42 protein-coding genes and 2 pseudogenes (2 of these 44 running past the window's edge) are annotated in these 57,671 nt (G+C 37.1%); 7 read left to right on the top strand and 37 right to left on the bottom strand.

Annotation, left to right across the window (positions count from 1 at the left end):
- On the bottom strand, positions 1 to 378 hold the beginning of the coding sequence (locus tag AC3ANL_RS01965; RefSeq protein WP_488327612.1) for a glycosyltransferase. Its footprint begins 783 nt before the window's first position; only the first 378 of its 1,161 coding nucleotides appear in the window; the start codon lies at positions 376 to 378; its stop codon lies beyond the left edge, outside the window.
- A gap of 215 nt (positions 379 to 593) precedes the next feature.
- Between AC3ANL_RS01965 and AC3ANL_RS01960 the strand changes: the two are divergent.
- Positions 594 to 1,553 (top strand): annotated as a pseudogene (locus AC3ANL_RS01960) (IS4 family transposase); the annotation flags it as partial.
- A 328-nt stretch (positions 1,554 to 1,881) separates the two neighbouring features.
- Here the strand turns inward: AC3ANL_RS01960 and AC3ANL_RS01955 are convergent.
- From AC3ANL_RS01955 to AC3ANL_RS01870, 18 genes are all read right to left on the bottom strand, one after another.
- Positions 1,882 to 2,880 (bottom strand): glycosyltransferase family 2 protein, encoded by a 999-nt coding sequence (locus AC3ANL_RS01955; RefSeq protein ID WP_488327611.1) that lies wholly within the window; start codon positions 2,878 to 2,880, stop codon positions 1,882 to 1,884.
- Positions 2,877 to 4,052: a glycosyltransferase gene (locus AC3ANL_RS01950; protein WP_488327610.1), complete on the bottom strand. Its 1,176-nt coding sequence runs from the start codon at positions 4,050 to 4,052 to the stop codon at positions 2,877 to 2,879. Before AC3ANL_RS01950 ends, AC3ANL_RS01955 begins: the two co-directional genes overlap by 4 nt.
- 191 nt (positions 4,053 to 4,243) lie before the next feature.
- Entirely contained in the window at positions 4,244 to 5,308 is a 1,065-nt protein-coding gene (locus AC3ANL_RS01945; protein ID WP_488327609.1) for an EpsG family protein, read from the bottom strand.
- Between the two features lie 589 nt (positions 5,309 to 5,897).
- Positions 5,898 to 7,097, bottom strand: coding sequence for a glycosyltransferase family 4 protein (locus AC3ANL_RS01940; RefSeq protein ID WP_488327608.1), 1,200 nt, complete (start codon positions 7,095 to 7,097; stop codon positions 5,898 to 5,900).
- Positions 7,094 to 8,224 (bottom strand): non-hydrolyzing UDP-N-acetylglucosamine 2-epimerase, encoded by a 1,131-nt coding sequence (gene wecB / locus AC3ANL_RS01935; RefSeq protein ID WP_488327607.1) that lies wholly within the window; start codon positions 8,222 to 8,224, stop codon positions 7,094 to 7,096. Before wecB (AC3ANL_RS01935) ends, AC3ANL_RS01940 begins: the two co-directional genes overlap by 4 nt.
- A 3-nt stretch (positions 8,225 to 8,227) precedes the next feature.
- Complete coding sequence (locus AC3ANL_RS01930; protein ID WP_488327606.1) at positions 8,228 to 9,337, bottom strand: capsular polysaccharide biosynthesis protein CapF; 1,110 nt, start codon at positions 9,335 to 9,337, stop codon at positions 8,228 to 8,230.
- Between the two features lie 14 nt (positions 9,338 to 9,351).
- Positions 9,352 to 10,389, bottom strand: coding sequence for a polysaccharide biosynthesis protein (locus tag AC3ANL_RS01925; protein WP_488327605.1), 1,038 nt, complete (start codon positions 10,387 to 10,389; stop codon positions 9,352 to 9,354).
- A 53-nt stretch (positions 10,390 to 10,442) separates the two neighbouring features.
- Positions 10,443 to 11,417, bottom strand: a complete 975-nt coding sequence (locus AC3ANL_RS01920; protein WP_488327604.1) for a glycosyltransferase — start codon at positions 11,415 to 11,417, stop codon at positions 10,443 to 10,445.
- Positions 11,418 to 11,524: 107 nt separating this feature from the next.
- Complete coding sequence (locus AC3ANL_RS01915) at positions 11,525 to 12,655, bottom strand: glycosyltransferase family 4 protein (RefSeq protein ID WP_488327603.1); 1,131 nt, start codon at positions 12,653 to 12,655, stop codon at positions 11,525 to 11,527.
- A gap of 98 nt (positions 12,656 to 12,753) precedes the next feature.
- Complete coding sequence (locus AC3ANL_RS01910; protein ID WP_488329642.1) at positions 12,754 to 13,371, bottom strand: sugar transferase; 618 nt, start codon at positions 13,369 to 13,371, stop codon at positions 12,754 to 12,756.
- Positions 13,372 to 13,406: 35 nt separating this feature from the next.
- The gene (gene galU, locus AC3ANL_RS01905) at positions 13,407 to 14,288 is read right to left on the bottom strand and encodes a UTP--glucose-1-phosphate uridylyltransferase GalU (protein WP_488327602.1); all 882 of its coding nucleotides are present in this window, start codon (positions 14,286 to 14,288) and stop codon (positions 13,407 to 13,409) included.
- A 61-nt stretch (positions 14,289 to 14,349) separates the two neighbouring features.
- Positions 14,350 to 16,176, bottom strand: coding sequence for a polysaccharide biosynthesis protein (locus tag AC3ANL_RS01900; protein WP_488327601.1), 1,827 nt, complete (start codon positions 16,174 to 16,176; stop codon positions 14,350 to 14,352).
- A gap of 343 nt (positions 16,177 to 16,519) precedes the next feature.
- A complete protein-coding gene (locus AC3ANL_RS01895) occupies positions 16,520 to 17,284 on the bottom strand; it encodes a tyrosine-protein phosphatase (protein ID WP_488327600.1) in 765 nt (254 codons plus the stop codon).
- A 138-nt stretch (positions 17,285 to 17,422) separates the two neighbouring features.
- Positions 17,423 to 18,127, bottom strand: a complete 705-nt coding sequence (locus AC3ANL_RS01890; RefSeq protein WP_488327599.1) for a CpsD/CapB family tyrosine-protein kinase — start codon at positions 18,125 to 18,127, stop codon at positions 17,423 to 17,425.
- On the bottom strand, positions 18,117 to 18,866 hold the full coding sequence (locus AC3ANL_RS01885; RefSeq protein ID WP_488327598.1) for a YveK family protein: 750 nt from the start codon (positions 18,864 to 18,866) through the stop codon (positions 18,117 to 18,119). The genes AC3ANL_RS01890 and AC3ANL_RS01885 overlap by 11 nt, the downstream gene beginning before the upstream one ends.
- Before the next feature lie 378 nt (positions 18,867 to 19,244).
- On the bottom strand, positions 19,245 to 19,397 hold the full coding sequence (locus AC3ANL_RS01880; RefSeq protein WP_488327597.1) for a YwzD family small protein: 153 nt from the start codon (positions 19,395 to 19,397) through the stop codon (positions 19,245 to 19,247).
- 177 nt (positions 19,398 to 19,574) lie between these two features.
- Positions 19,575 to 21,203 (bottom strand): diguanylate cyclase domain-containing protein, encoded by a 1,629-nt coding sequence (locus AC3ANL_RS01875; RefSeq protein WP_488327596.1) that lies wholly within the window; start codon positions 21,201 to 21,203, stop codon positions 19,575 to 19,577.
- 44 nt (positions 21,204 to 21,247) lie between these two features.
- On the bottom strand, positions 21,248 to 23,419 hold the full coding sequence (locus tag AC3ANL_RS01870; protein WP_488327595.1) for a bifunctional diguanylate cyclase/phosphodiesterase: 2,172 nt from the start codon (positions 23,417 to 23,419) through the stop codon (positions 21,248 to 21,250).
- A gap of 199 nt (positions 23,420 to 23,618) precedes the next feature.
- Between AC3ANL_RS01870 and tagU the strand changes: the two genes are divergently transcribed.
- Positions 23,619 to 24,545 (top strand): polyisoprenyl-teichoic acid--peptidoglycan teichoic acid transferase TagU, encoded by a 927-nt coding sequence (tagU, locus tag AC3ANL_RS01865; protein WP_488327594.1) that lies wholly within the window; start codon positions 23,619 to 23,621, stop codon positions 24,543 to 24,545.
- A gap of 488 nt (positions 24,546 to 25,033) precedes the next feature.
- On the opposite strand, the gene wecB (AC3ANL_RS01860) is transcribed toward tagU, so the two are convergent.
- Positions 25,034 to 26,185, bottom strand: a complete 1,152-nt coding sequence (wecB, locus tag AC3ANL_RS01860) for a non-hydrolyzing UDP-N-acetylglucosamine 2-epimerase (RefSeq protein WP_488327593.1) — start codon at positions 26,183 to 26,185, stop codon at positions 25,034 to 25,036.
- Positions 26,186 to 26,231: 46 nt separating this feature from the next.
- On the bottom strand, positions 26,232 to 26,585 hold the full coding sequence (locus AC3ANL_RS01855; protein WP_488327592.1) for a triple tyrosine motif-containing protein: 354 nt from the start codon (positions 26,583 to 26,585) through the stop codon (positions 26,232 to 26,234).
- Positions 26,586 to 26,847: 262 nt separating this feature from the next.
- On the opposite strand from AC3ANL_RS01855, the gene AC3ANL_RS01850 reads away from it, so the two are divergent.
- The gene (locus tag AC3ANL_RS01850; protein WP_488327591.1) at positions 26,848 to 28,497 is read left to right on the top strand and encodes a glycosyl hydrolase family 28-related protein; all 1,650 of its coding nucleotides are present in this window, start codon (positions 26,848 to 26,850) and stop codon (positions 28,495 to 28,497) included.
- A 53-nt stretch (positions 28,498 to 28,550) separates the two neighbouring features.
- On the opposite strand, the gene AC3ANL_RS01845 is transcribed toward AC3ANL_RS01850, so the two are convergent.
- From AC3ANL_RS01845 to AC3ANL_RS01780, 14 genes are all read right to left on the bottom strand, one after another.
- The gene (locus AC3ANL_RS01845; RefSeq protein WP_488327590.1) at positions 28,551 to 30,476 is read right to left on the bottom strand and encodes an SPOR domain-containing protein; all 1,926 of its coding nucleotides are present in this window, start codon (positions 30,474 to 30,476) and stop codon (positions 28,551 to 28,553) included.
- A 54-nt stretch (positions 30,477 to 30,530) separates the two neighbouring features.
- Positions 30,531 to 31,562, bottom strand: coding sequence for a hypothetical protein (locus AC3ANL_RS01840; protein ID WP_488327589.1), 1,032 nt, complete (start codon positions 31,560 to 31,562; stop codon positions 30,531 to 30,533).
- A gap of 30 nt (positions 31,563 to 31,592) precedes the next feature.
- Complete coding sequence (locus AC3ANL_RS01835; protein WP_488327588.1) at positions 31,593 to 32,315, bottom strand: DUF6270 domain-containing protein; 723 nt, start codon at positions 32,313 to 32,315, stop codon at positions 31,593 to 31,595.
- A gap of 37 nt (positions 32,316 to 32,352) precedes the next feature.
- Entirely contained in the window at positions 32,353 to 33,360 is a 1,008-nt protein-coding gene (locus tag AC3ANL_RS01830; protein WP_488327587.1) for a serine O-acetyltransferase, read from the bottom strand.
- Between the two features lie 97 nt (positions 33,361 to 33,457).
- A complete protein-coding gene (gene tagH, locus AC3ANL_RS01825; protein ID WP_488327586.1) occupies positions 33,458 to 35,095 on the bottom strand; it encodes a teichoic acids export ABC transporter ATP-binding subunit TagH in 1,638 nt (545 codons plus the stop codon).
- A 14-nt stretch (positions 35,096 to 35,109) separates the two neighbouring features.
- A complete protein-coding gene (locus AC3ANL_RS01820) occupies positions 35,110 to 35,913 on the bottom strand; it encodes an ABC transporter permease (RefSeq protein WP_488327585.1) in 804 nt (267 codons plus the stop codon).
- Entirely contained in the window at positions 35,910 to 37,187 is a 1,278-nt protein-coding gene (locus AC3ANL_RS01815; RefSeq protein WP_488327584.1) for a nucleotide sugar dehydrogenase, read from the bottom strand. Before AC3ANL_RS01815 ends, AC3ANL_RS01820 begins: the two co-directional genes overlap by 4 nt.
- Positions 37,188 to 37,207: 20 nt before the next feature.
- Positions 37,208 to 39,916 carry a heparinase II/III domain-containing protein gene (locus tag AC3ANL_RS01810; protein WP_488327583.1) on the bottom strand — a complete coding sequence of 903 codons (2,709 nt, stop codon included), beginning with the start codon at positions 39,914 to 39,916 and terminating at the stop codon, positions 37,208 to 37,210.
- A gap of 67 nt (positions 39,917 to 39,983) precedes the next feature.
- Positions 39,984 to 40,985 (bottom strand): glycosyltransferase family 4 protein, encoded by a 1,002-nt coding sequence (locus tag AC3ANL_RS01805; protein WP_488327582.1) that lies wholly within the window; start codon positions 40,983 to 40,985, stop codon positions 39,984 to 39,986.
- A gap of 11 nt (positions 40,986 to 40,996) precedes the next feature.
- Complete coding sequence (locus AC3ANL_RS01800) at positions 40,997 to 44,533, bottom strand: CgeB family protein (RefSeq protein WP_488327581.1); 3,537 nt, start codon at positions 44,531 to 44,533, stop codon at positions 40,997 to 40,999.
- A 27-nt stretch (positions 44,534 to 44,560) separates the two neighbouring features.
- Positions 44,561 to 44,815, bottom strand: coding sequence for a hypothetical protein (locus AC3ANL_RS01795; RefSeq protein ID WP_488327580.1), 255 nt, complete (start codon positions 44,813 to 44,815; stop codon positions 44,561 to 44,563).
- Between the two features lie 120 nt (positions 44,816 to 44,935).
- The gene (locus AC3ANL_RS01790) at positions 44,936 to 46,270 is read right to left on the bottom strand and encodes a glycosyltransferase (protein ID WP_488327579.1); all 1,335 of its coding nucleotides are present in this window, start codon (positions 46,268 to 46,270) and stop codon (positions 44,936 to 44,938) included.
- Positions 46,224 to 47,498, bottom strand: a complete 1,275-nt coding sequence (locus AC3ANL_RS01785; RefSeq protein ID WP_488327578.1) for a glycosyltransferase family 4 protein — start codon at positions 47,496 to 47,498, stop codon at positions 46,224 to 46,226. Before AC3ANL_RS01785 ends, AC3ANL_RS01790 begins: the two co-directional genes overlap by 47 nt.
- A 619-nt stretch (positions 47,499 to 48,117) precedes the next feature.
- Entirely contained in the window at positions 48,118 to 53,829 is a 5,712-nt protein-coding gene (locus AC3ANL_RS01780) for an Ig-like domain-containing protein (RefSeq protein ID WP_488327577.1), read from the bottom strand.
- 312 nt (positions 53,830 to 54,141) lie between these two features.
- Between AC3ANL_RS01780 and AC3ANL_RS01775 the strand changes: the two genes are divergently transcribed.
- Positions 54,142 to 55,350 (top strand): HupE/UreJ family protein, encoded by a 1,209-nt coding sequence (locus tag AC3ANL_RS01775; RefSeq protein WP_488327576.1) that lies wholly within the window; start codon positions 54,142 to 54,144, stop codon positions 55,348 to 55,350.
- Between the two features lie 163 nt (positions 55,351 to 55,513).
- On the opposite strand, the pseudogene AC3ANL_RS01770 reads toward AC3ANL_RS01775, so the two are convergent.
- Both AC3ANL_RS01770 and AC3ANL_RS01765 read right to left on the bottom strand, forming a co-directional pair.
- Positions 55,514 to 55,567, bottom strand: a pseudogene (locus tag AC3ANL_RS01770) (hypothetical protein); the annotation flags it as partial.
- A 69-nt stretch (positions 55,568 to 55,636) separates the two neighbouring features.
- The gene (locus AC3ANL_RS01765) at positions 55,637 to 55,825 is read right to left on the bottom strand and encodes a hypothetical protein (protein WP_488327575.1); all 189 of its coding nucleotides are present in this window, start codon (positions 55,823 to 55,825) and stop codon (positions 55,637 to 55,639) included.
- Positions 55,826 to 55,984: 159 nt separating this feature from the next.
- Here AC3ANL_RS01765 and AC3ANL_RS01760 point away from each other — a divergent pair, with 159 nt between their 5' ends.
- The 3 genes from AC3ANL_RS01760 to AC3ANL_RS01750 form a co-directional block, all read left to right on the top strand.
- Positions 55,985 to 57,241 carry a C40 family peptidase gene (locus AC3ANL_RS01760; protein WP_488327574.1) on the top strand — a complete coding sequence of 419 codons (1,257 nt, stop codon included), beginning with the start codon at positions 55,985 to 55,987 and terminating at the stop codon, positions 57,239 to 57,241.
- 135 nt (positions 57,242 to 57,376) lie between these two features.
- Entirely contained in the window at positions 57,377 to 57,517 is a 141-nt protein-coding gene (locus AC3ANL_RS01755; protein ID WP_488327573.1) for a hypothetical protein, read from the top strand.
- A gap of 45 nt (positions 57,518 to 57,562) precedes the next feature.
- Positions 57,563 to 57,671, top strand: partial view of a hypothetical protein gene (locus tag AC3ANL_RS01750; RefSeq protein ID WP_488327572.1) — the 5' portion only. 89 nt of this gene lie beyond the right edge of the window; 109 of the gene's 198 nt are visible here — the first part of the coding sequence; it begins with the start codon at positions 57,563 to 57,565; its stop codon lies beyond the right edge, outside the window.

Here is a 57,671-nt window from a genome sequence, read left to right as displayed (position 1 = left end):
GTAATATGGATAACCTTGGCGGAAAGCTATACTTGTATCGTACCCATTATATTTTTTTGAAAAAGAAAATATAATTACTTCCCAAATACCAAATTGATTTAGTATTTTTTTTAACCCTCCAAAAACAAGCTTAATAATTTTCAAAAAAAGAGATTTCTCGTTTTTTATATTTGTAAATGATAAGTTCCACCAAGAAGAAATTCCACCTAGCCTTAATATCTTAATATTTTTATCAAACTCAACCGGATGAGTTTTTGAATTTGATAGATCTAGTATAGATACTTCAATATCGTTTTTCACTAATTCATTAGCTAAATTTATTAAGGAAGTTGTAATACCACCTGTACTAAAATCACTAACAACAATTAATATTTTCATAAGTGTCCCATTTTCTATCTTAATTTTTTTATTTTCAAAAGTTTTTCCAAAAAGAAATTTATACATTAGCGTTGCATTAATTTAATTCCACTATTAGGAATACTCGAAATGTTCAATTTTATCATTTTACGCAAAGAAAAAGTCCTTTATAGTGGATAAAGTCAGGTGGTAATCCGTACAAATCCACTTTAAAAGGACTAACTCATGGACAAGATTACACGAAAAAATTAACAACGGAGTCGTCCCTAAAATTACTTCTTTTTGCGCAGCTACCAGAAGTAGAAAGCCTTCATGCGCTAGGTGATTATCTCTTCGATGACCAGCTACAACAGGGGCTTGACCTTGTTTCTATTAGTATTTCTCAGCTATCACGCCGTTTAAATGGTTTGAATCCAGATCTATTCCAAGACTTTTTCTTGATTTGGTGTCCCAAATTCATTACAGAACGCATTACACAAAACTTGTGATGCTATTAAAAGTAATAGATTCAAGCACATAGTCACTTAATTTGACGAATCATAAATGGGCAAAATTCCGTAAAACAAAGGCCGGAGTGAAATTGCATCTGTGGCTAGTATTTATGGAAAAAGGAACTTCCTACCCTGAAAAAGCCTTTATGACAACTGCCAAAGAACATGATCCTGGCTACCTAGATTACGAACGATTTCAGCCAATAACTAATGATAGGTACCTTTTTCTATCAAGACTAAGAATAAACGCTGTTATACGGGAAGTTTATAACTTTAAACTGCCCGAGAATACGTCTGTTTTATCGGATCAAATGGTGTTGATTTGCACGACACAAAACCGTGCTGAAAATTATTTTCGCCTAATAAAAGTCCTAGATTCAAAAGGAAATGAACTCCATTTAATCACAAATCGTTTTGATTTGAGTGCTGACGAAATTTAAGAAATGTACAAATCACGCTGGGCAATTGAGTTTTTTTAAAATGGATGAAACAGCACCTAACATAAAAAGGTTTTACGGTCAAATCGAATGGGCGATCTAGAATCAAGTGTTCATTGCCCTCATTGTTTTTTGCATAGGTGTACTCGTGCAAATTGAAACAATAAGCAAGCGAAAAATCATACAAATTAGCTAATATTTAAGGGCTGCGTTGTGGAAACCAGCGCATATTTGGCTTCGAAAGATTGAAGGAAAAACTATTCCTTGATACGCAAATTTTTGTTGTCACACAGGTCTAATTGTAAATAAATTTTTAAATGGACAGAGCCACCTTTAATTAGGCATTTAACTTTTTGATTCTAAAAATGGGAAATGAATAAATTGGAAATTTCGTCACTATTTATGCAACACTAGTGAAATTTATAATAAGTTTTAATAATTTATAAAAGTAAATAATTTTTTACCTCTATTTTAATTTAAATAGTTGTAACTCAATATTCATGCACTATTTGTATTACTAAAATACCTCTTTTAATAAATTGTAAATTATTTACATATTAAATAACAGTTAATCTTAAAAGCTTTAGTTATTAGCCTTAATTTTTCTTATACCAATCTTTATAATTAATACCACTTAATACGCTTTTAAATAGTTTCGGAGTAGTACAATTAGCTATTAGTATTATTTTATCTTTAATCCTGAGATATTTATTTAATATGATTTCTATAACTAATCTCCTGATCTCTTTTATTGATTTAACATATAACTCATTACTCCCATTCATCTCGTCTAATGGTATTAATAACAGATAAACCATTGTTTGATATAAGTAAAATCTTGTTGCCACACTCCTTAATCTAGTATAATTTGTTAAAGAGTATTTATAAGCTTCATATGCGTTTTCTACCATATCAATAATAGTTTCACTATAACCACTATTTGTAATACTCCCTGGCCGCTTGAAATAATTGTATTTATTAGTGTGTAAGTATAGTATTCCATCAACATCTGTTAACATATTAAATAATAAAATGAAATCCTCATTTCGCTTCCCTGAAGGAAATTTATACTTTTTTATAAAATCACTTTTAAATATCTTAGTACAGAATGATGTATCTCCTTTATGCAAAAATAAGTTTTTAATATAAGTTTCACTTTTAATAAAAGTTTGCATAAAATAATCTTCTTTTATTTGGTTATTAATATTATTAATACTTTGGATCCCATCTATCTGATTATATCCCACAGAAGTAATTTGCGAATTTTGTGATATAGCGGCCTTAATCAGAACTTCATACATATCCGAATCAATAAAATCATCACTATCTACAAATCCAATGTAATCCCCAGTCGCTTCTTTAAGACCGGCATTTCTAGCAGAACTAGCTCCGCCATTATTTTTATGGATGACTTTAACCCGTTTATCAAGTTTCGCATAATCATCACAAATCTCACCACATTTATCTGGAGAACCGTCATCCACAAGAATTATCTCTAGATTTCTATAACTCTGGTTTATAACGGATTCCACACAACGATGCAAATAGGCTTCGACATTATAGATGGGAACGATAACACTTATCAGATTATTCACAATTCGGAACCCCTATACCAATTATTATTAATTATTTTAGCTCTACTACATGGACCGCTTTCAAATTCAATTGTCTTTCTTGCGAGTAATTTTTCTGATAATTCGAGCAACCTCCGTGATGCAGTATTAGCATTCCATGTTTTAATAATCGACTCATAAGCCTCTTTGCCTATTTTTTCACAGAGATTTCTATCTTCTAGTAATTTTTTTACACATTCTATCAAATGGTTTATATCTCCGTTTTTATATATTAAGCCATTTTGATTATTGTTTATTAAAAATGGTACGGAACCAATAGCATGGCTTGCAATTACTGCACATCCACTATTCATTGCTTCATTTAAAACTGCTCCCCATCCTTCATAGAAATCACTAGTAAATAGAAAAATATCCGCAGATTCCATGTTTTCTCTTACCTCTTGAGGGTTCATACTACCTAAAAGTCTAACACGATCGGATAGATCATATTTGTCTATCATTTTTTTTAATTCAGCTTCCATATCCCCAGTTCCAATTATATCCAAGGTAAAGAGATACCCCTCTTTTTTCAAGATATTGGCGATTCTCAAAACATCATCTGGATGCTTCCAATCTAAAAATCTCCCTACCCAAAGAAGTTTAGGTATAGTATGTTTTTTTTTAGATATTAATTGGTTTATATCGTACTTCTTGACTTCGGGGAAGTATCCCCATCTGTATGCTTTATTTAGGTATGCACCTACTAGATTAAAATCCCCTGCAGCATATGCACTTGCACAAAGCATGTATAAGTTTTTCTTTTTATAAACAATGTGGTTACTGTAAAGGTTTTTTAAAGTTCTTGGATTAAAAACTTGCCATTTTCCTCTTTTAAATAGCCTTTCGCTGTAGTAAAAAGTTAGCTTATTTTCTTTTAACCGGTCTTTTATAAAGCATTTAGGAGCTGATCCAAAAATAACAACATCACTTTCAAATCCTAGTTTAAGCCCTTTTTCATAATTATCTTTGCTATTATAGGTATTTATGGAAAAAGGGAACATGCTGTTCATATCAGCATAGCCTAATCTTAGTCTTTCCTCTTCAATGGGTTGTGTAGCTACAAATTTAAAATCATCACCTAAAATATTGACCATTTCCTTACAAAATGGTAACTGATGGTGATTCAAAAAATTGGAAAAAAACGTTACCTTCAAATATCTCACTCCAATATTTTATGGATGTTTATTGAAAAATGAGAGACTAATAAACCTCCGAATTAATTATCATCATTGTCACTGTTTTCTTATGGACTTACTTTTTTGTAAACACTTAATACCCAAAAGCACTGATTTACAATAGTTCATAATCACTGTTGATACTTCGGATTACATTTGTTATTATCTCCCTATTGCCAGAAAAACAAATATTGTGGATTATTTTTTGCAAATAATAAAATTAACATTGAAGCTACTATATAAAAGACTATTGTTCTTTCCCAATTATGAAAGGATTTTATAATCTCAGGTACTAATAAGATTAAAAAAAGTGAAAAATACTGGACAACTCTCATTGTCGACGGATCAATAAAAGTTAACGGTACAAATACCAAAGATATTAATAGTGCATTAACATAGTGCGTTACTTGTGGATTATTATTTATTATCAGCTTAATTCTCCATATTGTAACACCAGTTAATAATAATAAAACAGTGGTAAATGTCCATGTACCAGCCCCTTTATATTGATCTATATAATCTTCATATCCCATAAAGGTTCCTAACACGAACATTACTTGATTCTTAAAAACAAACGCAAATGAGATAATAGCAAACATAAATAGAAGGTAGCTTTTTGTAATTTTCTTGTTTGCTAGAAAGTAAAACAGAATGAAACAGACAGCAGACTTATGAATAGTAAAAGCAATTAATACAAGAATTAAAAACGGCCAAAATCTTCTTTGCTTTATAAATTTATAGCCTATCAACACTACCAAAGCTGTTGCTATTGTTTGTCTGTGTCCTGTTATAGCAAAGAAAGAATAAAATAAACATGAATAAATCAGAAAACTTAAAAATGGTTCTGAGGAATTCTTATAAATCCATATACCAAGAGATACGGTAAATATTAAAGCAATAATAATTAAGAATAACTGGTAATTAGTGGAAAATTCTTGGATTAGCTTCTCTAATATTTGATAGCCAGGATCTTTTCCAGGTTGCCCCTTAAAAATTATGTTAATAAAATTTTTAATTATACTGTTCCATGATTCATTCATCGTTGGTTCAAATAAATATGCCTTATAAGTATAAGTATCAGCACCAATACTAATATGCCTAAGTCCTGATAATAGCACCCATTGTGAAGTTGCAAGAATACAAAAGATTTTTTTGTTTAGTATTGATGACTTATACCATAATAAAACAAATCCAAATATCATTGTTAAAAGAATATTGACTAGATATGCGGTCATGTGATACTCCTAGATATTAATTTATGCTCCACTCAATTGTAATTATTAAATCAGATAACTTATCACCATAAATAATATTTTCTTTTTAAAAAGGAATGTAGTTTTCTGTTATTCTCCTAGTCCCTTTTTAACCACTTATGTTATCCATTAGATACATCAATTTTTTTAAATATATATAAATCCCTCGCAAATGGTTAGGATTAACATTTCAGATATAAAAGAATAATAGAAGTCCAGCATCTAGTGATTATAGTTAATATCAATGTTTCACATAAAAAATTGGCTCATTTCCACTAATATTTCTCTCATGTATAGGAGCCCTTTCATTGTGTATTGTAAACCGCAAGATATTTGGAAATCATTGTAAATATCAGTATATTCTCTCTACTTTCCACCAAAAAAAATAGGAAATTAATTGCTAATTAAATCTATTATTCCAGGGAATACCATTATGGATTTTCCAAGTAGAATTCATATTAGGTATAGTGATAATCTTTTGAAATATAAACGATTGAGGTGTTAATAATTTGAATTCCCTATTACACTACTTGTCTTATTTGGTAATGCTATGTTTCCTTTTAATCCTTATTCAATTTAATTTCTTATACAAATCAATATATTCCTCATATTTTTTATCTTTTTCATAGTTTTCCTTAGCTCTTTTAACACAGTTATCAGAATAAAAGAATTTGGTATTTGTTCTAACATCATTAATTGCCTCGTGTAATTTAGAGAAATTACCTTTCTCAATTACTAAACCGGTTTTTTCATCAATTATTTCCGGGCTTCCACCTGTATCAAAAGTAATAACAGGTGTTCCACATGCCAAAGCCTCAATGTTAACTGTTGGAAAAGTATCTTCCAATGTAGGATTAACAAATACGTCAGCCGAGGAATATATTTCTACTAGTTCTTCAATATTGTTAGTTCTTGGTATTCCAATAATATTATATGGTAACTCTTTAATTTGTTCTTCAGTTAGTCCAACCAAAACTATAATTTCATCTTCTTTAATATACTTAGATAACTCTATAAAACTTTTACTACCTTTTTTCTTTCCCCATCCACTTGCAACACCTAATATAATAAACTGATTTTTTAAGTTTCTTTTTTCTCTGAATATAGTATCTTTAGGCTTAAATAATTCTAAATTAATCCCGTTATTAATAACCTTTAAAGGAGATATTCTTAAAAAAGATTGTTTAACTAAACCAGCAAGCCAATTTGAGGGAGTAACTATTGTCATATTTTCAATACTTGTAAAAAGTCTTTTTTTATCCGAAAAAGATTCTTTTGAACGATCAAATATTAAACTATTGGGATATGAATTTAGTTGAGGACATTCTTTACATTCGGTCTTCCATTTTTCACACCCTAAATAATCAAAATGTGCACAATGTCCGGTAAAACTCCAACAATCATGCAATGTCCATATTACTTTTTTATTTGAGTTGGATAAATAATTGAATAATATCTCTACATTTAAATAATGGCCATGTAAATTGTGTAAATGGATTATATCCGGGTCTATTTTTTGTAATTTTCCAATCAATTGGTGGGTAGCAACCCTTGAATAAAAACCATGTTTCCCCAAAAGTCTTGTCCCTAATTGATGACCTCTAACATTTAATTGGCTACCAAATTTAATAGCATTTGGGTAATTTGAGTTTCCCACTCCATAAAAAATATAATTTTCAATGTTATACTCGTTGAGTTTTTTGCTAATATCAACTACAATTCTTCCTGTACTTCCATATTCACATACAGAGTTTATTTGGACTATTTTCATTTATACTTTCCCCAAACAACTCTATTTACATAATCTGTATATGAAATAATGATCCTAAGAACTTTATCCGATACATTAGGTTTACTATAGTCTGATACGTTTTTCAAAGTATCATTTCCTTGTGTTTCTAATATTTCTAGCCCTTGCAAAATTCTTTCTTTCTTTAACCCCACCATCATCACTGATGCCTCTTCCATAGCTTCTGGTCTTTCATGTGCCTGTCTAATATTAAGTGCTCTAAAACCAAGAATAGAAGATTCTTCGCTGATTGTACCACTATCACTAAGTACCGCTTTTGCATTAATTTGAAGTTTTACATAATCATTAAATCCTAAGGGTTTCATTGTTTTCACCAAGGAGTTAAACTCTATCCCTTTAGAATTAATCATATTTCTTGTTCTAGGGTGTGTACTTACAATCACTGGCAAATTATACTTTGTTGCAACTGCATTCAAACTATCAACTAAATCCAAAAAATTAGTTTCTGAATTAATATTTTCTTCCCTATGTGCTGATACAACAAAATATTTTCCTTCTTCGAGGTCCAATCTTTCTAAAGCATCTGATTCCTCAATATCATCTTTTCTAGAATTGAGCACCTCAAACATTGGGCTTCCCGTTTTAATAATCCTATCAGCAGGTAGGCCCTCTCTTAGTAGATATTCTCTTGCGATATCACTATAAGTTAAATTAATGTCCGCTGTATGATCAACTATTTTTCTATTGGTTTCTTCTGGTACTTTTTGGTCGAAGCATCTGTTACCAGCTTCCATATGAAAAATTGGAATATGTCTCCTCTTCGCAGCGATAGCACATAAACAACTGTTGGTGTCACCGAGCACCAACAATGCATCTGGCTTTACTTCTTCCATAATAGGATCAATTTTAACTAGAATATTTCCTATTGTTTCTACTGCAGTTCCTGTAGCTGCATTGAGAAAATAATCCGGCTTTTTTAATTTGAAATCCTTGAAAAACACTTCATTTAATTCATAATCATAATTTTGTCCTGTATGAACAAGAGTATGTTCTATTGCATTTGATTCTTCTAATTTATTTATAACAGCTGACAGTCTTATTATCTCTGGTCTGGTACCAACGACTGTCATGACCTTTAATTTCTTCATATGTTATACCTCCAAGAAGTAAGTATCCGGCTTTTCTGGATCGAAGCACTCATTTACCCACATTACTGTTACTAAGTCACTCTTTCCTACATTAACAATCGAGTGTGTATATCCAGTAGGAATATCTACAACTTGTAACCGATCTCCACTAACTTTATATTCTATAATTTCTTCTGAATCAGGTTTTCTAAATCTTATTAAGCCTTCGCCACTTACCACTAAAAATTTCTCATTTTTCGTATGATGCCAATGGTTCCCTTTTGTAATTCCTGGTTTTGATACATTTATGGAAACTTGACCTCTATCAGGAGTCCGTATAAATTCTGTAAAAGAACCCCTTGTATCACAATTCATTTTTAGATCATATAAAAATCTATCCTCTGGTAGAAAGCTTAAATAAGTGCTATATAGCTTTTTTATTAAAGCATCTTCCATATTAGGAATACTTAAATTTCCTCTACTTTCTTTGAAGCTTCTTATTACATTTGCTAACTCACCAAGTTTGATAGAGTGAGTAACAGGTACAGCACAGTAGTCGTCTTGAATAGTTGGGTTTCCCTCAAGGGCTCTTAAAAATTCTTCTAATACATCATCAATATAACAAAGAGTAAGCTCTGCATCTGGATTGTTTACCTGTATATCCAAATCTCTAGCTATATTATGGCAATAAGTAGCGACCACAGTATTATAGTTAGGTTTGCTCCATTTTCCAAATAGGTTTGGTAATCTATAAATGAAAACTTTTACATCAGTTTCTTTATAGTAGTCATTTAATAAGTCCTCTCCAGCCTTTTTACTTCTACCATATGGATTATCTTTTTCTGCTTGAATAGATGAAGTAATAAGCACAGGTGCCTTATTGTTGTATTTCTTTAGTAGTTCTAGTAATTCTGATGTAAAGCCATAATTACCTTCCATAAACTCTTTTTCGTCTTTTGGTCTGTTAACACCAGCCAGGTTGAATACAAAATTACAATCTTGTGTATATTTTTCTAGTAAAGAACGATCACTTTCTCTACTAAATTCATAAATTTCGTTAAAACCCTTATTTTTAAGTTCAGCTATAAGATTTTTACCTACAAATCCTTTAGAACCTGTAATTAAAATTTTCATTTTTATGCCATCCCTTAATTCACGATGTAACTATTTTCGTTCCATTTCTTAAGCTCATTTTGCACATAATCTAGACCAAGTAGTTTTTCCTTAATTTGTTCTACATTTAAAAGTTCTGTATTCTGCGAATTATACTCATCTACAGTTGTTAACTTTTGGTTTCCATCTACAAAATATTTATCATAGTTTAAATCTCTTTGATCTGCAGGAACTCTGAAGAAACCGCCCATATCTTCTGCGACTACATGTTCCTCTCTAGTTAGAAGAGTTTCATATAACTTTTCACCATGACGAGTACCAATTACTTTAATTTCGTTTTCAGCATTAAATAGTTCCTTGACCGCTTGTGCTAAATCTCCAATTAAGCTCGCAGGCGCTTTTTGAACCATAATATCTCCAGCTTCAGCATTTTGGAATGCAAATATGACTAACTCAACTGCCTCTTCAAGACTCATTAAGTATCTAGTCATGTTTGGGTCTGTTACTGTTAAAGGATGACCACTTTTTATTTGCTCAATAAATAATGGTATAACTGATCCCCTTGAAGCCATAACATTTCCATATCTAGTACCACAAATAAGGGTTTTCTCAGGAGAAACGGTCTTTGATTTAGCAACAAAAACCTTTTCCATCATCGCTTTTGAAATTCCCATTGCATTTATTGGATAAGCAGCTTTATCTGTTGAAAGACAAATCACCTTTTTAACCTCATATTCAATAGCAGCTGTAAGTACATTATCAGTCCCTAAAACATTTGTCTTTACTGCTTCTAGCGGAAAGAATTCACATGAAGGTACCTGCTTTAATGCTGCTGCATGAAAGATATAATCTACACCATGCATTGCATTTTTTACACTTGCTAAATCTCTAACATCACCTAAATAAAACCTAAGTTTCTCACTTTTATATTGTTTACGAATATCATCTTGTTTCTTCTCGTCTCTCGAAAAAATACGAATTTCACCGATATCTGTATCTAAGAATCTTTTCATTACAGCATTACCAAAGGAACCAGTTCCTCCTGTAATTAATAAAGTTTTATCTTTGAACATTTTGAGCACCCCTTTTTTTGAACTATCTACTGTCAGTACGGAACTTTCGGATCTTACGAATTTACTTTTAATTTATATTTAATATATAGGTTTTTAAGTCCAGACTTAGCTTTACCTTTAATTCCACCATAAGCAATACCCGGAATATAAGTGATATAAAAAAGTCTTGAACTTAATCTCTTGGCATAACCTAAAGCATAAGTAGAGGTCACTAAGTCACCTTTTTCACATGCATTAATACCGAGTTTATAAAAAACGATAAACTTCCTAAACCTTGCGTCAGAGTATAATTTATCGCACACCCATTTTCCTAATTCACTACCTTCTTCTTTCATACGAACTGTTAAATTATGTGTTACCTGCATTCTATGCATACGACCTTGAACTATAATTTTAGGAATACAATGGAATTTGAAATCTAAAAAAAGCAATCTAAACCAATATTCATAGTCTTGAACAGCTCTTAGTTTCTCATTAAACAAACCTACATTTTTAAAACAACTTACTGGAAGCAAAAACGTACATCCATGAAGTCTATTTTTTTTCATGTTTTTTAATATTAGATTAAGTGGATCAGTGTTAAGGTTTTGTCGCTCGTTTAAACGCATCAAATATTTACCATTCTCATCAATAAATTCGCTAAAACCAAACAATACTGTTTTCGATAAATCAAAGTTAGATTTTTCTAAAATCATTTTATTTAGGTAATTTATTTGAACTTCAATTTTATTTGGTAAATAAAGATCATCATGGCTAAGCCATGAAAGCCACTCACCCTTCATAACCTTTATCGCAAAATTTATAGCAGAAGAAACTCCACCATTAGACTTCTTATAATATCTAACTTTCCCCTGAAATTCTTCTTGGATTATTCTTTCAGTCTCGCCATCATCTGTTGACCCATCGTTCACAACAATTATTTCAACATTTGTATAAGTTTGATTTATGGCACTATTTATACTCTCGCGAATGTAATTACTACCATTATATACAGGAATTACAATGCTAACTAAAGGAGAATAATGCAATTAATAATCATCTCTTTTCAGTTATTTTTTTAAATTTACAAAAAAATGATAAAATTAAACTTATTAAAGTTTCTGATATTAACAGTATCTGCAAAAGTACAAAAGGACTAAGTTCTAACAGTAATCATATACTGTTTGTATATTATATCCATCTCATCTAAAACATTTTCTATTGAATAGGGTTTTATCATAGAACTCGCGTTTTTTTCAAAGTTCTCTAAGAGATTAGGTGAATTGAAAAGTTCGATTATTTTGTCAGCCATAATTTTATCATCACTAACTAGAACACCATTTTTTCCATCTTTCACCAACTCCCGGTGACCCCTATTACTTTTTGCAATTACAGCTTTTCCACAAGACATTGCTTCAATTAAATTTATACCTAAGCCTTCACGAATACTCGTTGCAACAGCTAAATCAGACATTGCAATTAACTCATTAATATCATTTCTCCAGCCAAGAAAAAATACAACATCCTCTACGCCGTGTTTTTTAGATAATTGTTGATAGTAACCGTTAAGATGATCTATCCCTGGTAACAACAATTTAACATTTGGTATCCTTTCCTTAATCTTTACTAAAGAGCGAATAAGAAGCTGCTGATTTTTATTTTTTGTTAATTCCGCAGGATATATAATTATAAAATCCTTACTATTCAAATTATTTCTTTTTCTGAGATCTAATTTTTCTTTTATATCAATCTTTTTGAACTTTTTAGTATCCACGCCGACACCATGAACATGTTCTATTCTTTTAGCTTTGAACTTTTTTTTCAAAGCCAACTCATAATCTTCATTATTTATTGTAATTAAACAATCAGTATACTTAGCTAAAATCTTTTCAATAGGATAATAAATGAGCCAATTTAAAAGAGGTGCACCTTTAAAAAAGTGAAACCCATGAGCCGTATAAAGCACTTTTAGTCCGGTTTCCCTTAAATGTCGGGTCGCAAGACGTCCCACAACTCCCCCAATAGGAGTATGGCAATGAATAATTGAATAATCATTACAATTAACTATTTTCTTTAACTTTTTAAAAGCACTTATATTAGTTGTCTTAAATGGATTTCTAGCAAATGGTAGAACAAACTTTTTATCACAATATGGAATTTCTTCATTTCCAGAACAAGCTACATGAACTTCGTAATTATTATCTTTAAAATACTTCAAAAATGGTATATGGAATTTCAGAACATGCTCTTTATCAACAGATGCAACAAATAAAACTTTTTTTTTCATATTTCTACTCCTAAGAATACTTAGTTTTCTCTATTTTTATAATGCAATTATTCTAATTACATTATTTAAAGGTAAGTCAGGAAATATTTAAATATAGATTACATACTTATATTTTTTGTCTTGGATTCTAAAGTTCCCTCTTTTACCCCTTTTGAGGTTATAACTCCAATAACTGTTAGGAAGAATATCTTAATATCAAGATGAAAATTTATATTACTTTTATAATATCCATCTAGTTTTGCTTTATCAGTTATATCGATCTCATCTCTTCCGTTAACTTGTGCCCATCCTGTAAGTCCGGGTGTAATATTATTTGCGCCATATTTATCTCGTTCTTTAATCAAATCATACTGATTCCAAAGACAAGGCCGAGGACCTATAATACTCATCTCACCTTTAAGAATATTAATAATTTGCGGAAGCTCATCCAGGCTTGTTTTACGCATGATCTTGCCCACTCTAGTAATATAGCTGTCAGGATCCTGTAGAAGATGTGTTGGGGTATCTTTTGGAGTATCATTTTTCATCGTTCTAAACTTCAAAATATAAAACTCTGATTTGCCTTTTCCAATCCTCCGTTGCTTAAATAATACCGGTCCCTTGGAGTCAATCTTAATCCAAATGATTAACACTAAAAACAAAGGTGAAAGGACGACAATCCCAATAAATGCAAGCAATATATCTAAAACCTTCTTAATATATCTTCTATAAATCACTCTTATATCCACCTCAATCAGAAAAGGTAAAATACTCATTTAACCTTTTCCGCCTCTAATATCTTATCCATAAAAGTAAGAAGTTCTCCTCGTAAAGACGGTTCTTGTAATGCAAACTCAATCGTAGTCTTCACAAACCCAATCTTGTCTCCAACATCATACCGCTTACCTTCAAAATCATAAGCAAACACCCGCTGGATTTGATTCAACTGCTGTATTGCATCAGTCAACTGTATTTCCCCACCAGCTCCAGTTTGTTGCTGTTCTAAAAACATAAATATCTCTGGAGTAAGAATATATCGTCCCATAATCGCTAGATTCGAAGGAGCAGTGCCCGCCTTAGGCTTCTCAACGAAATGATTAACTTGATATCTTCTACCCTCCTGAACTGAAGGATCAACGATCCCGTACCGATGTGTTTCTTCAAATGGAACAGTTTGTACCCCAATTACAGATGAATGCGTTTCTTCATAAACATTAATCAGTTGTTTCAAGCAAGGAGTGTCACTTTGAACAATGTCATCACCTAAAAGAACCGCAAACGGCTCGTCCCCAATAAAATTTCTTGCACACCATACTGCATGCCCTAAACCTTTTGGCTCTTTCTGCCGTATATAATGTATATCAGCAAGATTCGTCGCATAGCGGACTTTTTCCAAAATATCCAATTTACCTTTTTCGATCAGATTTTGCTCTAACTCATAAGCAAAATCAAAATGATCTTCAATCGCCCGTTTCCCTTTACCTGTAACAATAATGATATCTTCAATGCCAGAAGCCACCGCTTCTTCAACAATATATTGAATCGTTGGTTTATCAACAATTGGTAACATTTCTTTTGGCATTGCTTTTGTTGCAGGGAGGAATCTTGTTCCAAGTCCAGCTGCTGGTATAATTGCTTTACGCACTCGTTTCATGCAAATTCCACCTTTTACATTCAAAATCAAACGAAAGGTTTGAGTCTTTTAATCAGTTAATCTAATTTACCTTAGCTAAAACAGCAGCACCTTCAAACTTATTATTCGCTACCGCAATCAATGTATCGTGCATTTCCGTCTCAGACATCATTAAGAGGCTCTCGATTAACTCACCTAAAGCTGTAGCATGAATTACCTTTGCCTTGCCAATATGAATCTTTGGAAAGACCTGCTCTGGATGCACTTCATTCTCATTAAGAAGCTCTTCGTACATCTTCTCCCCGGGACGAAGTCCGGAATACTGAATCCCGATTTCTTCTATGGAATATCCTGATAGTTTAATAAGGTTTTTAGCCAAATCAACGATCTTAACAGGTTCACCCATATCTAGAACAAATACCTCACCGCCACGCGCCAATGATCCTGCTTGTATCACTAGCCGTGATGCTTCCGGAATTGTCATAAAGTACCGTGTCATCTCAGGATGTGTCACCGTAACCGGCCCGCCTGCCGCAATTTGTTTCTTAAATAACGGAATCACACTGCCACGGCTGCCAAGCACATTCCCAAAACGAACCGCAACAAACTTAGTCTTGCTGCATGCTGCCAAACTCTGAATAACCATCTCAGCAAACCGCTTCGTCGCCCCCATCACATTCGGAGGATTGACCGCTTTATCTGAAGAAATCATTACAAATGTGTTAACCCCAAAAGTATCCGCCGCTTCTGCAACATTCCTTGTTCCAAAGATATTGTTCTTTACTGCTTCTCTTGGGTTATACTCCATCAACGGAACATGCTTATGTGCCGCTGCATGATAAACCACAAACGGTCGATGTTGTTCCATCACTTCAAAAATTCTAGTCCGATCTTGAATATCACCAATGACTGGAACAATCTCAATTTGATTTTGATATTGTCTTCGTAATTCCATATCAATCAAATAAATACTGTTCTCACCATGTCCTACCAGAACAATTTTACTAGGGTTAAACTTACATATTTGTCTGCAAATTTCAGACCCTATTGAACCGCCTGCACCCGTAACCATCACTGTTTTTCCAGATACATATTCAGAAATACCGGCAATATCCAACTCAACCGGTTCTCTTCCCAATAAATCCTCGACCTGGACATCACGGAATTGATTAACGGATATTTTTCCGGTCATCAAATCCTCGAGCTTCGGAATGATCTGTGTTTTTGCTTTTGTTTTCGCACATTCTTCAAAGATCCGATTCAACTCTTTTTGACCTAAAGACGGAATCGCAATCACAATGTTGTCGATTTGGTATTTTTCAACGGTTTCCTTAATATGACTGGAATCACCCGCAACCCTAATTCCCAATATCTCCAACTTATACTTTTTCGGATCATCATCAATAAACGCAACTGGCCTTAAGTCCACTTCATGATTAGCTAGCAATTGCCGAGCCACCATCGTCCCGCCGGAACCAGCACCAATAATCAGTGTTCTTTTAACATCTTTCTGTTTACTAATATAGTTATCTCGGAATACTCTCCACGAGAACCGCGACCCGCCAATGAATAATACATGCAGCATCCAAGTGATCATTAATGCCCTGACATACATGTTATGAAAAATAATCTCTTGAACTAGCGCTGTAACCGCAATCGTCAAAGTCACTGCCTTAACAATTGCAATTAATTCTCCGACGCTCGCATATTGCCATGCCTTATTATAAAGCTTGTACATTGAAGCAAAAAAATGATGGCAGATTAATAAGGTTAGAGCCGTAACAAGCAGCATCGGAATCTTAAAAATTTGTAGCTCTGGGTTCAGTGTAAAATAGCTTATGTACACCGCGGTTAGAACAATAATGGAATCAAGCAGCGCCAGCGTGGTCAATCTTTTCCCATATGTCACTCAAATATTTCCCCTTTTATCTTGAATTGTTATTGTTGTATACAACTTTCACTGACTAAAGTATAGGGCCAAAAAAATAAATACCTAATGGAATCGCAAGTGAATAGACACTTATTCTTTCATTAGCTATTTATTGTTTTGTTGTTTGCTATTTATATAGGCATTTAACCTGGCCTCACATCATGAAAGTGACGACATGCGTCTAAGAAGGGGGATGCTTCCACCCTTCCACAGCATGATCGAGTGCCCCCATGGATAACGGACAGGGAAGCCTCGCCGCTCAGGCAAGTAGGCCTGATGATAATGTTGTGTATATTCCGTTTAATCTTATCGGCTTAGTCGGTTAAAAAAGCTTAAAGAATTTTTTCTTCTTGATTCGTTCTGGTACATCTTGATAGACATGATGACCATTAATCACATGCTCGGCATTTTCCATTAATAAATAAACGGTTTCGATGCCAAACTTTGTTTCAATGAAGTCAAATGCCTCTCTCATCTTAAACGTACGGCTTCGCGTATTGTGAGCATCTGACGCAATAAAATGGGTTAAGTTTGCTTCAATTAATTGTTGGGAGAAACTCTTAATCTTCTTCCCAAAGTCTCCACAGACACTTCCTGCAGTCACTTGCGATAAGGCACCATTTTTAATGAGCCTATAGAGAATATCGGGACGTTCAATGATCTCCTGATTCCGTTCTGGATGGACAATCACTGGAATTAGACCTTTCATCTGCAGATCATAAAACAGCTTTTCGGTATAACGCGGGACATGGCTCGAAGAGAATTCTACTAGGACATATTGTGTCTGATCAATCGGTAGAATTTCGCCCTCTTCAAATCCTTCCACCATCTCACCATAAATACGTGTTTCCTGACCAGGTAACACATTCAGATCAATCTTTTCTTCTATTAGAGCCTTGTTTAATTCAGCGACTCTCTCCAGAATTCGTTGTTTTGGATTCTCATAATGGTTGTTCAAATGATGCGGGGTTGCCACAATGGTATGGATGCCCTGTTCGACAGCCTTCTGCGCCATTTTGATACTTTCTGACAAATCCTTTGCCCCATCATCAATTCCAGGCAATATATGACTATGCAAATCTATCACGAACAACCCACCCACTCTGGTAATTTTAGACTATATCTATAGTACCACCATCGAAAGCAATGAGAAAGGGTGGATTTTGTCGAATCTTGTCGCATTTGGTAAAGATTAACTGGAAATCATCACCATTTAACCATTTTTTTATTTTGCACCGTAATAATAGTAATAATCATTGCTCTTTACTTCTTTATGGTTTAGCACGACACCCAGGAGCTTGCTTTTGGCATTTCCGAGCAATTCCTTACTCTTTTTCGCTTGATCAATTTCTGTCTTTTCACTAAAGACCACCAAAATTGACCCATCACACTGATTCGCTAAAATCTGCGGATCGGCAACGGCTAATAACGGCGGCGTGTCAAAAATGATGTAATCAAATTCATTTTTCGCTTCCACCATAAATTGCTCCATTGATTTCGAGCTTAATAACTCCGATGGATTCGGTGGAATCGGACCGCTTGGCAAGATATACAAATCAGGCTCTTCGGTATCAATCACTGCTTTTCCAAGCGGTTGCTGCTTTGTCAACACGGTTGTAAACCCAACAAGGTTATTCACTTCAAACGTGTGATGAACCGTTGGTTTCCGCAGGTCGGCATCAACAAGTAGTACTTTTTTCCCAAGCTGAGCAAACGTGATTGCAAGGTTAGCGGCCGTGGTTGACTTTCCTTCGGCCGGACCGGAAGAGGTAACCAAAATGGCTCTGATTTCTTCATCGATCGATGAATATTGAATATTGGTCCGAATCGTTCGGTATTGCTCCGAAATCGGCGATTTTGGGGCAATTGCGCTAATTAATTTTCGACTAGCGTCCTGGTTGGCTTGATTCTTTTTCTTTTTAAGAGCCAAGTGTCTCACCTCTTACTTTTGTTTTTCGTGCTGCTCGTTTCATTTTTAATTCTTCAATTTTTTGGTCATCAATCGTCGCAATCACACCTAAGATAGGCAGACCTAATAACTTTTCAACATCTTGTTCGTTTTTAATCGTGTTATTAAAGTATTCCAGTAAGAAGGCAATTCCGACACCGGCCATTAACCCAACGACAATCGCAATCGCAACATTCAATAATGGTCTTGGCTTAATCGGCGCTGGATTTTCAGTGACATCTGCTTTGGCTAAAATACTAACATTGTCGACATTCATGATTTTGACGATTTCTGTTTGGAACACTTCTGCGGTTTTATTGGCAATTTCAGCCGCTGTTTTTGCATCCGGATCTTGAACAGACAAGTTCACGACTTGGGAGTCCTTTTCACTTCCGACAGTAATCTTTCCTTTTAATTGGGAAGCGGTCATGTCCAAATTAAGATCTTTTGAGACAATATCTAAAATCGCCGGGCTGGTGATAATCACATTATAGGTATTAATTAATTGTAGATTGGTTTGTACTTCACTTGGGCTGTAAACGGATTGTTCATTTTTGGTTTGATTCACGAGAATTTGTGTAGAAGCCTGATAGATCGGGGTTAAAAAATAGAAACTGACGATTCCGCTAATTAATGCGGCTACGACCATTATCGATACGATTAAAAGCAATCGTTTTTTCAGGGTCTCTAACAACTCTTTTAAACTAATTGTCTCTTCCATTGTGTCCTCCTAAAATCTTTTTACAAAACATAGAGTATTATATCACAAATTGTCATTTAATTTCATTTTCTGTCAAATAAATCTTCCTTCTCTATTAAACACCTATTCGCAAGAAAATTGAAGAGATATTTCCTACGTTGATGGATTTTCTATTATAAATTTGGACATAACTTGAAAATCCTCAGTCGGATGGAAGTGGGACGAAAGGCATAACAAACTTGAAATATCCACCAATCCTTTCATCGCGAACACCACTTACTCGTAAGCGGTTACAATATATACATTATTATAGAAGAAACTAGGTAAAACTTAACCTGGAAACATAAAAAAGACTGTAAGGGATTCCCTAACAGTCTTATCAATCTATCTATCTATTTATTAAAAAACTAATTGTTTTAAATCTGCTTTAATATCATCTATTAATCTTTCAAGAGTGATTTCGGATTCATTTTCACCCTTGTCATAGGCCCTTTTTACAATCTGCGTAAAATCAACAACATTGGAGCTAGTGTTTTTCGCTTCGCGTTCCACTTCCCAATTCTCTCCTTCCCTATCATATGCTAATTACCTATTTTACTATTACTTTATTCATCTGTAAATGGATTTCCAGTTGTTTCTTGTGGAAAATTTGTGAAAATAGTCGAAATTCGCATAATTTGATTATTGGTGTCAGGCACCGTTTGCAATGTCCCTGCATTGAAATTGGTGTCAGGCACCATGAAAGGTGACTTTGTTCTTGCCGGTTCGTTTCGAGACGTATAAGGCTTCGTCGGCGTAGCGGATGACTTCTACTGCTTTATGTTCTGCTTCCCAGACGGCTCCGCCGATGCTGCAGCCCACCCGGATGGTTTGATTGACCAGCTCAAATGGTTGGTTGAGGCTGGCTATAATGGTCTCGGCGACCTTGGTGGCACCTTGTATTGGAACATCCAACGGGGTGTACAGGGCAATCAGAAATTCGTCCCCGCCGAGGCGGAACACCATTTCTTCGCTTCGGACCACGCTTTTAAGTCGCTTAGCGGTTTCTTGTAATAATTGATCGCCGACCAGGTGACCATAGGTGTCGTTAACTTGTTTAAAGCCGTCCAAGTCAAGGTACAGAAAGGTCACGGTTTCGCCACGCTGGCTGGCTTGTTGTGCGGCTTGTTCGAGATAGTGCTCCAAGGCGATCCGGTTTAACAGGCCTGTCAGTTTATCATGGTGGGCCAGGTTCTCCATTTTGCCCAGGTCAGAGACGGTTCGCACGAGTGAATCGACGAGTTCTCTAAGTGATAACGAGAGAATTTCGATATCTTTAATGCCCTTATAATAAGGAATTTCGACTTGCTCCCCGGCCCGCAAGAGATTGGCGGAATGGGTGATTTGCTGCAAGGGCTTGGTGATAAAGCCGGAAACAATCCAGCCGATTATCGCGAACAGCAGGGATGAAATGAATCCAATCAGCAAAATCGATTGCTGCAGCTCTTTGACTGGGGCATAGGCGGTTTCAATGGGAATTCGAATTAAGGTCGACCAGCCTAAGCCTTTGTAGTTCTGATACCCAGTCCCTAATGCATAGCCCGTTAAATACTTCTTGCCATCTGGCCAGGTTTCAAGCCGCCAAGCGTTTTCACCTTTTTGGGCTTCGTTTAAACTGGTGATGTTGAGCGGTTTGCCGACGTTGTTGTCTGGACCCAATAGGACGGTTCGATTGATTTTGCTGACCACAAAGATTTCCGCGCCTGGTGTATGATTCTTTAAGGGCTCAAGGATTTCTTTTTGGACCTGACGAGACCATTCCCAGCTAAGATGGGCCGCTAATACGCCGACTTTCACGCCTTTTTCGTTGAAAACAGGCCGGCTGATATCAACGAACTGGAGCGGCTCACCGCTTGGGTTGGGCGGCAGCAGTTTGGCCAAGAGGACCGCTTCATGAACATCACCAATAAACGGTCCTTTGCTGCCTTGTTGGAAGACCGGGCGTTGGGAGATATCTGCTCCTTTTAGAATTCCATTCGTTGCCGCGAGGACGGTGCCGTTTTCGTTGGTTAAGCCGACCCAGGAGAATGAAGGAATGCTGGCTTGCAGCTGATTGAGCTGGGTTTGGACGTTTTCGGTGTCGTCGGGATGTTGGATGTCCTTTAACTGACTGAGGACATCGATCTCCCCCGTTCTGGACCACATAAAGGAATCGAGCTTGTTGGCCATTTGGAAGGCCGTACTGGATAACGTATTTCCAATCTGTTCTTCGACTTTTTTGCTCGCTTGGATTTCGATCATGATGCTTAGGAGCGCCGTTATACTGAAGATCCCGGCCGCAAATAATCCGGCCACGTAGGTGCGTAGTTTTAAATTCAAGAAAATGTCCTCCACCTCTAATGAGGGTATTTTTAATTTGCGGATTAGCTGCGGGCCAGGAATCGTTCCAGCTCCTCGGCCGGTACAGGTTTACTAAAGAAATAGCCTTGGGCGCGATTGCATTTGTATTTCCGGAGCACCTCGAGCTGCTCGGGTGTTTCGACTCCTTCGGCAACGACGCTTAAGCCAAGGTTTTGGCCCATCATCAGAATGGTTGTGGCGATATTTTCATCGTCTTTACCTTTGGCGATATCGCGGATAAACGATTGATCGATTTTTAAAAAATCGAGGGGCAAGGTCTTTAGGTAGCTAAGCGAGCTATAACCTGTTCCAAAGTCATCAATGGAAATGCTGATGCCGAGTTCTTTGAGGTCCTGTAAAATTTTTAGGGCTCGTTCGACATCCATGGTCATAGACTCAGTGATTTCAATCGTGAGATATTTTGGGTCCATCTTGGTTTCTGTTAGAATCTGTTCGATCATGGAAATGAGATTGGACTGATAAAACTGGCGTATCGAGATATTGACCGATATCGATGAGAGCAAGCGTCCGTTCTGTTCCCATTGCTTCCACTGCTGACAAGCCGTTCGCAGCACCCATTCCCCAATTGTGACAATCATGCCTGTTTCTTCAGCAATCGGAATAAAGCGGTCAGGCGGAACTTGGCCAAGCTGGGGGTGTTCCCAGCGGAGTAATGCCTCGACCCCGGTCAATTGATTAGTGGACAGGTCAATGATCGGCTGGTAGTTTAATATAAGCTCCTGCTTAGCAACTGCTTTGCGGAGTTCGTTTTCCAGCTCTAAGCGTGCATTAGATTCATCGTCAAAGATCGTTTCATAAAATTTAACGTTATTTCTGCCTTCCTTTTTCACTTTATACATGGCCACATCGGCTTTGCGGATGAGATCGCCGGCATTGCCGCCATCGGTTGGGTAGAGGCTGATGCCGATGCTCGCTGTCACGAAAATCTCATGGCCGTCGATGTAAAAGGGCTGTGCTAACGTTTTTAAAATGGATTGGGCGATCGTGTGCATCTCCTGTTTGGATACCCTGTTCAGTAAAATCATAAACTCGTCGCCGCCGTGCCTTGAGGCGATATCGTTTTCGTGGAGACTGGTTTGGATTCGGCGGGCGACCTCGATGAGGAGACCGTCACCGATAGAATGTCCAAGCGAATCGTTGATGAGCTTAAAGCGGTCGATATCTACAAAGAGCAGCGCCAAGCATTTTTCAGGGTCTTTTTTATGACAATCGATGGCGGTTTTGACGCTTTGATTAAACAGTCGTCGATTCGCCAGGCCGGTTAACTCATCATGAAATGCCATAAAGTGAATCGTTTTTTCCGCTTGGTAGCGCTGGATGGCCAGGCTGGTGAGGTAAATGGCTCGTTCCAGGATTTCGAGATCTCCCTGTTTCGGTTCCGTCGGTTTATCAAAATAGATTTCAAAGATGCCGATGACTTGATTAAGGTTGTCATATACAGGCGAGGACCAGCAGGCACGTAAGCCATGTTTTAACGCCTCATCCTTGTAATCGGTCCACAACAAGGGATCGTTGGCAATATCGGTCACGAAGATGGGGCGTCTGAAGTATGCCGCAGTCCCACACGGACCAGCCCCTTGTTCAATCGGATTCTGTTTGACATAGTGGCTGAATTCTTTTGGTAACGACGGGGACGAGCCGTGCAGGAGGTTCTTCCCCGTTTCGTCTGCGAGCATGATGAGGCCTGCTCCCTTTATCAGTTTTTCAACACAATAATTGATTTGGTCTAAGATCTCGGTAAAGGCAGAACCTTTGGCAATCATTTCAAGGACCACGTTTTGTCCGCCGAATAAGGTTTCTAGTTTGTTATTTTCCGTCATATCTTTGACGACTCCGGCGACTCCGTTGATTTGTCCGTTTGTCCAAATCGGCACTGCTGTGATATAGAGGTCTCGTGTGCTTCCATTTTTATGTTTTATCGAAATATCGAAGGTTTGGCGGTGTCCTTGCAAGGCACAGTGAAAGTAGTGCATGGCCCTGTCGATACAATCCTCTTGCATGATCGAAATAAACGGCATGTTCAGTATTTCTTCTTTTTGGTACCCAGCTACGGCAACGGCCGCGTCGTTGACGAGTATGAAGTTGCCGTCGAGGTCGAGAGCGTAAGAGGCATTATGACTATAATCGAATAGGGATTTATAAATATCTGTGTTTTGGTCATTGATGGAATCCATGTACTAACCTCCGCCAAATCGATAGTGGTTTTTGTCTATCATACTAAAATTCGCCATTTTTCGCGATAGGCATTAGCACCTGTCTTCAAAACAATACTTCCAGTAAAATCCCTGATATTTTTGTATCTATTTTCCTAATTTTTTGATATTCTATTAACTGAATGCAAAATATTTGTCATTTTTTTGGAGGTATTATCGAATGAGGTCTCAAACGAAAAAAAAGAGAACAGGGCTGAAGATCACTGGAATCATTCTTCTCATCCTTGTTATTGGTGTCGGGTTATACGCGTATAATGTATATAGTTCGTTAAAAAGCGCTGTGACCACGATGCATCAGCCGATTGAACGAAAACAGTCAGAAAAACGTCCGAAGCCAGTTGCTTTTAAGGAAAAAGATCCATTTTCCGTCTTAATGCTCGGTGTCGATGAGAGAAAAGGCGACAGAGGGCGCTCCGATACGATGATTGTCTTAACGGTTAATCCGAACAACAACTCAGTAAAGATGCTCAGCATACCGCGTGATACTCGCACAGAGATTGTTGGAAAAGGGACACAGGATAAAATAAACCATGCCTATGCTTTTGGCGGTGTGCCAATGTCAATGGATACAGTTGAGAATTTCCTCGATATCCCAATTGACTATTACATGCAAGTGAACATGGAAGGCTTTAAAGATATTGTTGATGCTGTTGGCGGCATCACGGTTCAAAATAATTTAGATTTTACGCAAGATAGCATCCATTTTGCCAAAGGCGAATTAAATCTAAACGGCAAAGAGGCGTTAGCCTATTCCCGAATGAGAAAGAAAGACCCACGCGGTGATTTCGGACGTCAAGCAAGACAGCGTCAAGTGATCCAAGCTGTGCTTAAAGAGGGAGCAAGTCTTTCTACCCTAACAAATTACTCAGATATCTTCACTGCACTTGGAAAGAACGTAAAAACGAACCTTACATTTAACCAAATGGTAGATATTCAAAAGAATTATAAAGATGCCAGCAAGTCGGTTCAACAAATTGAGATAAAAGAACAAGGCACAAAGATTGATGGCATCTATTATGGAATTGTTTCTGCTGATGAAAAGCAACGGATTCAAAACGAATTGAAAACACAATTAGAGCTAAAATAGACTAGCAAAGCGCAAGCGCCCTGTTCAGCGGCGTATGGCCTGGAGCGCTCCAACTGAGATAAAGGAAACACGAAGAGCCGGAGGCGATTCGATGTTGACTTATCGTAGGGCGGAGAGCGAAGGACACTAGCCGCTAGGGCGCTGGAGCTAGACAATTCTCAAAGATTTTTATACTTTTCTTAACTTACAAAAAAGCTGATTAGAGATCGACCCTAATCAGCTTTTTTTATTCATTACTACTTTCCAATTAGGGCGGCCCTAGTTTAAAAGGACTATTTATCGGGAAACCCTAAGAATACAATGTCTTTAGTCCGACAAAAAGCGCCTAAATCATTTTTTAAAAATGACATGTTTTTTGCTCTCGCTCACTTATTATGAAGGAAAGAGGTGATTATATGAGCTATTTAAAAATGATACTCATCATTCCATTGATTATTCTTTGTGCGGTCTTGGAAGCACCGATGATGTTACCATTAGAAGAAGATTAATTAAAGATCCTCTCCCAAATCCTTTGGTCTGTTCTTCATTACACCTTTATAGTATAAGATGGCTTCTACAATCCGTTTCGAAGCATGTCCGTCTCCATATGGATTCGATGCTTTTGACATCCTATCATGGGCTTCTTTGTTACTTAGCAGCTCATCAGCTAGTGTAAAAATAGTCTCTTCCTCTGTGCCGGCTAACTTCAACGTTCCAGCCTCAACCCCTTCAGGCCGTTCGGTCGTATCTCTAAGAACCAATACAGGGACGCCTAATGATGGAGCTTCTTCTTGGACACCGCCAGAGTCTGTCAGAATTAAATAAGCCTTAGACGCAAAGTTATGGAAATCAATCACATCTAACGGTTCGATTAAGTGAATCCGATGATTGTCACCCAGAATTTCATCCGCGATTTTTCGAACGACTGGATTCATATGTACAGGGTAAACCACTTGGACATCCTCATGTTTTTCCACTAATCTTCGAATGGCAGTAAACATATTTTCCATAGGTTTCCCTAGGTTTTCTCTTCTATGGGCTGTCATTAATACTAAACGGTCATTTCCAAGCTTCTCTAAAACAGGATGGGAATAGTTTTGCTTTACGGTTGTTTTCAACGCATCAATCGCTGTATTTCCGGTAATGAAAATATTCTCCTCCTGTTTGTTTTCCTGAGTAAGATTTCGCTTTGATACACTAGTAGGCGCAAAATGTAAATCAGCCATCACGCCTGTTAGCTGGCGGTTCATTTCCTCAGGATACGGAGAAAATTTATTCCACGTCCGAAGTCCGGCCTCGACATGACCAATCGGAATAGAATTGTAAAAAGCTGCTAAACTTGCTACAAAAGTGGTAGTCGTATCTCCGTGAACTAACACGATATCCGGTTTTGTTTCCTGGAGTACGTTATTTAATCCTTCTAGTCCGCGAATGGTGACATCTGTTAAGGTCTGACGATCTTTCATGATGTTCAAGTCATAGTCTGGCGTAATGTCAAAAATCTCTAAAACCTGATCTAACATTTGGCGATGCTGCGCCGTTACTGTCACAATGGGTTCAATGGTGTCTGGATGTTTTTCTAGTTCTTTCACAAGCGGTGCCATTTTAATCGCTTCTGGTCTTGTCCCGAATACGGTCATTACTTTTATTTTTTGATCCATTACGTGCTCCTTTGTTTAACAATATCGTTTAAATTTTAGCTTCTGCTCACATTTTTATAGTCTTTGTCGTTTTTGCATCAATCTTATCATTTTTATCCTTAATAAAAACTCTTACTTTATAAGCACCTTGTTTGCTTATTTTAAAGGTAAAATGAGAATCTTGTTTGTAGGGGAACTTTTTTAACAATTTATTATCCTTATATACATAAAAGGCATACGTTAATTGCTTTCCTTCCGCTGTTGTTACTACGTTAAAGTTTTTTGAATCTCCCTTATTGATCACAACTTTAACAATTTTGGGCTGATCTCCTTTAGATTCTTGCTTTGTAGTTGAATCCTTACTGCAACCGGTAATAACCAATAAAGCTATCATCAATAGAGTGAATAACTTTAATTTCATGTTTGACTCCTCCTCAGATGAAAAATGTATAATTTAAATTATACACAAACAATTCTACTGTTTAAAGTTTACTTCCCTTAGGGAGAAGTTATATAGTTTGAAGAAGAACATAGGATGGGTTCGATGAATCAGACCAATATCATACAATTACTGCATATAGGATATGTTAAAATAGGGCTTTTATCAGTGGAACTAACCTGTTTGCTATCCTAAAATAGGAATATTAAGCTAACTTTAACTCATGGGAAGGATACATTAAAAATTGAAAAAAATACCTAATAAGGCATATGTTCTTTTTATACTTATTTTAATACTTATCATTATTTCCATTATTCCTTTTGCAAAGCCATCGGAAGTTAACGACCAAACGCAAACGGAACAAAAACAAAAAAGTCCAACAGTGAAATTACACTCATTTATAAACGTAAGTGATTTGGGAGCCGTTGGTGATGGAAAACACGATGATACAAAAGCCATCAAAAAGGCCATTACTCGTGTGAAAAACGGCGGGAATCTTATCTTTGATTCTAGTAAAACCTATCTTATTACAGATACCATTTTGGTCACAAAGGATATCACCTTTACTACCAATGGACAAAAAAATGCTACTTTATTAATGGGCAGTAACAATTCAAAAAAACCGGTCCTTTATTTTAAAGGAAAACTAAAAAGCACTATTCAAGTCAAAAATAGTGCTCTGAAAACAAGAGATATGGAAGTCAAATTGCCCAACATTAAAAATGCCAATTCGAATGATCTGTTACTAATCGAAAGTAATACACCTTGGTATTTCGAACCGCGAACAGGTACAGAGAATTTACATAAAGGTGAACTGCATCGGATCAATGGGTATAATCAATCCTCATTGTTACTTGCAGAGGGAATCTGGGATACCTATAACTCAGAGACAGAAAATATCCAACTATCATTAATTGACCCTATCAAGGTCAACATTGAAAAACTCAACGTTGTCCGTTTGCCTTCTAACAACCGCACGGTAGGGATTAAACTGGAATATGGAGTGAATAGTTCCATTAATAAAGTAAACGTCAAAAATTCGACAGCTGTTGGAATTCACGTAGTGAGCAGCTATCGGACAAATATAGAAGATTCCTTTGTTACCGGAGCAAATGATAAATATAGCGGCTATGGAATCCAGACATATGGAAGCTCATATTCAACTATAAGAGATAATCGAATAACAGGTTCCAGAAGGGGAATCGATGTATCCGGAACTTATCCGGATTATTACAGTACTGTTGAATTTAATAATGTTTTTGGCGGCGGTAAAAATGAATTAGGCTTAAATTATTTAACCGAAGATACACAATACGGTGTTGGGACACATTCAACGGCGAATTATACTGTATTTAGAGGAAACGTAGTAGCCAATCTCAATTATGGGATCAATATTAGAAGTGCGAATGTCACAATCAAGCAAAACAAATTCTTAGGATATTTTAAGGGCTCGTCTATTATTCTTGCTTATGGAAGAAATGCTTCCATCATAGACAATGAAACTATTAGCGGAAATGATATTCCACAGTTTGCTTTACACAATGATCTTCCGAAGAATATTACAGACTTTACTGCTAAAACCTTTCTTACGGTTAAACGATCCTATGACCTAAACAATAGTATGTTTCAGATTAAAGGAAATAAGGCTCTAGATGTTTCAGGAGAATTCATAAAGTTTATAGATACAAAGGGAATCAAGAATGACCAAATCAAAAATCTTCACGTTACCGATAATGAAATCAGGCATACGAACCGAAAGAATAGAGAACCGTTTTATTTTATTAATTCCGATTTCCCTATTAAAGCAAGCCTGAGTCAGTTTAGTAATAATACACTTCTTAATCCTTTAATGAAACAGCAGAAGATTGTCTCGAAAAATTTCATTAGCCAATAATAGCACAGAAAGAGGATGTCCCAATAGGGTCATCCTCTTTCGCTCATTTCTTGTTACCGATATTGAGGAACATCATAATAAAGTGTATAGTTATCAATCAATTGATACAAATTATAAATACTATATACTTGCTTATTGGCCCAAGCGATATCGGTTGCATATTGATGCCACGTTGCAACAGGATTCCATCTCATTTTGTACAGTGTATCTTGCTGGAAGGTGTCGTTATAAATATAGCCTTGGCTGATTAATTGCGCTCCGCCAATGATGGCTGCTTCAGGCGTAAACCACCCGTTTTCATAGGCTTTTTGCGCCCCGCAGGAAAGGGGGCAGGAGTCATATGCTCCGTAGCCGTACATATTATAAACAATTCTGCCATTGTATTCTACACCGTTGGCTAATGGAGATACCCCATTACCTGTTTCTAATAAAGAATGTGAAATCAAGTACACTTCATTCACATTATACTTCTTAGCTGCATCAATAAAGGCTTGTCCTTTTCCTGCTAGGATTCCTTTACCATTCAGAATTTTTTGATTGACCTCAGCGGCATTTAGGTTAGCTGACTGAGAAAGCTTTAAAAATTGGAAATAATCCTTGCTGTCGATTGAAAAATTGGATGGATTAAGATACGCTGTTACATCAGCCTCATTTGCATTTTGCCAGGTTAGCCGCACTTCAACCCAATCTCCTGTCTTACCGATAACTAGGACACTGTCACCCGTGTTTAATTGTTCAACCACAGGTCCGCTCGTCGATGGTTCGGTCCTTAAGTTAACCCCATCAGCGGTGATGATTTGCTTATCCATATCTACATAGGCGGCATATACATACCTGGGTTCATTCCGATGTAGATCGGTTTGCGGATATAAAGCCATTTGTTTATCCAACATACTGCTTAAAGAAATGCGATAATCCGTGTACATTAGCTGTGGTCCTTGTTTCGTTTTCACAGCATTCGAATACCAGCCATAGAGTTGATACATTTTTTGTGTCATGGCCGAAACTTGGTCATAACCAGCAATGTCTTTCATCACGATTCGATAATAGTTTTGTATATTTCCAGTCTCATAATAGGTTACGGACCAACTACGACTCTTAAAAAACTTGCGGGCTTGATTCACTTTGTCCAGTCCAAGTACAGGCAGTGATTTGATTTGATAGCGATCATATCCGATTCTTCCAGTAGATTGATAGGTTACGGACCAATTATTACTTTTAAAGAATTGGCGGCCTTTATTAACCAGTGTCATCCCCATCACTGGCTCGGATTTGATCTGATACCTCTCATACCCTGTTTCTCCCGTCGATTTATACGTAACCGACCAGCTATGGTTTTTGAAAAAATCCCGGCCTTTATTTACCAGTATCATCCCTAAAACGGGGTCAGAAATAATTTGGTACCGATTGTTTCCAATTGGAACATAATTGGCGTTAATATGTGTAGCTTCTTCAAACTGTTGGAGTACATCTTTCACTCGGGTCTCGCCTGAAAAACCACCACTGATGATTTGATAATAGGTTTGTTGATTACCAATACCATAATAGGACCCGTTGATCCCGGTTGCTGTTTTAAATTGCTGAAGAACCTGTTTAACCTTGTCCTCTCCAGAGAAACCACCCGTTATTAATTGATAATACTCTATGGGCTCTCCTAATCCCGTATAAAAGGCTGGTATATTCGTAGTTTTCTTAAACTCCTCAAGAACCTTCTTCACCTGTTCTTGACCCGAAAAGCCGCCCGTTACGATTTGATAATACTTTTCATATTCCCCTGTTGTTTCGTATTGTCCACTCCAGCCAGTATCTTTTTGCAGTTGGCTAAGCGCGGACCGTACCTTTTCTTCTCCGCTGAACTTTCCAGTTTGAATGGTATAGGTTGATAAATCCGTATAGGCTTCAGAACTATTTGGAAACCAGAAGATTAGAAAAAGGGGGAGGATGATGAAAGTAACTAGTAAATAATGTCTTTTATTCATAAATTCCCCTCTTTCATTATTAAAATATCATAGTATTTCTAAATTTCCAACTATTTAAAGCTTAACTTCCACTAAATTAGTTCCGATTTTCACCATTCCAAGTTCATTTCGAATATAAATTCTAACTCGATACTTTCCGGATTGACTGATCGGTAATGTAGATGTATTTGCTCTACTGTAGTGTAGTTTTTCAAACGGTTCGTTCTCTTGATCCCGAAAAAAATAATACGCATATCGGACAGTGCTATCACGCTTTAAAGTATCGGCAATTTGGCACGAAACCTTAAGTTGATTTCCCTCTAGTTCTAAAAGAGCCTGCGAAGCAGTGACTTTCCCCGTTATTCTTGATAGTTGATTTAGAAGAAAAGGTGTATAATACTGACCAATTAACCCATGGTCGGAATAATCCTTCACATCTAAACGATAAGGAATTCTATGTTTCTCTAGATTTTCAATAAATGGTTTTCCATAATTTAAAAAGTGATGATCTCCTGCTCCACCATGAATATTATATTCTGTGTTTTTTCGAGGATTAGAGAAAATTTTATCAAAAAACCGATTCAAATAACGTCGATCATTTTCTCCGTTCCCATTAGTTATTAACGGCAAAACAGTGTTTTTCGTATAATCACCCAACCAGAGGTAATCCCCCACTTTTGTTTGCATTCCCCCTGCGATTACATGACCCAAACTGTATTTCATTCCAAAATATAAAGCAGCCGTTCCGCCTTTACTTGATCCAATCGTAATCGCGTTTGACATCGGAATTCGTAATCTGTTTGCAATATAATTAATCAGTGCCATCACGGTTACTTCATAATCTAATGATTTATTCTTTCCAATATAATAGCAGGGATGCCCTTCGTAACTATCTAGGATAAACAGCTTATGACAATTGAAATCTTTTAGTTGTTTGACATAGTTATACCTTGCTGGTTCACCACTTGATTCCTTTCCATTAAACCCCGAAAATCCTATAATCAAATGATTGGATGCTTCAGTTGCAGGTGAAAAGTAATACTTAATCGGCAGTGCACCATTAAATATTTTTTCATTTTCTTTAATCATCTCTGTTATGGAAGACACTTTACCCACCCTTTATATGTTCTCTCTCTATTATTCTTCTTGATTGATGATGCCTTGCAGTTGGCGAAGAAATTCCTTATAATAATCCTCTTCAAAATGAAAGGGTGATTTTCCCCAGCGATGCATTTCATCAGAACAGTACTTTCCATTTAGGTCTATCACATGGATACCCGCCATCTGATCTTCCATAAAGGAATAATATGTGTTTAGTAACTGATTATTTTGTCTAATTTCCTCGATATTTTCAAACTCTTTAACTTCCCCTGTTTTGGTTTTATATTTCTCCTGCCAGAAAACCTTGTGCAATATGATTGTATTTGCACTAAACTTCTTTTGCACATCATCGATAAATAATTGTGCTTTTTCAAACCACAAATTTTCCGGAAGACTATGACGATTTAGAACAGCAGCCTGATCTACTGTTAATTTAGCGTTTATGAATTCCTTTGATCTCGTGATATAGGGGCCGCTTTTTATTTTGATGAGATTCATTCTTTCATCAATTAAATCAATAATAAAATAATCAGAGGACGGATTCTGTATATATCTCCTGAACATCTTTTGCAAATCATAATAGACCATTCTTTGTTGGAATTTGGAAGGAAGGTTAATGGCCTCTTCCTTAATGTTTAGTGGTTTTGAGTATTGGCTTATGATAGAGGTACGGGCGAAATACTTATTGATTGTATATGGATTTTCTGCCGCAAATGCATCGCGGGTCACACAACTGCCGAAAATATCTACTTTTACCACTAAAAATCCTCCTTTATTTGAAACATTACATTTTTAATTACTTGCTGACATATCCCTTATATTTTTCCATTTCCGTACTAATAATTTTTGCCGGAACACCTGCCACGACACAATTGTCAGGAACATCCTTTACAACAACCGCATTCGCACCCACAATGACGTTATTACCAATTTTCCCGCCTATACACTTTGCTCCAGGAGAAATAAACACATTATTTCCAATAACGGGCAGTTCCCCTCTTGCACCAATTGTGACGTTTTGACCAATGATACAATTCTCTCCGATTTTTGCTTTCGTATGAATGACCACTCCAATCCCACCATAGCCAAATCTAGTACCTTCACCAATTTCTGCTGTATACGGAATAATAGAGTTAAAGCGAAAATGAATAAAGCTTTTAATAATATTTGCGCCGTTTATTACCCCATTCAAATAACAAAACCTTGATATCTTATATAACTGGAGCAAGCTTAGGTCATACATGGTTTTTGTTACTAAATTATCGGGAACAAATCCCGACGTAAAAATATCAAGTTGGTTATCTAGATTTTTTGAATAGTGATCAGCATAAACAATTTTTACGTTTTCTAGTTTTTCTACATCAGCGGAACTGATTATTTCTACTCCAAAAAATGATTGACCCCATTTTTCCTCGTCCTCATCAATAAAATACGAGACAGTATATTTAGATTCCAGGATTGCTTTCACCATTGCTCCCATTCTAGAGACACCATAAATAGCAATTTCAGGGTTTTGCACCACAATCCCGTTATCCCGAAAACCATCAAACTTAAATCTATTACTTGTTTCTACTAAACTATTTTTGTCCTTATCCCTAATGTAAACACGTACAGAATAAATTCCTTTGTCATTCAGATTAAATACCATTTGGGGACTATTAGAATACGGCTGCTTTTCAATAATTTCATGGTCTTTGTAAAGATAGAAAGCATATTGTAATTTTTCACCCTTAGCCACACAATCTACTCTTAATTGAAAGAAGTTCAATAAATGCGTATGTAATTTTTCAATTTTAATAGCCACTCTTTTATCAAATCCTCTTGAAAATATGTATGTTACATCCCTTGCTTATCATAAAATTTATATTAAAATATCCCCAAGTTTTTGATCGGGGATATTTTTATTTCATTTCAATTGTTAACGAACCGTCAGATTTATTGTAAATAATATTATTTTTCTCGGTAACGACAAGACCATAATTTCCTTTTTGGTCTTTTAAGACTGCATTCTCACTTAACTGATTAAAATCTGTGGAGTTTGTATCTACATCTTTCACAATAACAGCATTAGACATCCCATTATTGATTCGATATTGGATCTTACCGTTTCCAAATACTAATAACTTTTCATTGGAATTCTGTTCAATTTCATCAGTCAACCCACGCAAATCTGCTTTAATATACTCTTCTTTAGAGTTTAAATAGGCTAAATAAAATTCGTATGTTTCACTAAACACTTCTGGAGTAACAGGCACAATCTCTCTCATTGTTAGCTTACTCACAGCTTCTTGATTACTCAAAAGACTAATATTCTTTTGATCCGTATAGCCTTCTGTCCCATCATCCAAACGAATTTTATAAAACTGGTCCGCTTTCCCTAAAACCATTACCTTTTTCGAAAAATCCAAAGATGTTGCTATGTTTTTTTTTTCAATATCTTTAAACACTTTGATTTGATTCTCTTGTACAAACCCTTCCTGATTAACAGGACGTATTTTTTTTGGCGTAGTTTTCGATTGAACCGCTTGTTTTACGTCTAACTGCTTTTCAGTTGATTTAATCGCTTTTGGAACATCAGCAGCAGAATGAAGTCCATCATTTAACAACATATACGCACTAATCATCAGGCACAGAAATAAGGCGGTTAAGATTATATTTTTCCCTTTCTTTTCGGGAGTCTTTTTCTTTTTCTCTGACCTTGTCTGCAGCATGTCTGGATCACTTTCCAGATTGTAAGTCTTATCAGCAGGCAATAATTGTTTTGCCATCATTTCTCGTTTATATTTTTTCTGCTCTTCTGTACTAAGACCTTTATGCCAGGCAATATAATCCTTATACGCCCTTATAACAGGTCCAATATTTCCAAAGTTCTCAATCTTCCCGTGATGCAGCCAAATGATTCTGTCACAAAAAGACCGTACTTGAGAGATGGAATGACTGATAAAGAAAATTGTCTTTCCTTGCTTTTTGAACTCCTCCATTTTGGCTAAACATTTTTCATAAAATGTTTCGTCTCCCACAGATAGAGCCTCATCGATAATTAAAATATCAGGGTCCGTATGAACGGATATAGCAAAGCCTAATCTCGACTTCATTCCACTAGAATAGCTCTTGACCGGCTGCCTAATAAAATCGCCTATATCCGCAAATTCAAGGATTTTCGGCGTGATCTCTTTAATGGTCTCTTTCGTTAAACCATGCATTAGGCATTTTAATTCTATATTTTCAAAACCTGTAAGGTTATTATTCAAACCAGCAGAGATGGCAATTAGCGATGTTTCACCATTGATTGAAATGTTTCCGGAAGTAGGTGGTATCACCTGTGCTAATAAATTAGATAGCGTTGATTTACCAGAACCATTTACACCGATAATTCCAATCGTCTCTCCCTCAAACACTTCAAAAGAGATATTTTTAAGCGCATAGAAGGTTTTATTTTTTTTCTTTTTTGTCGTAAATAAATCGACTATTTTATCTAATTTACCCTCATACAGAGTATAGGTTTTTGTCACATTTTCAAAAACAACTTTTGGCTTCATCAATAAGCCTCCGATTAAATATAATCTACAAATTTATTGCGGAATTTTACATGTAAATATGAACCGAGGAATAAAATAAATAATGTTATACTCCAAAAATAAGCTGTATAGGTTAATTCGTGGAAGAACCATCCTCCACCCAGCAATGTATGTCTAAATCCTTCTATTAAGTAAAAGATTGGATTCAATTTCAATATATTAACATAGAATGTTGGCAGGTTTTCCATTTTCCACACTATTGGCAGGAGAAAAAACAACATTCTCATTCCCGATTGGATCATCAATTGAAAATCCCTAATAATGATCGAAATCGTAGAAAATAACAACGCAACAGAAAATAGAAATATAAATAAACATAGCAAGTAATAGGGAAGCTGCAGCAAATAAAGTCCTGCATTTATTTTATTTACCACCAGTAATATCAATAAAATCAGCATCATACTAAAAAAGCTAAAACTATTTGTCATCAGGTTAACCGTTGGTAAAATGCTGACAGGAAACTTCATTTTTGAAACTAAAGTTATTCTTGTATATATACTATTCGACCCTTGCAAAATAGCTGGGCCAATAAAAAACCATGGGATCAATCCCACTAAAAGCCAAACCAGAAAAGGAGTATCCCCAACCGGAGACCCCTTTCTGATTCCAAAGCCAAACACAAACCAATATAATGCTATTTGAAGGACTGGGTTTAAAATTTGCCATAACCACCCTAAATAGTGCAATTGATATTGGCCTTTAATATCATAGATGGCTAATCTAAAGATAAGGTGAACATTTTTAAACTGTTCATTTATGACTTGAAAGACAAATTTCATACAGTAAGAGCTTCCTTCTTAATTGCTTTGTATAAATTTCCAAAGTTTAGATACTCTACATCAGTAGGAATCATTTTCACTACATTTTTTGTATCAAAGATTCGTTTATTTGCCATGCCTTCAAGTTCTTCTGATTTTAATTCCTTAAACTCATTGTGATCTGTTAGGACAACAATTAAATCGGACCCAGCTACTGCCTCGTCCATATTCTTTATTACAAAGTCCGCTGATACATGCGGGTCGTAGGCACGTACATTATATTTTCCTTGGGCGTCTAACATATGCAGAATTTCCATTGCTGGACTTTCACGGATGTCATCGACATTCCCTTTATAGGTTAATCCAAATACAGTAACGGTCTTTCCATCTACATTAGCCATTAATTGATCGATATTTTCTACCACAAACTCTGGCATTGAAGTATTAATTGATCTGGCTAGATTAATTAATTTAGCTTGCTCAGGTGCTTTAGCTACAATAAAATATGGGTCAACCGCTAAACAATGTCCTCCAACCCCTGGTCCAGGTGTATGAAGATTTACACGTGGGTGCTTGTTCGCCATTTCAATAACCTCAAGTGCGTTAATATCTAATTCTGTACACACTTTCGTTAATTCATTTGCTAAGGCAATGTTTACATCACGGAAGGTATTTTCCATTAATTTCGACATTTCTGCTGTTCTTGCATTTGTTTTAATAATTTCACCTTTAACAAAAGTGCTGTAAACCATTGCACCGGCTTCTGTACATTCAGGAGTAACACCGCCGACAATTCGGTTATTATTAATTAATTCATGCAGGATTTGACCTGGAAGAACACGTTCCGGACAATGCACAAGGAAGATATCTTTCCCAACAACAAAGCCAGCTGCTTCGACGATTGGTTTTACATGATCATCCATACTTCTTGGAGCAATCGTAGATTCAACGATTACCACGTTCCCCGTTTTTAAATATGGAAGTACTGATCTAACCCCGCTCAATACAAAATTCAAGTCACATGATTTATATAAATCATCATTATTTGGTGTTGGAACCGAAATAATAAACGCATCTGCTTCTTCTGGTACGAGTGATGCACGGAAAGTTCCCTTTGCAATTACTTCCTCCAAAGCCTCTTGTAAACCTGGCTCTTCAATATGAATAAGACCGTTATTTAACGACTCTATTACTGCAGGCTTAACGTCAACACCTACAACATCTACATTGTGTTTCGCAAACATGATCGATGTTGGAAGACCAATATAGCCTAAACCAATTGTACAAATTTTCACAATTAAACACCTTACCTTTACTATTTTATGACAATCTTCGATGTATTCTTTGCTGTTTGTCCGCCAAATTTATCTCGTACATACACTCTTACGAAATACTCTCCACTGGAATCCACGTCGTATTCAAAAGTAGAACTCCCTGTATAGGAAAGCTTTTTAATAATTTCATTATCTTTATAAAGATAATAAGCAAAAGTAACCCCTGCTCCACTAGTGACTGCTTCGACTTTAATCCTTCTATCAGCAGAAGAGATTGATGACTTAATAATCTTTAGTAGTTCTTCCTGTGGAAGGACATCCGTTTTCCCATCTAGTGGGATGCCCAGGATTTGTTTCGCTTTTCCTAAAAGATAATAAGGAAAATAAACCTTTAACTCATCATGGTTAACTCCATCAGCGGTTTTTAAATCTACTTTAAAGCCCCTGTTGACCAAGATATTATACAAAGGTAAAACATGATTCTTATAGTGATGATCATCTTTTCCAACAAATATATTGATATCAGGTGAAATATCACATGGCTGATTAAGGACATTTAACAGAAGACCATCCAAATAATAACCATCGGACTCCTCTGATCCCCCTGCGATATACTCAGCAATATTCGGGTGATTGGCTTGCTGCAATAAGAATGCTCCCAGCTTACTTTGTGGTGCACCTGCAATGACATGGCCAAAATAATATTTCATTCCATAATAAAGTGCTGAAAAACCGCCCTTTGAAGACCCAAGTGCAGTGACATTTTCAGACAATATCTGATTCTGTCTCATAATATATTGAATGAGAGAAATCACAGAGGTTTCTATACTAAAATCCCTGTTTTTCCCTAAATAATATGACCCTTGATCTCCAAAGTCATCGAGAATAAACAACTTATTTACAGGTAGATCTTTCAAGGTATTCATATAGTTATACAAATAACTATATTTGGTTCCAAGTGCTGAGAATATCACGAATAATTGATCCTTATATTCATCAGCTGCCGCAGGTACAAAGTGATAACGTAAGCTTCTAAACGAAGGGAAAACTTTTTCCATTTTAAAAGGAGCTTGCTTCCGATTCGGTACCTTAAAATCAGATAATCTAAATTCTGTCGTACAGTGAACATTGTCGCCGCTTAAGTCAACTTCAATTGTTGTCAGCATTTCCTTTACTTCCATTTTAGGAAATTTCCATCCTAAAACACTTGGTACCGTTTGTCCCTTAACCATTTGAATCTTGATCGGAGAAGCAGTTGTGATTTCGATTTCCATTACCTTATCATCGTTGCGGTAAAGCTCTACTATTCTATCACGCAGTTGTACCTGTATATCAGGGGCTACATGCCATAATAGTTTATATTCATGTTTGTTACTGGACGTTATGACATCATTTACTTCTACCGAGTTACTTTTGTTAAAGTATTTTACATTCCGCTGATGTTCTACACCATCAAAGCGTTTATTGATACCAGTCACCTCACTGATATCATCTAATACCTTGCCATCAGTAAAGTACACTTTATCATATTTACCATCTGTACGCGGTAGCCCCTTGCCATCGACAATCAATGTATTATGGGCAAAAGATGAGTAAGCATATTTAGTATAGGGATCCTGATAGTTGTAACCATTTGGACCGGCTTCTGTAATAATTTCACCGCCAGAAAAGATGGTTAAGTTTAAATCATCACTATGTTTATGATAGTTTGCATGATAGGCCGCCGAAAATAGGACATAAGATGCCTTTTCTTTTTTGGACCAATCATCACGGAAAATCGCATAGCCTGCATCTAGGAATATTTTCACATTTTCTTCGGGCCGTGTACCCTCTTTACCTGACGTAACAGCAAATTTATATGATTGACTATCATATAATCGTGCGTAGCTGCTATTCCTTACAGGCATTGACTCCGTATCACACATAGGTGGAAACGTGCCATCCGGGCGGATAATATGGGTGGAATACTCCTCTGATTTGTTGAATAATATAACAAATTCTTTGCTGATGTCTTGATCAATTTCATCAAGCCAGGAGACTAATTTTTTAATATTTGTTGCAACGAGCATATGATAGCTAGGGGAGTGTTCCTTATGAACTCCATCCTTTGTATAAACGTCAAAGAAGTAATCCTTTAAGCGTGTTACCGCCAAATTTACATAACGTTGGCAAAGGTGATTCTCTTCATCATTAAAGTAAAAGGCAAAAAGTAAAAGCGATATATCCTGGAACATCCCGTGGTTAGTATTGGTCGCATGAAATTCATCGTCAGCTAACAATGCAGCTGTCTCCCACATTCTTGTTTCAATCCTGGTTCGATCCTCATCCGGTATGATGTTTCTAGCTAGTATATAAAATCTTAAAAAGTATTGAAGCCGGAGGGCTGTTGTTTCATCATGGTAGGCCATGGTCCCTTTATTTTCCTCGTACGAATGCTTGACCAGCCAATCATTGATTAACTCCAGACCCTTGTTTATATATCTCATGTCTTCCGTTGCTTGATAGGCATCAGTTAGACAGCCTAAAAAGGTGAAGCCATGCAGGAGTCTTTCAAAACTACGGGAACGTTGGTCGTTCCAGTCTATTAATTTTGGGAATTTAACTACTCCGAACGGAGGCAGAGTATAAGCATTCTTCTCTATTATGTTGTTGGCAGAAAGTAAAGAATCCTTGTTTCTGCTTTTCGGCAGCGCTTGAAGAATAGCCTCCAGTCTCTCGGCAGTTAAATTTGACGGAATAAATATATTCACATCTTCCCTCCTCGATTATCATTTTACTAGAAATACAGGATCTTAATAAATGTAAAATTACTTCCAGTTATTTGGGTAATATTTCTCCGATTAATTCTACCCATTCTTTGCCAACCTTTTCAATATCAAATCGTTGTTTTACAAAGTTTTTTGCTTCCTGACGCATCTTTTGTTTTTGTTCAGCATCGATTTTATTGAATTCAAGGATATGGTTCACAAAATCATTAATATCTTCATATAGATATTCTTTATCATAAATGGTTTCACTGCCGTCCCAATTCAGAATTAACGGAATTGCTCCCGAGGCCATTCCTTCACTTGGCGCTAAATGAAAGCTTTCGAAATCACTTGTAGAGAGAACAAAGCCGATTTTTTGAAGCCATTCATCAATATCACCAAATCCATCGAAAGCAACCGCATTTTTCCATGGTGCTTGTTCAATCCTGCGATATTGAGTTTCGTAATATTCCCTTTCCTCATCCTTTTTCCATAACCAAGGATACTCTTGAGGCAGCTTGCCTTTTACAAACAACTTATAACGCTTATCTTTTGACCATAATTTTTCTAACACATCCAAGGCCAAATCTAATCTCTTCATTTTTGGAGCAATACCGATGATTCCTAAATGAAAATCAGCCTCTGTTTTTGGCTTGTCCAATTTTGCTGCATCCAACACGTTGTATAACATTTTTGTCTTTTCACGAGGCAGTTTAAAGACTCGATAAAACTCCTCATATATATATGGAGAAATCGCAACCAATGCGTCGATGTTTTCAATCGTAAATTGTTGTGGATAAGCCGTATCCAATTCCTGTCTATGCATGCGAACGATTAGCTTTTGATGGGAGTGTTTGTGAGAAGAATACCAAACCGCATTCCCCAATCCCCACTCACATACAATCAAATCTGCCCAATCCAAACAATCTTTACTGAATTTCTCATCATGAACATTATGACCTGTCCACTGATCTAACCGAATCTCGAAACGGTCCGTCTTCTCTAAATAGTCGATAATTAATTTAGCAAACTTTAAATCATGCCCTGCAAAAACTATTTTCACTTTACTCATTATATCAGGCCTCATATTTGAATTTGTTTTACTATTTCCATATTCAACTGCTGATTGTTTTTCTGGTTAAATGCATTTGATACATAATTGTATTTGTCGTTACTTAGTAGTTTTTTTCCATACTTTAGGTAGGTAGAATAATCAGAGCCGGTTTCTAGTCTTACCAACACCGTCTGAAGGGATTCTTTAGCAAACACTTCTGTCTTTACAATCGTCGACGCAGGCTCCAAAGATGTTACAAATTCATACTCCTTGTTTCGATTGACCTCTTTTACGGAATCCGCTTTACCATCATATTCAAAATGTGCACTTTTACCGATAAATTCACTATCTGTAAAAGTGGTTGCTAACATTAGATCTCCTAAATAATCGCTGCCATAATAATCTTTTTCACTAAAATAGGTAATATATGGTGTATCGATCCATTCCAGCATATTTTGATATTTGTGCATATAGCTTCTGATAAAGGTTTTAACAGTTTTTGTATTATAGCCTCGGAATAAATCGAGATAACCGTCAAATGTATCCACTAGCATATAGAGCTCTTTATGCTCATAGGTTTGGCTATTAAATTGATCCAACACTCTAAAAAACTCATCTTTAGAGTGAATAAGGGCAATTACTGTCACTTTTGGAAGTTGATAGCTGACAGGAATCCCCGCCATTTCACAGATGAATTTTAATCTTTGTGTATAGGTGTGTTTGCTTAGCACTTCACGGATCCCAAGCATTGATTTTCTTCTATACTCTTTTTCATCATTTAGCAGGACATTAAAAGCACGGTCAATTTCCTGTTCGTTTTCCGAAATATTTACCAAGTCCCCAAACATCATTTCGATGCCTTTTGCATAAGTGCTGATTACTGGTGTTCCTGAAGCAAGGCCTTCAAATACCCTTCGAGAAAACATGGTTGGAGAATCCTTAACAGTATTAACATTGATCATTACTTTATAGCCTTTATATGCCTTATCAATTTCATAATACTTGAGGCTCCCTTTTATATTTTCCTTATATCGTTCAGGGAACATGTGATTCGGCATAAGGCCTTTTAAGTTTTTCTCATAATTACGATCAAATATATCTAAACCAAAATTGGCTGCACTATCTAAAACTCGATCCATATCCTTTGCGCGTTCTTCATGATGACGATAATAGGAACCAGCAAAGCACGCCTTATTTTCACGTTCATCGACAATTTTAATCGGATTATGAATGGCTGGCTGTGCAGCAAAAGGCAAGGCAAAGACTTGTTCATGTCCGGCCAGCTCTTTGTATTTTGGTACCATATTTTCATCGGTCGTAAAGATATAATCAAATTTAATGGCTGTTTTAATAAAACGATTAAAGTGAACAGGGTCCTCTTTATTCCAAAATACGGTTGGGATATTGTTTTCATTACACCACTTGATCAAGCTGAATAATGGTTTCATATTTTCTTCGCCATAATAGCCGACAAGTTTGTTCCAGCTTCCATTATTTCCAACCCACGCCGATTCAACCATGAGTAAATCCGGTTTATTGCTTGTTAATGTTTCCAGCCAGTTATGAGGAGTAAACGTTATTAACTCACATTCTCCAGCATAGGAGGCAGTAGTAAACACATCAAATATAACGGCCATTTTTAATTTATTTAATGGCTTAGGCTTCACCAAGTTTAATTCATATGGCTCCCGATTGCTGACATATTGAGGACGGTCTGTGTTTGGCAGGACCATCATTTCTTTAATCGTAAACTGTTCTAAATTAACTTTACCTGTACCGCCAATTCTAAAGGCTAGACGGATATCTGTCGTTTCAGGGTGAAATCTAAATGTATTTTCAGTATTTAATCTAAACTGATAGACTTGCCCTTTCTTTTCCCCAATATATTCCACTACCATTGGGATGAATTGTACATCTTCCGGTACCGTTGCCTGAAGCATAAATTCATATACTGCGTCTTTATTTATCGACATCAAGTGTGAAATAGGCGGAATAGCATAGCTGTTATTCTGCTCACGGTAGGAAGCATAGGCCCTTTTATCGCCAGCCCTTGAATCTGCAAGCAATGTGTTCCCTTGATTACTTAAGCTCAACAACTTATTAGATGGATACCAATTCTCCTTGTTTAGCTCTATTGTTAATTCATTGGTAATTTCTATCTTCTTTTCATTTATTAATAGGCGGATATTTTTGAATAATCCTGTTCCATTTACTCGCAAAATAAATTTTACTGCAGTAGTATCTTCACTAAAACGGATGATCGATTGCTGATTGAATGGAACCTGTTTTAAGTTAATCCTTTTTCCATTCTTGAAGCTAAAGATAAAGAGTTCTAGGCCAGCCTGTCCTGCAAGTGCTGCAATCGGGTGAATTTCATAATAATAGTTCCTTTTAGGTACGATTACCGTTTCTTTTGGTGGTGAATTTAATTCACCGTCATCCAAACATGGCAAAAATCGAAATTGCTTCGTAGTCAACTTGGATTCAAAACAATCATCATCCGCGTGAACTAAGATTCGATTATCATGGAATAAACCGTTTAAATTGGTTTTATCAAGATCAAATGTATAGTCATATTTTGGAAAACTAGATAGAGTTGATTCCATCTTATTGTTAAGCCAGAAACCTTCTCCAGAAACAGCAACAGTTGCTAGTTTCAAATACCCAGTCCCTTGTGCTCTGATGGCAAGCCTGATATTTTTCGCTTCTTTTTCCAGTTTAATTAATCTTCTTTGATTGAGTTCTACTTGATGGGTGTCCATCTTTTCATTATTTTTATTGTAAGAAACTAAAAATAGCTTTACATCAAGCTGTGCATCTTTTTCTCCTTCAAAAAGAACTTGGAGATTATGGTTCTCATTTATTGGGATCGGGTTATGAGGAATTCCAGAAAAATTAATATTTGCTTCTTTATAAGGAATATAGATATGTTTACCTTTTTCTAAATCTATATAAAAAGAAGAACTATCGCGATCAAATGAAACGTTCTTTTCATTAGGCAGGTACCAATTCATTTGATTAATTCGTGCAAATGAAGTTTGATCAATTGGTTCCTGATTCCAAACGGAGATATCTTCAATTTGAACTGAATCAATCATAAACATGCCAGTACCAGCCACTTTAACAGCAAGGCGGATGCCGTCAAAATCATCAGATGTAGTAATTTCCTTCACCTTATTAAAAGAAATTACCTCATCTTTAATCCGATCTCCATTTTTATAAAAGATAGCAAACAATGAGATTTTAACATCTTTGTCCTTATTTCCCTTAATAGAAAAGTGGTATGTTTGCCCTGATTGTAAATTCAAATCATTAGATGCGGGGGTTATCGAAAATTTCGTATTCTGCTCTTTGAAGGAAAAGTAAGCATGTTCTCCATTTTTTAATTCAGAGTAAAATGTGTTCGCTGACTGGTCAAATGTAATTGGCACATTCGCTTGTTTGTACCAGCCCGTACTTCCTATTTCAGCAACCGCCTTGCGTTCAAATTGTGTAATATGGCTTTGATTTAGCCATTTTCTTGTTTTATTTATTTGATCCAGCTTTTTTTTGATACTATTATTCATCTATGATGTACTCCTTTTGTATTCGATTTATTTTTTCATCATTTTTCGAAGTTTCCAGTATTTAACTGTCACTTTTCCCAGAACCGAATTTCTAATGGAGTTATATCTTTTTTCTAGAACACCGTACTTTTTTTGCAGCTTTTCATATTCGTTTAATTCAGATTCACGCGCATCCAATTGTGACCTTAACTCTTTTTTAAGCAACTCGATCTCATTTTGAAGCATTTTATTTTCTAACTCTAATGATTGAGTTTCTAGATTGAATCTTACGACTTCACCCATATAAAGCCCTCCCATTGTTTTTTCCAATCTTCATCGGAATTATGTCATATCAGGGTCATTCCATACATGATCTGACCCTGATTTGGTTAATCTATAAAGCACAAAAATTTTTCCAGAGTTTTAATTAGCTGCTTCAGAATAGTCATGAACTGATGAGCTATTTACTCCTGATGTGCGGTTATTATAAATACTTAAGAAATTATCTTTTTCATTTTCCCAATTGTATTTTTTACTTGCCGAGTAGGCGTTTGATTTCATTTCTCTATGTTTATTTTGGTTTTCCAACATCCAGTTTACGCCATTGGCTATCGATTCAGGATCGTGGGAATCCACACTAACCCCCGTTTTATCACCTTCGACTACTCGCTTAATTTCCGGAAAATCACATGCCACAACGGGCACACCAGCCATCATATATTCAAACAATTTATTCGATGATGCTGAATAATGGTTAAAACAGACATTGTTTAATACTTGAAAACCTAAATACGCATTTCGTGTATACTTTGGAAGTTCTGCAAGCGGCACCTTTGGGAGAAATTTTATTTTCTCGTCAAGTTGCATCGCTTGGACCTCTGCTTGCAGATCCTTTTTAATTTTCCCATCACCAATGAATACCAAAGTTCCCTCTTTAAATAGTGGTGCAGCTTTGATCAACTTATCTAAACCACGTCCGGTTTGAATACCACCTTGATAAAGAAGGATTTTTTCGTCTTTTGGAATGCCCAGCATTTCATGTAAATCTACTTTTTCTTCAATCATATTTGATTGTTTGAATGGATAATTATGAACAACATGCGGATAAAAACCATATAACTTTTCGTTATAGCCTGCTCTCGTATGATTTTCCACAATCATTTCATCAATCTTTTTAATTAAAAAGCCCTCCATCTTTCCATAGATGGGACTTTGATATCCGGTACGACTTGTTTGTACTTCATGAGAATCGTAAATCAGCTTTTTGCGTTTTAACCGCCATTTGGAACAGATATAACCTTGTGGGAGTGTATTTAAATCATTGGAATGATAAATATCATAATTCTTTTGAAATCCCTTTATGATCATGCCAAGAATAAGACTCCCTCTTACCCAGACAACCTTTAGCTTTGTTTTCAGCAAAAGAACTGCTAATACGGTTAATATAGAAAATAACACTGGAGCTGTATAAATGAGCAATGCCCAAATAAGCAAGAAAAAAGCTCCAAACAATTTGTTTTGCATGGAGTACCTGTAGATTTTTTGGAATAATTCCAATAAAATTGGGTATCGTTTAATTCTGTATACTTTAAAATTTTCATTTCTTTGTTCGAATCTTGGTAAGGCAGGATCCTTAGGATCGTGGATACACATTAAATCAACTTCATACCCTGCTTCGGATAACGCTGTGCACTCACGCAATACCCTGGCATCATTTGTGAAGTGATTCCAGACGAACATGCATACTTTCTTTGGCATCTTTAGTGTCCTTCCTTTGTTGAGGTAAAGTAGATTCGTTCATATATTCTACTAAACTAGTAATATTTTTTTCCCAATTAAAATGAGTAAGAATGACTCTCTGTGCCTTTTCAGACATTTCGATTCTTGCTGAATCGTTATTTAACAACTTCAAAATATGTGACATAATTTGCTCAGGATCATTAGCATGAATGGCTAATCCTACTCCTGCATGATTAATTAGATCTTTTGCATATCCATCAATCACACCCACCACTGGTACCCCACAAGTCATGTAATCAATTATTTTTCCTGGCAGTACTGTTTTAAAAACTTCTTTGTCTTTTAAGGTAACCAACCCTAAATCATGCTCCGCGATAATTTTAAAGCATTGTTTTTTAGTTACCGGATTGATTAAAGTTACATTCTTGTAATTTTTGATCGAATCGATCAGCTGTTTTTTATTAACTCCATAACCAATGATGGTTAGCTGTATTCCTTGTTCAGCTAACAGCGGCACAAGTTGATGAATGATTTCGGTATTTTGCGCAAGACCAAGATTTCCTGCATAAATAATCTTTTTGGATTTTCCTTTTTCTCTATTTAATGGAGCTAATTCTTCTTTTACTACACCATTAGGAATGAAGAGGATTTTTGACTCTTGGATCCTGGCTTTCTTCTGAATATATTCTTGAAAACCCTGACTATTTATGATAATTTTGTCAGACTTTTTATATAAAATCTTTTCTAACATGCCAAAAACCTTCAAGATAAAGGCATTATCAAATACACCAACACCTTTTAACGATTCTGGCCATAAATCCCTTATATCTAAGATAAACTTTGTTTTATATCTATACTTAGCAAAAAGACCAACAAACCCAGTAAAGATCGGAGGAGAGGTAACAAAAATATAATCATAACTCTTTTTATCTTTAAGAATGAGCAAAATAAATTTTAACGCTATTTCTAAATAATAAAATAAGCGATTAAAAATATGATTCGAATATTTTCTGCTACTTATTCCAACCCTAACAATGTGTTCATTGTCATGGTTTAAAGACTCTTCATCCCAAAATTGATCATCTTGATAAATCTTCTTATTTGGGTATGAGGGTTCTGTCGTTAAGACCGTTACATCAAAATCATTTTTACCCAACAGCATATACAGGTGCTTAATGCGGTTTGCATGACTACCTATTTCCGGGTAAAAGTGCTGTGAAATAATTAGTACACGTTTCAATCCCATTGCCCCTTTTTAAACTAGCTTTTTATATACTTTTTTTTATTGCCGCTCTTTATAACTAATGGAAAATTAGTTGTTAATCTACCATAATTATTGCATCAATTATACCAACTTAAAATAGTTCCTATGAATTTACAATCAATTACCAATTAAGAATCCTATTAAAATACATGCGATTTACTTGGAATAACCCACTATAATAGTTTTTGCTCGTATGTTCACAACCACATATCTATAAAATCGATGCCTTATTCGATAAAAATAAAAAATATCTAATGGAAATATAAGAGACATACACCTTATCTTCATTAGATATTTAAAATATTTTATAATTTAGGCCAAAAATATCTAAATTTTAATAGTTTTAAAAAATGACAAATCTTTAAATCTAAATAAGTTTATCATTAAAAGAAATAGGGGTAAAGGGTGAAATCTGTCGATTTTTGTCGAATTTGCATTTTATATGGAAAATTCTCCTACGACTAAAAGAAAGGAAGGAGTGATTTTATAGTGGGATTAATCCAGTATGGATTAGGCAAAAAAATCCCCACCAGTAAAAATGATGGGGATCACTTTATTCATGTATTCTACTAGTTCAGACAAATAGGATTACAAGGTGTTTTTATTTTACAACTTTCACCACTTTGTATGGACTGTAATGTCCTGCACCATCTCTTACCAATACACTTATATTGGTCCCTGCTGCTTGCAGCGGAATAGTTATAGAGTATTTTCCTGATGCAGTAGTCTTTCCTCTTCCAATTATGGTTGAACCAACTTTTATAAAGACAGCTGATGCAGGTTCAGCAGTCCCAGTCACTACGCTATCCTTATTGGTAATTGGTCTTACAACAGGAGCCAATGGTGCAGTAACATCTGCTACAAATAATGATCGATATGGACTGTAATTTCCAGCTCCATCTCTTACTATTACATTTACTCTTGTCCCAGCTTTCAGTTTATCTATTTTAACTGAGAATTTACCAGCTGTATCTGCTATTGCCCTTCCAATAATAGTTGAGCCTGCTTTAATAAAGACTACAGCTGCTGGTTCTGTTGTCCCTGTCACTACTGTACTTCTATCAGTGATACGATTTACAACTGGAGTTAATGGTGCTGTCGTATCTGGCGCCAAGGTTCCAACCAATTCCTTCGTATCTCTTACCCGAATCCGTGTACCTTGTGAGAATGATCCTGAAAGACCGACTGCTTCTAATGTGTCTCCCACTTTAAGAACCGGTACTGGACCACTTTGGTTGACGATGTATCCATCCGTAAAGACTAACACGTCGCCGGAACCGTCATTGATCACATAAGAATTATCATCAAACTTCGATACAACCTTACCTTTAACCTTTACAAGGAGTCCTTGGTTAGTATCAGATGTTGCTTCCCCAGTTGGAACAGCTTTCGGTTTTACTGGCTCCCCTGTTCCAATTTTAAGAACGTCGTTTGCAAAGCTTGTAAACTCTAATTCTTTGTTATTTTCGAAGGTCTTAATGTGTCCATAGACACGTACCTTATCGCCTGGTTTCAATGTGCCTTCAGGAACTTCTTGGAAGGCCATGATCCCGCCTGTTTCGTCCTGTAGATAGAAGGAATCAAAGAATACACCGGCACCAGTGGTAACCGTTCCTTCAACGATTACATCCGTATCATCGGCCAGCTTACGCACATCTGCAATCGTTGATACTTTTGCTTCACGATGGGCTAACCAGTTTACGGTATTTAACGAGAATTCATCGTTTCCTTTAGGCTCATAGGATTGATCCATTTGTTTGTCGTTAAAGATGTTCATACCCGAAACAACGATCCGGCCGCTAAAGCCAATTTCTTCAGAGGCGATTAACGGAATCGCTGATCCGCCTGTCTCATCCGACACCGAATCATAGGTGTAGCCGCCTTTAATATTACCTTGATAGGTGGTGTCATTTCCGTTTGCAAGAATGGTTACCTTATCGGATCCCATTAGCGACTGATCGTTAGCTGCTGAAAGACTTGTTCCGCTGTAATAATCGATAAACGATACGCGGTCTGTAATATAGTTTGATGTTAATCCTGGATGTAGTCTGACTGCATACGGGCTTAACGTTGGGTCGCCCCAGAAGTTTCCGCTCTTACTTAAGTCAAATACCCCGTCGTTACCCATGCGAATGGTTGAGCCAATTTCACCTAGTAGGGCGTTGTTAATAGTAGGGTCGGTGCTGTTATTGCTCTTTCCTGCCATTAATAAGGATCCGCCGTTTTTGACAAACTTGGCAACAGCTGCATTTTCATCCGTTGTTAACGCTGTTCTTGCATGTGTAAGCACTAATACTTTTACTGTACTTAATACTGCGTCTGTAAGGGCTGCTTTGTTTTCAACAACCGTATATCCTTCTTTTTGAAGCATCAGCGTAAAGGATTTTAAGTTATCCTTATAGGTTCCACTGTCTGCGCTCGTGTTTTCATTGCCGTGGAAGGCATCAATTAACACTTTCATACCGAGCGGTTCTTTAATTTTTACTGGTAAAACAAATTTTGCATCACCAATATCAAGACCATCCAGAGAGGTGACAACTGCAATAATCTGATGGTCGCCCGTTAATGGGCTGGCCCATGTTGCCGATGCGGTTGCTGAGCTCTTTGTTAAGATCGATGAAATTGTATTGGTTCCAATCAGATTATCTTGTTTCACTTCATCATAGTAGAAGTCTACTTTTAGATTTTTGACTACTTCTGTACCGTTGTTTGCAACAGTTGCTTTTAAGGTAGCAGGGTTGCCGCCAATAATCACGCCGCCGTCAATATCAATGCTGTTCACTTTTACGTCAACGGCTTCTTCTTTTGACCAGATTGGAGAAGAATAAATTCTTTCGCCATCTGCTTGCGTTACTTTTACGACAAACCATTGCTGGCCGCCTGTTACGGTGTAAGTTGGTTTCCATGTAAAATCTTTTTCCATTGGTGCGATCGAATCGACAACTTTTCCACCGTTGGTAATTAATTCTACCTTTTCAATTCGGTCATCAGACTTGTATGTTGTTGGGAGATAACTATAGTCGCTGTCATTATGCGCCTCCGCTACTAAGTCACTTCCGGAAATGTTAAAGTTCAACGTTTTGCTGTCAACAGTTGATCCCATATAGTATCCATTTGCTAACACATCTAAGGTGAAGTTTGGATCTTCCTCCATATACACGCGCATATTACGCATCGAATGAAGCAAAGATGCTTGAGATAAGTCGTCCGCAACGATTACTGTACGGGCGTTTACCTGTCCCCATGTTCCTTCATGGTTATCTTCACCATACGTAGGTGCGATATGCCAGCCCAAATCTAAGGCCGAGTAGAATTTACCCTCTGCATTGGCATAGCCATAATGACCGGAACCATTGCCCACTTCGAGCATCGTAAATAATTTATCTACGTCTTTGTTGTAAGGCTTGAAGCCGTTAAAGGCATTCGCCGACATATCTGGATGGTTGAATTGACCCACGATATCATCGTATGTCATCACCCATGCATAATACTGACTTAAATCTTGGTATTGCTTTCCGTTAATATTTCGGTCGATAAAATTATCTGTTCCAAAAATATTAGAGTGGCCCCATGTTGTTGAGGTCATTTCAAATGCCGGGAAAACAACATAGTCGCTAGTTGTATATTGTTTGGCTAAGTCTTTGGTTAACTGCCAATCGGTTCCACCGGAACGTTCCTGCATGCCATCCCGTACAACGGTATCTGTCCCTAATTTTTCAGGATCGATATCATGGGAGTGATCAGAGAAGGCAAACCAATCGTAATGATGGGCTTTCCCTGCTTTTAGGGCATCTTCAGGTGTTCCCGCTCCATCGTGTGAAATATTGGTATGGTTATGGGTTGTCCCGCGGTAGTGATTTCCACCTGTAAAACGCGGCACGACTTCAAATGTCCATTGTTTTTCTGTGGCGTTTCCTAATAGGTCTTTGGCCGAAACCTTCACCGTATGCAGCCCAAGTGAAAGATCTGCTGCAGGCGTGTATTTCACCTGTGTTTTGCTAAGAGTTGCTGCCGGTGCTGTAAGCTCCTGACCATCAAGCCACATTTGCACGGTTGTTTCATTCACACCACTTGGATCGTCAATCAACGCCGAAATTTCCGGTGTTGGACTCTCGATTTTTGTCGTGTCCTGTGGGGTCATGCCTGTTATCGCCGGTCCGAATGTATCCTCAATTAAGGTGACAGCATATGGAGCTGCTGCTGATCCGGCAGTTTGGACTTGTGTACCTGCTTTTGCTTCCATATAATAGTCGAATCCGCTTTGAGGGACATTGGCTGCTTCTAATGTTGCCGTGTAACGTCCGTCGCCGCCATTTACCATTGGTAATGCCGTAAATTCTGTCGCACCGGTTTCTCTATAATAAACCGTTACGGTTTCGGCACCATCGGCATTGGCTTCAAATTCAACATTTATGCCTTTGTAGACTTCTTTTAATGGGATGTGTGTAATTCCTAGAATAGGAGCAATATCTTTACCATCACGCGGGTAAACTTGGTACCCGTTTGTTGCCGATGCATTGGTCGTATATTGCCCTAATACACCTGTTACGGTATAGCTTTTTCCCGTTACAAGATCTGTATCCGGCTTAATGTCTGTTGCACCCATTACCCTTAGGGTCGTCGTTTTATTGTTCTCATCGACAAATGTAACATTATAATTTGCCCCAGAAGCGGCAACTGCTGACACTTTACCTGTTACCGTAACAAGGCTGCCTTCATTTGGCTCAGCCGTGGCATAGGTATTTAAATCAAGGATGGTCAGTGGTTTAGCTGCTGGAATTGGGTTACCTTCACTCACTTTATTAATCGAAGTTGGTTCAAATTCCGTTAACCCATTGTATACAAGTACTTTACCAGTGATTCGAAGTTTATCACCTTTGAGCACCTTATATCCTGTATCTAATGAACCACTAAAAATGTTGATGCCCGCTGTATCATCTTGGAGATAGAAGTTTTGTTTTTGTGTACCAAGAATTTGCGTATCAACGGTGGCAACCCCTTCAATCGTAAAGAATTGATTTAGGTTTACTGGCTGTCCTTTTGCATCTGATACACGAACATCGGCAATTTTTGAAACAGCCGTTGTATCTGCTTTTGAAACCGAAACTGGAACACTTTCTAGCATGATTCCCTTTGCAGTACTTGTTAACTGTGTTACATAGACAGTATCAGGAGCATTGCTGATTGTAATCGAGAAATCTCCACCAGTACCTGCCGTCACTGTTTCAGTAGTTAATCTTTCAGATGCAGTTGCGGTATCATTTGGATAAACATTGATAATGGCATTTGCACTTGCTGCACCTGCACCGCCAATCAGTGTTCCTACACCGTTTGCGACGACATAGCTTAATTTTGCTTGTGTGATCGCTGTACTTGCTTTCGCCACGTCAATTTGGATGGCAGTACTTTCGACTAGACCACTCTGAGTCGAAGAAACGAACACAGAGGATAGCACTTTATCCGTCGTGAAACTGATATCAAATGAACCATCAGCACTTGCTGTTGCTGTACCAAGCGCCATTCCTTTTGCTGAAGTTTCATATACTTTTACTGCGGAATCAGGTTGTGCTGCTTCCGTTTTACCTGTAACTTTTACCGAAGTACCCTCTTGTAAAAGTTGAATATTAGTTCCTTTTGGCTGCAAGCTTGTGACCGGAACCATTGGTTCTTCCGCTGGGCTTGCTGTGTTTCTTGGAGCTGCAACAGGTCCTACGAAGAAGTCTGACGCGTTATCATCTGTATCCCATGCGTTTCCTTTACCAGGAGCTGGGTCTACGTTTGCATACGGCCTACGTTGAGCGCTTGTTGTGTTAGATAAGACCTTTGTCGCACCGGAACCTTCGTATGTAGTGGCGCTGCCGAATCCAACCAAATCAATGACAGCTGCTTCCGTGTCTACTAATCTTACTTTTCCATTCGTACCAGACATGGCAATTGTCCCTGAGTCATCCGCAGCTGGAGTATCGACTCCGTTAGCTCCCGCAGCCTCAGTGATTAAATAATAGCCATGAGCAGGAATGGTTTTATTCAATAGTGTTGAGCTATTGAATGTCCCTGTACTGGAGGCATATTCCACCTTCCAGCCTGCTAATGAGATTGGTTGATCGGTTGGATTGTATAATTCAATAAAATCCTTATTATATGGAGCACCTGAGTTGCCTCCCCCGCCAAATACGTGAGAAATGACTACATGATTAGCCTGCTCCGCATGCGCTTTGCCAATAAAACTACTTGGCAAAAACGTGCTAATCAATAGAAGTGCTGCCATGAAGGTGCTTGTCCAACGCTTAAAACTCCTCTTTCTCCCCTTCATTCAACTACCATCCTTTAAAAAAGATATTTTTTGGTAAAAAAGCAGAAGTACCTTAGGATCTCCCCTCTTTCAAAAAATTCTCAAACACCCTATTATTCTACAAAATATTTAGGCCTAAAGATATAGATTATTCAGATTTAATGTTAATTCACGGTTAATTCTTTGTTAATTTATTATTAGAAAAACAATCCAAATCTATACAAAAACAAGTAAAATATGATTATATGTAAGAAGGTTAACAATATTATTATGTTATATTTTTGTAAAAAAGGACCTGATCCTATCCGTTCTAGTATTTTAGGAGGAGTTTACTTGTTTTCTTTAATCAAAAAATTTAAACAAAAGGCGACAACGCTTATATTAAAACGCTCTTTATTAAGTATTCTATCTCTTACACTGATTGCGTTTATTGCTTGCCCAAAGCTGGCGCAAGCCCATGCCTATAGCGCAAGTTATACGAAGATAACGATGGATCAGAAACATACGGAAATCGTCTTTACTCTGGATACGTTATCGATTATCGAGTTACTTCCGGATATTGATTTAAACAAAGATTTTATCCTTCAAAAATCAGAAATAAAAAAAGGCAGTCATCATTTAGAAGAACTACTAACAGAAGGCCTTACCCTGGATAAGGATAACAAGGAACAAACACCCGCAGTTGGAGAAATGAAGCTCGTCAAAAAGGAAAATAAAGAGTATCTCTCTACCTCTATGACTTTTCCCGTTTTTTCTCCTGGTGAAACGATTGTCTTTAATGATGGTTTTTATTTCCATGACACCGGAACGAACTATGTGAATCTTATTACAGCGTCGATTATGGGGGAAACCAGTGAAGCCGTTTTACAAGGAAAAGACCGCACCTGGACGATTTTGTTAACGGAGGCTCAGCAGGAGCAAGGGGCAGAGCAAACTACACAGCCTGACACTCATCCCGTGCAGCCTGATACTGCAAAACCGGTTGAAAAAGCAACGACCTCTTCATGGTTTTCCTTTTTAAAGCTTGGTGCCCTTCATATTTTAACGGGGTATGATCATTTACTCTTCCTGTTAGCGTTGTTATTCAGAAAGCAGACCTTTAAACAATACGCAGCCATTGTCACGTCCTTTACGATTGCGCACAGTATTACCCTTACCCTGGCCGTATTAGGCTGGGTCACACTTCCGTCTCGGTTTGTCGAGGCAGCGATTGCCTTTAGTATTTGCTATGTGGCCGCCGAAAATATTTTTCGAAAAGAGATCCGCCACCGCTGGAGCATCACCTTCCTGTTCGGTCTCATTCACGGTCTCGGCTTCGCCACCATTTTAAAAGAAATGGCGATCGAAAAAAGTCATCTGGCTGTCGCCTTAATCAATTTCAACCTAGGAATTGAATTGGTTCAACTAGTTATTGTTCTCCTGCTCCTTCCATTACTCTCCTTGCTGTTCAAGCAAAAGGGTTCTGGAAAAATCGTGACCTATGGTTCTTACGCGATTGTGGCTTTAGGGGCCATCTGGCTTGTGCAACGGATCTTTTTATAAGATTAAGCAATAGACTACTTTTCTTTAGTGGTCTATTTTTTTATGAATTCCTGATTTGCTCCCTAAAGGGGATAGTCGGGTGTAAAATTACACGTTTTCCGCGGGTTGGAGATGTTATCTACGAATTGGAGGCCGGTATTCGCTAATTGGATGGCGCTATCCGCTAATGGGCGGTGCTATCCGCTAATTGGGCGGCGCTATCCGCTAATTGGGTGACGCTATCCGCTAATTGGGCGGCGCTATCCGCTAATGGGCGGTGCTATCCGCTACTGGGCGGTGCTATCCGCTACTGGGCGGCGCTATCCGCTAATTGGGTGACGCTATCCGCTAATTGGGTGACGCTATCCGCTAATTGGGTGACGCTATCCGCTAATTGGGTGGCGCTATCCGCTAATCGGGCGGCGCTATCCGCTAATTGGGTGACGCTATCCGCTAATTGGGCGGCGCTATCCGCTAATTGGGCGGCGCTATCCACTAATGGGTGACGCTATCCGCTAATAGGTGATGCTATCCGCACCCCTTTTCTTCCATTTTTATTGAAATTTCTTCGAATTTCGTCCTTTTTTACCTCGAAATACTAGCAAACTATGGTAAAATTAATAAAAAAATGAAAATATGAGGTGATTTTTACTAGATGAAGAAAACCATCGTTCGCACTCTCTCGACAACCGCTCTTTTTTCGACGCTTTTTGCCGGTTCTGCCCTCGCTGATACATATAAGGTCCAAAAAGGTGACAGCCTATCAAAAATTGCCTCGAAATATAAAACAAATGTTAATGAAATTAAGACCCAAAACGGGTTGAAATCGAATTTAATCTATGAAAATCAAATTTTGAAAATTTCTACCGCCCCTGCGACTACTTCTGTCCAAGCGGTGCAGCAAACGAACTATACGGTTGTGCGGGGTGACGCCCTGATCAAGATTGCCAATCGTTATCATGTCACCGTGGGCGAGCTGCAGCAGTGGAACAGCCTAAAGGGCACGATGATATATGTGGGACAGGTATTAAAAGTGTCTGCTCCGGGCAAGACCGTGACTGTAACAGCACCGAAGCCTGCAACGGTTAATGTGGTGAAACCAGCAACCACGAAACCAGTGACAACGACTACAGTCACACAAGCATCGACCAGTGTCTACACCGTTAAAAGCGGTGACTATCTGGGTAAAATTGGTTCTCAATATGGCATGACTGTTCAACAGTTAAAAACACTTAACAACTTAAAATCAGATATGATTTATGTGGGACAAAAGCTGAAGGTTGCCGGTAAGGCGGCCGCTGCAAAGCCGATTGCACCTGCTGCGCCTGCTCCTGTGACTCCGGCACCGACTGTGCAGCCGTCCGCAACGAGTCAGTATGTCGTAAAAAGCGGCGATACCTTAGGCAAGATCTCTGTTCAATTTGGGATGTCCCTGCAGGAGTTAAAGTCGCTGAACAGCCTTACCTCTGACATGATTTATGTCGGGCAAAAACTGAAAGTTAACGGGCAGGCTGTATCTAAGCCAACCACAACGCCGGCAACTACCAATACGGCAGCCAAGACGATTGCTGTTGCCAAAAGCTTAATGGGAATCCCCTATGTGTGGGGTGGCAGCTCCCTTTCCGGCTTCGATTGCAGCGGGTTCATCTATTATGTCGCAAACCAAGCCGGCACGAAAATTGGCCGCTTGTCCGCCGCAGGCTATTATGATCGCAGCTACTATGTAAATTCTCCACAGGCAGGCGACCTTGTCTTTTTTGAGAATACATATAAAAGGGGCATTTCGCACGTGGGCATCTACCTCGGCGATAACCAATTCATCCACGCCGATGAAGCCCATGGCATCATGATTTCCAATCTAAAAAGCACTTACTACACCGCCCACTTTGCGGCGTTTAAGAGATTTTATTAAACTACAAAGGGGTCAGACCCCCCACTACCTTTGATTGAGGTGTGGGGTCTGACCCCTTTTTTTAAATTTTATGTTTAAAAGAGTGATAGTGTGGCAATACTTATGTTAGAAACTAATTTTAAGGAGGAATGCCAGATGAATGAAAGTACATTGCTATTATCGAAGTTTACTAATGAAGAGGGTTTTGAGTTAAATGAGTATATTACCCATTTATTTGATAGTTTTGCTACACTAACAACCTATGACAACACCACTACGGAGCCTACCCGTAACTAAGGGTGGCCTTTTTTTTGTTTATAACCGGTTTTGCGGCCGTTGATTTTGAGATATCAACCAATTGGGATGATTTATCAACCAACTAGGATGACATATCAACCGATCTGGGTGAAGTATCAACCAAAATTCGTCACTTATCAACCGATTTTAGGGA

This window comes from Neobacillus sp. DHD-1R, from assembly GCF_057747995.1.
This window is presented reverse-complemented; position numbering and strand designations above follow the sequence as displayed.

Coding starts and splice junctions, on each gene's coding strand:
- AC3ANL_RS01945 (WP_488327609.1), bottom strand. CDS start 5,308: ATGACCGCATATCTAGTCAATATTCTTTTAACAATGATATTTGGATTT.
- AC3ANL_RS01940 (WP_488327608.1), bottom strand. CDS start 7,097: ATGAAAATAGTCCAAATAAACTCTGTATGTGAATATGGAAGTACAGGA.
- wecB (WP_488327607.1), bottom strand. CDS start 8,224: ATGAAGAAATTAAAGGTCATGACAGTCGTTGGTACCAGACCAGAGATA.
- AC3ANL_RS01930 (WP_488327606.1), bottom strand. CDS start 9,337: ATGAAAATTTTAATTACAGGTTCTAAAGGATTTGTAGGTAAAAATCTT.
- AC3ANL_RS01925 (WP_488327605.1), bottom strand. CDS start 10,389: ATGTTCAAAGATAAAACTTTATTAATTACAGGAGGAACTGGTTCCTTT.
- AC3ANL_RS01915 (WP_488327603.1), bottom strand. CDS start 12,655: ATGAAAAAAAAAGTTTTATTTGTTGCATCTGTTGATAAAGAGCATGTT.
- galU (WP_488327602.1), bottom strand. CDS start 14,288: ATGAAACGAGTGCGTAAAGCAATTATACCAGCAGCTGGACTTGGAACA.
- AC3ANL_RS01885 (WP_488327598.1), bottom strand. CDS start 18,866: ATGGAAGAGACAATTAGTTTAAAAGAGTTGTTAGAGACCCTGAAAAAA.
- AC3ANL_RS01870 (WP_488327595.1), bottom strand. CDS start 23,419: ATGGATTCCATCAATGACCAAAACACAGATATTTATAAATCCCTATTC.
- tagU (WP_488327594.1), top strand. CDS start 23,619: ATGAGGTCTCAAACGAAAAAAAAGAGAACAGGGCTGAAGATCACTGGA.
- wecB (WP_488327593.1), bottom strand. CDS start 26,185: ATGGATCAAAAAATAAAAGTAATGACCGTATTCGGGACAAGACCAGAA.
- AC3ANL_RS01855 (WP_488327592.1), bottom strand. CDS start 26,585: ATGAAATTAAAGTTATTCACTCTATTGATGATAGCTTTATTGGTTATT.
- AC3ANL_RS01845 (WP_488327590.1), bottom strand. CDS start 30,476: ATGAATAAAAGACATTATTTACTAGTTACTTTCATCATCCTCCCCCTT.
- tagH (WP_488327586.1), bottom strand. CDS start 35,095: ATGAAGCCAAAAGTTGTTTTTGAAAATGTGACAAAAACCTATACTCTG.
- AC3ANL_RS01820 (WP_488327585.1), bottom strand. CDS start 35,913: ATGAAATTTGTCTTTCAAGTCATAAATGAACAGTTTAAAAATGTTCAC.
- AC3ANL_RS01805 (WP_488327582.1), bottom strand. CDS start 40,985: ATGAGTAAAGTGAAAATAGTTTTTGCAGGGCATGATTTAAAGTTTGCT.
- AC3ANL_RS01800 (WP_488327581.1), bottom strand. CDS start 44,533: ATGAATAATAGTATCAAAAAAAAGCTGGATCAAATAAATAAAACAAGA.
- AC3ANL_RS01795 (WP_488327580.1), bottom strand. CDS start 44,815: ATGGGTGAAGTCGTAAGATTCAATCTAGAAACTCAATCATTAGAGTTA.
- AC3ANL_RS01790 (WP_488327579.1), bottom strand. CDS start 46,270: ATGCCAAAGAAAGTATGCATGTTCGTCTGGAATCACTTCACAAATGAT.
- AC3ANL_RS01785 (WP_488327578.1), bottom strand. CDS start 47,498: ATGGGATTGAAACGTGTACTAATTATTTCACAGCACTTTTACCCGGAA.
- AC3ANL_RS01780 (WP_488327577.1), bottom strand. CDS start 53,829: ATGAAGGGGAGAAAGAGGAGTTTTAAGCGTTGGACAAGCACCTTCATG.
- AC3ANL_RS01760 (WP_488327574.1), top strand. CDS start 55,985: ATGAAGAAAACCATCGTTCGCACTCTCTCGACAACCGCTCTTTTTTCG.
- AC3ANL_RS01755 (WP_488327573.1), top strand. CDS start 57,377: ATGAATGAAAGTACATTGCTATTATCGAAGTTTACTAATGAAGAGGGT.